Source organism: uncultured Salinisphaera sp., assembly GCF_964012375.1.
Classification (GTDB): domain Bacteria; phylum Pseudomonadota; class Gammaproteobacteria; order Nevskiales; family Salinisphaeraceae; genus Salinisphaera.
In genome coordinates this window covers 1-56,879 of record NZ_CAXGSH010000005.1, presented here as the reverse complement: position 1 = coordinate 56,879, position 56,879 = coordinate 1, and the positions used below count along the sequence as shown (strand labels likewise).

Below are 56,879 nucleotides of genomic sequence, written 5' to 3'. Positions count from 1 at the left end.
TGCAGCGTGGCCACCGAGGCGAGCACGCGATGCCCGCGGGCCTCGGCCAGCAGCGAACAGTAATAGCCAAGGCTTTGATAGCGCGTACTGCGACACAGGTTGATGACGTGCAGATCCGCCTCGGCGAACGCCGGATCGGCCAGATAGTCGTCGGCGAGCACCAGCCGTACCGAAGGCGCGGGCGCTTTCCAGTCCCGCAGAGATTCCACCACCACGATCGGTTCGGCCATAGACGCGTTTTACCTGCTAGTTGTTGAGCTGTTTTTCCAGGCGCACACCGTCTTCGTGCCCGCCGTTGCTGCCCGGATAATAATCGACAAGTCGTGCGATTTCGCGATATCCCGCATCGGCAAACAAGCCGCGCGAGGCGCCGTTGGAAAGCCGCGCCTCGGCCCGCATGAAGCCACATCCCCTTGCGACAGCCTGGGCCTGCGCGCGTTCCAGAAGCCGGCGTGCCATGCCCCGGCCACGAGCGGCCGGGCCGACCGCGATCGAATACAGCCGGGCCACGCGGCTGCCACGGCGATAGAGCACGATCACATCGGCCACGACGGCCTCGTCCACCACGGCGACCAGAAAATCGCCATGCGCACGGGCGATGAGATGGCGCAGGCTGCGCCGGCTCTGCCCGTCCAGCACGAAACAGGCCTGTTCGAGCGCGTAAACGCCGGCCAGATCGTCAAGATCGGCGGCGCGAATGATAGTCGATGGGGTCACCGGCATGGGCCGAGTATACGCGCGCAAACGCCCGGCGCGAGAGGCTATTTGGGCTGCAGCTGGGCCATGAGAAGCCGCGCCGTGGCCGTCGACGAGGCCGGATTCTGACCGGTGACCAGATTGCCCGCGACCACCACATGCGAAGCCCAGTCCTTGCCGCTCGAAAATTCAGCACCGCTGTCGCGGAGCATGTCTTCCACGCGAAACGGCACCACCTCGGCCAGGCCCACGGCCTGCTCTTCGCTATTGGTAAAGCCGGTGACTTTGAGGCCATGGACCAGCGGCCCGCCGTGCGCATTCCTTGTATGCCGAAGCACGCCCGGCGCATGGCAGACCAGCCCCAGCGGTGTGCCCGCGGCCTGATTACGCTCCAGCAGCGCGATCGAATCGCGGTCTTCGGCCAGATCCCAGAGCGGGCCGTGGCCGCCGGGGTAGAAGATCGCGTCGAAGCGCTCGCCGGTCACGTCTGCCAGTTTGTGCGTGGTCGCCAGAGCGTGCTGGGCATCGGCATCTTTCTTGAAGCGCTCGGTGGCCGTGGTCTGGGCCTGGTCGGTGTCGCTGGCCGGGTCCAGCGGCGGCGCGCCCCCGGCCGGCGAGGCCAGCACCACCTCCGCGCCGGCATCGCGAAAGACATAGTAAGGCGCGGCGAATTCCTCCAGCCAGAAGCCGGTGGTCTTGCCTGTATCGCCCAGCGCAGCGTGCGAGGTGAGCACCATCAGCACTTTCATGGCGCATCCTTTGTGGTGACGTCAAACACGCACGATGCGGCCACCGGCCACGACAATCAATCGTGCCGGCGCAAGCCGTGCGACGGATGACCCGATTCGGCGCCGCTTCTACCTTTCAGGCGGTGCATACCGGACACGAGGCCACGCGTGAGTATGTCCTGGACCGGCGTGTAGACGACCAGCGGCACCACTACCAGCGCGGTCACTACCCCGCCGATGATGGCATCGGTGAACCAGTGCGCACCGCTGACCAGCCGCGGCAACACGAAAAAGGTCGCGAACACCGCCGACACCAGGCCATAGCGACGCCCCGCGAAGAACCACAGCAGGAAGGTGAACGTCGCCACCACGGTGGCATGATCGCCGGGAAAGCTCTGGGTGGAATGGTCCTTCGGGTTCAGCGGCGTGTGCTCGGAGAGCATCGTGAAGGGTTCCAGTACCAGCGAAGGGCTTTCGCGGGAGACATCCTTGAACAAAAACTCGCGGGTGATTGCGACCAGCACCAGCAACAGCACGCACACCAGAATCGATCGGGCGATACGCACGTCTCGCGGCGCATTCTGGCCACGCATGACGTAGGCGATGAGCACCCCCAGCAGAATGAACGCCGCGATGTAATCGAATACCCGCAGGTTCGCGAACGCCCAGAACATCTGCTCGGTGTAGCTGGTCTGGACCATCGAGTTGAGCCCGAGGGCGATATGCCGGTCGAGCCCGTCCCATACCATTCGGGTCGGCGCCCAGAGGTAGGACAACACCAGCAGCGCGGCGATGCCGTAGCTGATCATCAGGCCGCGCAGATTCCAATAGGCTTCGTTCGTACTCGTCATTGCCGCTTTCCTCAAGGTGCCGCAACATTATCTAAACGAGATATTAACGATTTCTTAATACCGTGTATATAGCACCTAATTGATGCCGGTTCGCGGTAGTCGAATGCTCACGCTCAGCCCGCCTTCGTTACGGTTGGCCAACGTGATGTCGCCGCCATGGCCTTGCACTACCGAGCGCGCGATCGACAGCCCCAGGCCGGTACCGCCGGTATCGCGGCTGCGTGAACTTTCCAGGCGCACGAACGGGTCGAACACCCGTGCCATTTCGGCCTCGTCGATACCCGGACCGTCGTCCAGCACCTGGATCGTCACTGCCTGGCGATCGTCGAGCAGAACCAGCCGTGCCCGCTGGCCGTAGGTGAGCGCGTTGTCGATGACGTTACGCAGCGCACGCCGGATCGCGGCAGGGCGGCACACCAGCGCCAGGCGAGCATCGGGCTCGAACACGACCGTTGCGCCGGCCGCGCGATAGTCCTCGCACAAGGCATCCACCAGCGCCGATAAATCGACGGTGCGTGTGGCCTCCGTAGCGGCCTCTTCGCGCATGAAGGTCAGCGACGCCTCGCTCATGCGCGCCATATCCTCGAGGGTGGCCGCCATCGAGCGCGTGTTGTCGTCGTCGGGCAGGAATTCCAGGCGCAGCCTCAGCGCGGTGATCGGTGTGCGCAAGTCGTGGGCGATGGCGGCGACCATACGGGTACGATCGGCCACGTACCGGGCCAGGCGTTCACGCATGCGATTGAATGCCGCGACCGAGCGCCGGATATCCTCGGCGCCGTATTCAGGCAGCGGCGCCACCTCTTCGCCCCGGCCGAAGCGTTCCGCCGCCCCGGCCAGCTCGCGCAGGGGCGCAGTGATCCGGCGGCTGGTCAGCACCACGATGAGCACCATCAGAACCGCACTCACCGCCAGCGTCATCAACGAAGACCGTGCCCAGTGCCGGGTCGGGTCGAACACCATCTGGCGTGCGCGCAGCCAGGCGCCCTCGTCGATCTGTACGGCCATGCGCAGCGCATCGCCGGCACGCCGGTTCGGCCCGCGCGCCAGCCCGGGGCCGATCGCCACCCGCACCCGATCGGTTTCCATGCCCATATTGCGGGCCATGTCCAGGGCGAAACGGTTGGCGGCGTCACTGCGCCCGGCAAATGCGCGCCCCGGCGTGGGTGCCAGGCGATAACGCAGATCGCGGGTAGACAGCGCGGCGACCGCATCCGCGCGCTCGTCGTCGGCGACGAATTCCAGCGTGCGCATGGCGGCCGCCACGTTATCGGCCATGTTGCCCAGGATCACGCGCTCGAGAAACCGATCGCGCTCGTGCATGAAAATGAAGAAACTCACCAGCTGCGAGATCACCAGTGCCAGCAGCGTCAACGCGACGATCCGCCCGGCCAGGCTGCGCGGCCACATGCGCATTCAGGCCGCCTCGCAGGCGGCGGCAAAGCGATAGCCCCCGCCCCAGACAGTCAGGATCAGGCGCGGATTGGCCGGGTCGAGCTCGACCTTGCGGCGCAGCCGGCTGACCTGATTGTCGATACTGCGATCGAACACCTGGGCGTCCTTGCCCTGCGTCAGATCCAGCAGCTGATCGCGCGAGAGCACGTGATTGGGGTGGCGCACAAACGCCAGCAGCAGGCGGTATTCGCCGGTGGACAGGGCCACGGCCACGCCGTCTTCGTCGACCAGCTCCTGTTGCGCGGTATGGAAGGTCCAGCGATCGAAGCGCACGGCGCTGCGCTCGGGCTGGTTGCGCTGGGCCGGCAGCGCCGTGGCCCGCCGCAGCACCGCGCGAATGCGCGCGAGCAGCTCCCGCGGCGAGAACGGCTTGGTGACATAGTCGTCCGCGCCCATTTCCAGGCCGATGATGCGATCCGTTTCGTCGGCCACGGCAGTCAGCAGCACGATGGGAATGTCGTGGGTTTCGCCCAGCCAGCGACACAGGCTCAGGCCGTCCTCGCCGGGCATCATGATATCCAGCACGACCAGATCGAAGGCCGATTCGCGCACCAACCGCCGCGCCGCGGCCGCATCGGCCGCCGCGGATATGCGAAAGCCGTGATCGCGCAGATAGCGGGTCAGCGAATCGCGAATATCGCGATGATCGTCGACAACGAGAATATGCGGCTGCGGCTCGGCCATGACGGGCTCGTGAACGAATGGCCGGGCCAATATAACCCGCCATCCGGGCGTTTTTACGCGGCCGTTGTATCGAGCTCTGCCAGGGCCGGGGCCTCGACACACTTTGCGACAAATTCATCGCCTGCCGACAGATTTGCACGACATTTGTGCGCGTTAATGGCGTTCGAGACAGGGCCAGCACGGCCCGTATCGCCCCCCAAAGGAGACATCCATGAAACACCGTATTCTCATGACCGCCCTCACCGCCGGCCTGGTCGGCATCGCCAGCGCCCATGCCAAGCCCATGCACGATTCCGACAAGCTGTTCGACGCGCTCGATGCCGATGGCAACAGCAGTCTGAGCCAGCAGGAACTGTCGAACATGCGCCAAGCCATGGCCAAACTGCGCTTCGATACTGCCGATACCAACGGCGATGGCCAGATCGACAAGGACGAGTTCATGGCCCAGGCCCAGCAGCGCGCCGAGCGCATGTTCGAGCGCCTGGATGCCAACGGCGACGGCAGCCTGGACGCAAGCGAAGCCCGCCCGCCGCAGCACGGCAAGCACGGCGGCGACAAGTCGAAGCACGCCGAAAACGGCGCCGATAAGCCGAACAACCACGGCAAGCGCGACGATATGTTCAAGAAAATGGACAGCGACGGCGACGGCCTCGTGTCACGGGAAGAGTTCAAGCAGGCCATGCAGCGCCACCACGACCGTATGGCACAGGAACACGACAAGCGTTCGCCGTAACGTCCGAAACGACGGCCCGCTGCCCGCCCGGCGAGCCCGGGCCGTCTCGTCTGCCCGTCGGCGTTCGTGCCGGCGGGCTTTTCACAGCCGTTAGAATGAGTCGCCGATTCCCGTGACCCTGTCGCCGCCCATGCGTTTTGCCGCTCTTGCCTGCCTGTGCCTGGCGTTCGCCGGCTGTGCGACGACGCCGCTCGACGAACTGGCCGAACCCGCATTCGAGATGCCGGCCCGGTTTGGCGCCAGCGGCGAAGCAGCCACGGATAGCCGCTGGTGGACCGCCTTCCACGATCCGGGGCTGAATACGCTGGTCGAACGCGCGCTGGGCAACAACTTCAGCCTGGCCTCGACCTATGCCCGTGTCGAACAGGCCCGGGCCACGCTCGCCAGCGCCAATGCCGACCTGTTCCCGAGCGTGGATGCGAGCTTCGAACAAAGCGGCACGCGGCGGTCGAACAACGGCGCGAGCGTGAGCGGCAGCACTGCCGGCAGCAACGGCATCGTGCTTGACCAGAGCGGCTCGAACTGGAGCGAAACGCGCACCCTGCAATTTTCGGCGGCCTATGAACTCGATCTGTGGGGGCGGCTGCGCAATGCGCGCAGCGCGGCCCTGTTCGATGCCCGCGCGACCGCGGCCGACTACCAGGCGGCTGCCATTACGCTCACCGCCGATCTGGCCAGCAACTGGTATCAGCTGCAGGAACTGCGCGCACGTATCGCGCTGCTGGAAAGCCAGATTCAGACCAATCGCGACGTGCTCGACCTGACCACCTATGCCTTCAAGTACGGCCAGAGCCAGGCCGCCGACGTACTGCGCCAGCGCCAGGCGGTGGAGTCGGTACGCGGCCAGCTCGAGCAGGCCCAGGCTAGCGAAGCGGTACTCGAACACGCCCTGGCCACGCTGGTGGGCGTCGCGCCTAAAGACCTGGACATACCCGAAGGCGATCTCATCGAACTGCCCGCCCTGCCGGACACCGGCGTGCCCGCCGCCGCGCTCATGCGCCGGCCGGATGTGCGCCAGCAATTCTATTCGCTGGCCGCGGCCGATCGGCGGGTCGCGGTGGCCGTGGCCAATCGCTATCCACAGCTGTCGCTGTCGGCGAGCGTATCGGCGACCAACGATTCCGGCGATCTGTTTTCCAACTGGATTACCCAGCTGGCGGCCAATCTCACCCAGCCGATATTCGATGCCGGCTCGCGCGCGGCCGAGGTCGATCGCAGCCGGGCCGTGGTCGCCGAAGAAGTCGCCGACTACCAGCAGAGCATGCTCGAAGCGTTGCAGGAAACCGAGGATGCGCTGACCAACGAGTACCGCCAGAAGCGCTATCTGCAGCGCCTCGACGAACAGCTGCGCCTGTCGCGCGAGAGCGTGGCCAATCTGCGCCTGCGTTACCTGCGCGGCGCCACCGACTACCTCGACGTGCTCGATGCCCTGCTCACCCGCCAGAACCTGCAGGTGGACTATCTGGCCGCTCGCCGCCAGCTGATCGACTACCGTATCAACCTCTATCGCGCGCTCGCCGGCGATATCGACAGCCTGCCCGACGCCGGCATCGATAATCCCCGCATCCCGCTGGACGCCGCGCAAACCGAAGACCGCCCATGAACAGCGAACCACCCCGGCGCACGTTGCCGCGACTGCTATGGATTGCCCTGCCCGTTCTGGTGCTGGTGGCAGGCGTCGTCATCGCCTTCATCGTGCTCACCAGCACGCCGAGCGCGCCCAAGGCCACGCCGCGCGAGCGCCAGGCCCGGCTGGTTACGGTCACGCCGGCCGAAGCCGCGCCGACGACCCTGGATTTCTCGGCCAACGGCACCGTGCAGGCGGCCGATTCAACCACCCTGCGTCCGCGGGTGTCGGGCCAGATCGTCGCACTGACCGACAAGCTCGCGCCGGGCACACGCTTTAATAAATCCGAGGTGCTGGCTCGTATCGACGAGGCCGATTACCAGCTCGCGCTCAATAGCGCGCGCACCGATCTGGCCAATGCAAAGGCCGCGCTGCGCGTGGAACAGGGCCAGCAGGCCGTGGCCAAGCGCGAGCTGGCCCTGGTGGGCAGCGACGTCAGCGCCGACGAGCGCGACCTGGCCCTGCGCGGGCCCCAGCTCGAACAGGCCCAGGCCGACGTCGAAGCCGCCCGTACGGCGGTCGAACAGGCCCAGCTCGATCTGGACCGTACAAAGGTGCGGGCGCCCTTTGCCGGCATCGTCACCGAACGCAGCGCCTCGATCGGTGATGTGGTGACCACCAGCGACAGCATCGCCACCCTGGCCGCGACCGATACCTACTGGGTCGATGTATCGGTGCCGGTCGATCAGCTGCGCTTCATTCATGCCGCCGACGCCGAGCGTGCGGGTACCTCGGCGCAGATCTTTTATCCCGACGGCTGGGGCGCGGACGCCTTCCTGCCCGCCGAAGTGCTGCGTATCCAGCCGGCATTGGAAACCTCGGGGCGCATGGCGCGGGTGCTGCTGCAGGTGCCCGACCCGCTGGGCGACAACACGCCTGCCGACACGCGGCTGCTGATCGGCGCCTATGTGCGGGCCGCGCTGGAAGCGCGGCTGCCGGCCGACAGCGTGCTCATCGACTCGGCGTTCGTGCACGAGAACAACAACGTCTGGGTGATGAGCAACGACAACCGCCTGGATATCCGCAGCGTCGACATCCTCTATCGCGACGCCAATCAGACGGTTGTCTCGGCCGGGCTAGAACCGGGCGATGCCGTGATCACCAGCGAACTGACCGCGCCCATCCAGGGTATGCCCATCCGGGTCGACTCGAGTACGGCGACAACACCCGCCAACCCGGATGACGCAGGCGACCCGGGCGACGACGAAGCCGAAGCCGCGGCCATGACCGGCAAGCAGCGGCCGCAGGGACTGCGCCTGAGCGGCCCACCGGAGGAGATTACGTCCAGCCCGGCTAGCGCGCGACCCGACACACGGCAAGTGGCCGCGGCAACGACGGAGCCGAACTCGTGAGCGAGAGTCCGCGCCGCGGCCCGATGGCCTGGATGGTCGCCAATCGGGTCACGCCGAATCTGCTGATGCTCGTGCTGCTGGCCGGCGGCCTGCTGATGACCACGCTCATCAAGCAGGAGGTCTTCCCCGAATTCAGCCTCGACATGGTCACGGTATCGGTGTCGTATCCGGGCGCCACCCCCGAGCAGGTCGAACAGAATATCGTGCTCGCCATCGAAGAAAAGGTGCGCGACGTCTCCGGCATCGACGAAATGACCGCCACGGCGGCCGAAGGCGGTGCCACGGTTCAACTGGAACTGTCCGAATCGGCCGACGGCCAGGCCGTGTTCCAGGACGTGCAGCAGGCGATCAGCCAGGTCACCACCTTCCCCGACGATGCCGAAAAACCGGTGATCTCGCTGTCGGACCACCAGCGCGACGTGCTCGATGTTCAGCTCTACGGCGATGTCAGCGAAAACGCGCTGCGTTCCTATGCCGAAGAAGTACGCGACCGTTTGCTGCAATCGCCGGACATCACCCAGGTGGAGCTCGAAGGCGCGCGTGATTACGTGATTCGTGTCGCCATTTCCCAGGAGCGCCTGCGCAGTTTCGGGCTCACGCTGGGAGATGTCGCCGATACCGTGGCCGCCTCGGCGGTGGACGTGGCCGGTGGCAGTGCCGATACCGCCTCGGGCGAGGTTCTGCTGCGGCTCAAGGGCCGACGTGATTCCGCCAGCGAATTCGAACGCATCCCGCTGCTGACCACGCCCGAAGGCACGGTGGTACGGCTGGGCGATGTAGCCACCGTGAACAACGGCTTCGAAGACAGCAAGACCGAAGCCACCTACGACGGCGCCCGCTCGATCGGGATCGCGGTCTATCGCGTGGCCAAGCAGACGCCCATTTCGGTCTCGCAGGCCACGCGCAAGGTGATGGCCGAGCTGGAAACCGACCTGCCGCCCTCGCTGCACTACGCCATCAACGGCGACAGCTCCGAAATCTATCAGCAGCGCCTCGAACTGCTGCTCAAGAACGCATTCATGGGCCTGGTGCTGGTACTGGGCGTGCTCAGCCTGTTTCTGGAGATCCGTCTGGCGTTCTGGGTGACCATGGGCATTCCCACCGCCTTTCTCGGCGCGTTCTTGTTCCTGCCTTTGATGGGCGTGACCATCAACATGATCTCGATGTTCGCCTTCATCATCGCGCTCGGCATCGTGGTGGACGATGCCATCGTGGCCGGCGAGAACATCTACGAACATCGCGAACGCGGGGCCAGCGTCATGCAGGCCGCGATCGCCGGCGCGCGCGATGTGGCCATGCCGATCTCGTTCTCGATTCTCACCAACGTGGTGGCGTTTCTGCCGCTGCTGCTGGTGCCCGGCTTTCTCGGCAAGCTCTTCGGCGTGATTCCGCTGGTGGTGATCACGGTGTTCCTGGTGTCCTGGGTCGAGGCACTGTTCATCATGCCCGCGCATCTGGCCCACGAACGCGAGGGCCGGCGCAATCGCCTGTCGGCCGCCATCCATACCCGCCAGCAGGCGTTCTCGCGCGGCTTTTCGCGTTTCGTGAGCGACTACTACGCGCCGCTGGCCTCGCGGCTCGTTGTGCATCGCTACGTCACTTCCGCGCTGGGCGTGGCCGTGCTGCTGGTCGTGCTGGCCTGGGCGTTTTCCGGACGTATGGGCTTTGCACTCATGCCCAAGGTGGAATCCGATCGCGCCCAGGCCACGCTGACCCTGCCCTATGGCAGCCCCATGGATCGCGTGCAGGCCACCCGCGACCGCCTCGAAGCGGCGGCAGAACAGGTGATCGCCGACAACGGCGGCAGCGACCTGGCCACCGGCGTGTTCGCCACCATCAAGGAAAACGTGGTGGAAATGCGCGTTTACCTGCAACCAGCGGACATACGCCCGATCAGCACCTCGGCCTTCACTACCGCCTGGCGCGAACAGCTCGGCGATATCGCCGGCCTGCAGTCGGCCCAGTTCCAGTCCGATGCCGGAGGGCCCGGCGCCGGCAAGGCCATTACCGTGGAACTGTCGCATCGCGATACCGATACGCTGGATCGCGCGGCCGAAGCGCTGGCCACACGGCTGGGCGAATTCGCCGGTACCCACGATATCGACAGCGGCGTGGCCGAGGGCAAGAACCAGATCAGCTTCACCCTCAACGATGCCGGCCGCTCCCTGGGCCTGACCAACGCCAACGTGGGCGCCCAGGTACGCGCTGCCTTCTATGGCGCCGAGGCGCTACGCCAGCTTCAGGGGCGTAACGAAGTCAAGATCATGGTGACCCTGCCCGAGTCCGAGCGCGACAGCGCGGCCTCGATTCGCAATCTGTTGATCCGCACGCCCGACAATACCTACGTGCCGCTGGCCCAGATCGCCGATATCGACTACGACCGGGCCTTCACCCAGATCACTCGCCGCGACGGCCGGCGCAGTATCGAAGTCACCGCCAACGTCACCCCCTTCGATGCCACCAGCCGTATCACCCAGACCCTCAACGCCGAAACCCTGCCCCAGCTCGCCCAGGACTATCCGGGTCTGAGCTACGGCTATTCCGGCCGCCAGCAAGACACGGCCGACTCGGTGCATGCGCTGTTCGTGGGCTTCGTCTTCTCGATGGCCGGCATCTACATGCTGCTGGCGATCCCGTTCGCGAGCTATCTGCAGCCCATCATCGTGATGATCGCCATTCCGTTCGCGGTGGTGGGCGCCATTCTCGGCCACGAAATCATGGGCTATTCCCTATCGGTGGTCAGCCTCATGGGCGTGCTGGCGCTGGCCGGCGTGGTGGTCAACGATTCGCTGGTGCTCATCCACTATGCCAATACGCTACGCAACAGCGGAGAAAGTCCGGCCAACGCCGTGCGTCTGGCCGCGGTTCGCCGCTTTCGCCCGATCTTGTTGACCACGCTGACCACCTTCGGTGGTCTGGCACCGATGATCTTCGAAACGTCCCTGCAGGCACGCTTCATGATCCCGATGGCGATCTCGCTGGGCTTCGGCATTCTGTTCGCGACCGCCATCACCCTAGTACTGGTGCCCTGCTTTTACGTAATCGTCGAAGACCTGCGCGGCCTGCTGTCGCGGCGCGACCCCGAAGCAGGCGCCTGAGCCGGCATGAAAAGACCGTCTCAGGGTGTTGATGGCACGGGCAAACGGCCTGCGTGGCGTTCGGCAATAGCGCCGCGCATCCGCTTTTCCCACGCCGATACGATGCGCTTCTGCGCGCGGTGGCGATGAAGGTTATCCTGAGGCGCTGAGCCCGCCCGATACCGCCGCCGATGAAGCCCCGCAAGACGCCCCTGACTGCCCTCGCGATCGTGCTTTACGGCATGCTGACCGCCTGTGCGAGCGCGCCGCTGCCGGCGCCGGTTGACGACGCTTCCACGAGGGCGGTCGCGGTACCCGCCGGCGACGGACTGCTTCTCGAGCGCCTGCGGGCGAGCCTGCGCGAGCGCGGCTGGGCGCTGATGTCATACGATGCGTCCGCGCTCGATCGCAACCGCGCCTACACCAGCCTGGCCCGGCAGGCCCGATACCGGCTCACACTCTCCGAGGATCGCATCGGCAACTGTCGCGGCGGTATGCCCAGCTTTCTATACAACGCGACGATGATAGAAAACCGCGACGGGAACGTCGTGTTCGCGCTCACCGGCGCACACTGCCTGGACGAGGCGATTTCGCGCTTTGCCCAAGGCCTGGACCGCAACGGTCTGATCGCGCCGACGGTGGGCGCCGGCGGCTGAGCCGGGCGTTCAGTCCAGCGGCGGTTCGGCCTTGAGGCTGGCTGCCAGGCCGTCGCGAAAATCCGCGAAGGCGAGCACGTAGCCGGTATCGTCGAGCAGGCGCTGGTTGCTCAAGCGCCGGGATTCGCGCAGAAACGACAGCCGCATGGCCGAAAAGCGCTGCTCGGCCTCGGCCCAGGAAATACGCGGCGGCGAGGCCACACCCAGCATCTCGGCCAGAGTGTCGTAGTAGATGCCGAGCCCGGTCGGATGGCCATCGCTGGCGTTGTAAAGATTGTGGTCGAGCACGCGGGTGCCGGCCAGCCAGGCGATAGCGGCCAGATCGTCAATATGAATACGGTTGCTCCAGCCACCGTCTTCATCGTTGAGAATGGGCGTGGCCTCGCGTACCCGTGCCACCGGCAGGCGGTTCGGCCCGTAGATGCCGGGGGCCCGCAGCACACGCGCCTGCGGCGAGAAGTCGAGCATCTGACGCTCGGCGTCCACGCGCCGCTTGGCCCGTTCGCTTTCGGCGTTCACCGGCCGGGTTTCGTCCACCCAGGCATCGCCGCAATCGCCATAGACGCCGCTGGTGCTGATATAAACGGTATAGGCCGGCGAAGCGTGAAGGGCAGCCAGTACACGCGCCATGCGCGTATCGGTATCGCCCTCGCGCGGGGGCGGGGCGAAATAGAACAGCCGGTCGCAGGCCGGCAATTCGAGGGCGTCGGTGTCGAGATCGAGGGTCAGCGCATGTGCGCCCACGGCGCGCACCTTCGCGGCGCTGGCCGGGCTACGCACCACGCCGGTCACGATATCGCCTGCAGCGACCGCGCGTGCGGCGACACGAACACCCGTGTCGCCGCAGCCGATGATCAGACTATGCGAAGCCAAACCTAGCGGTTCGCGTCGCGCAGTTCGAGGCCGCGACGATAGGCCGAACGCGCTTCCTCTTTTTCGTTGATTTCCTCGAACAACCTGCCGAGCTCAAGCAGCGCATCGGGGCGCGACTGATTCTTCTGGCTGGCCTCGAAATAGCTGCGCGCCCGGCCCCATAGGCGATTGCGCAGGCACAGACGGCCCGCCACGAGCAACAGTTCGGGCTCTTCACCGTACTGCTTGAGCCAGTTCTCCACCGTGGCCAGCTGTGCAGTGCGGTCAGCGCATTCCAGATCGCCGAACAGCAGCGCCAGCGACGCGCTCCACTCGTGCTTGAGCGTGTCGCGAATCACGTCCGCGGCCTGCTCGTCCGCGCCGGCCAGCTTGAGGAGCTTGGCATAGCGCTCGACCATGCCCGGCTTGGAACGCAGCCGTTTGGGCACGCGCTTCCAGGCGGTGGTCAGAGCGATCGCGTCTTTTTGCTGATGGTGGGTGAGATCGTCATTCCAGGCATCCACCGCCAAACGATCGATATTCTCGGTGGGCATCTCGCCGTACTTGTAGAGCGACGGCACCAACGCGCGCAGCTGCTTGTAGTCGCCCACGCTCGCCGACTGCGCCGCGTAGAGCTGAAGCACCTGCGGGTGCGTGGGCTCCATCTGGTAGAGCCGGGCCAGACTGGCCATGGCCTCGGCACTCTGGCCCTGCTGGATCTGCAGCTGGGCCTGGGTCAGCAGCACGGCAAGTTCACTCGCGCCCTTCTTGGACGAGGCCAGCTCCAGAAAACGATCGCGGTCCGAGACATGCCCCTGAAACTGGGCCGCGCGGGCGGCGAGCAGATAATTCAGACCCGGCGCTTCGTGGCGGTCGGCAAGACGACTCAGCTCGGTCTCGGCGCGCGACCAGCGCCCTTCCAGCAACAGCTGCAGACCGTCGTAGAGCGAATGGCGTGCCTTGCGCTCACGGCGTCGGGCGACACGCTCGCGCAGCGAACGCGGCAGCAGCACGCCGGCGACGATGAGCTTCCACAGCCCGATCACGAGCGCGATCGCCACGACCAGCGCGGCCACCGCGAACAGCAGCGAGGTTTCTACTTCCCAGCCGCCGAACGACAGCAGCAGATAGCCCTGCTGGTCGCGAAAGACCAGCGCGATCACGATGCCGAGGATGACGAATAGGCAGAAAGCCAGCAGCGTACGCCGCATCATGCACCGTCCTGGCCGGTCTGCTCACCGGCGCTAGCATCGTTGTCCTGATTGCTCGAGCTGTCGTTGCTGCCCGAAGAGCCGCCGCCACGACGCGACTTGAGCTGTTCGAGCAGAACCAGACTGCGCGAGATATCCGGCGTATCCCAGTCGAGCTTGACGTTGCTCATCTGGTTGAGTCGGTCGCGCATCTGGCTGACCGGTGCGGCATCGCTATCGTAATAATCCGCAAGCCACTCACGCGCGGTTTCCAGGCTCTCGCGATAGTTCTCGGTATCGCGCTCGAGCAGGGCCAGCCGTGCGCTGCGCAGTTCCAGCTGCAGGTTCTGGTTCAAGAAGAACGCCTGATCCGGGGGCAGCAACGCGCGCTGGGTACCGTCCGAGCGGCGGATGGTCATCATTCCGGAGAGCGCGTCGCCCACCGAATTCTTGAAGTGATCCCAGCCTTGGCTGAACTGCGACTGGAACTCGTCGAAGCTCATGCTCGATTCGTCGTCCGCGGCCTTGGCCTGACTCTGCTGATTGTCGTATTCGCTGGGCACGCTCGAATCCAGCGGCAGCTGGGGCACCTGTTCGATAAGGGCCGCAAGCTGCAGCGACAGACCTTCGATATCCGGCGATGGCAGCGCTTGTAGGGCCGCCACTTCGTTGGCGATCTCGCCGCGAATATCGAAAAGGCGCGGGTCGTTCTTGCGCGCGATCGCATCGCTGGCCATTTCCAGCGCACGCGCCGCGCCTTGCGGATCGTCGTAGAGCTGTACGCGCTGGTTGGCGACACGCAGCAGCGATTCGATCTGGTCGAGCTGCAGCCGGCTGGCGCTTTCGTTGCGCGCATCGGCCAGTTCGGCGAGCTGGGTCTGAGTGGCTTCCAGCGACGCCTGCATATCCGACAGGTTCTGGCCCTGCCGGTCGATACGCGAGCCCAGATCGCCCAGATCGGCATCCAGCGACTGCAGTCGCGAATCGAATCGCGAAAGGCGCGGCATGACGATGTCCTGCACGCTCGACTGCACGCTCTTTTCGACCGTGTCCAGGCGCGAATCGGCCGAGGCAAGCCGCTGTTCGCCGCGGTAGAGCAGCCAGCCGGAAATCACCAGCGCGATGAGCGCGATTACCACCGCCACGATGGCAATGATCGGCGGCTTGCCACCGCCGTTGCCGCTGTGCGCGCCACGGGCCGGGCGGTTCGGGGTGCTCGCACCGCTTCCAGTCGGCTTGGCGGCGGCCGTACTCGCTGCGGTCGTCGCCCCGGGATTTGTCGCCGAGGCGCCGGTCTTGCCAGCGCCGGCGGTATTGCCTTTCGCCGCGTTCGACGAACTCGCGTCCGTCTTGGCGCTCCCGCCGGATGTGTTCGCGCCCGATGCGGCTTGTTTCTTGCCGCTCTGGCCAGCCGTCGTTTTATCGGCCGGCTTGCTGGCCGCCGATTTGGACGCGCCGCTGCTGGCACTGGCCGATGTGGAAGCGCTGGCCGCGCTCTTGTTCTGGTCAGCGCCCTTGTTCGAAGGGGCTTCGTTACGCTTTTCTTCACTCATGTGGTGGCGGATTCCCCCGGTAGCCGATAGCCCGTAGCGATGGCTGCTATTGTCGGTCGCCCGTCGATTGCCGCGCAAGCGCGGCCACGATGGCCTCGCCGCTGATGCGTTCGACGATCAACGGCGCATGCTGCCAGTTCAGGCGTTGATCGGCCTGTTTTACCACACGCACGCTTGGCGCCACCAACCGACAGCGTTCCAAAGCGGCCCGCACGTCGACGTAGGCGCGCTTGTTCACGAGATCGCACAGATGCGCCAGCGCCTCGCCGCTGGTCACGATAACCGCATCCGCACGGCGGGCGATCCGCTCCAGGCGCTCGACGCTCGGTGTCAGCCAGCAACGCCGATAGAGCGCGATCTTGTGCACTCGGGCACCGCGTTGGCTAAGCGTGTCGACGAGCAGATCGCGCCCGCCTTCGCCGGAGAGGATGGCAATATCCAGCCCCTCGACACGGGTAAGCGTGTCCATGGCCAGCAGGCCTTCGCTGGTGAAGGCCCCCGCCGGCCGTTCGACCGGGCGCCCGGCCGCGGCTTCCAGCGCCTGGGCGCTGGCATTGCCGACGCCGTACAGGCGACCGGCGGGCGCGAAGCCGGGCATGAGCTGCCAGGCGGCATCGACCGCGTTGGTGCTGGTGGCCAGGACCCGATCGGCGGTCACTGCCTGCATCAGTGCGCGATAGGCCGCTTGGCGATCGGCCGTCGGCTCGATGGCCATCAGCGGCTCGACGATGACCGTCGCCCCCGCCTGTTCCAGCAACCGCGCCCAGGCCGCGCTCTGGTGCACGGCCCGCGTGAGCCAGATCGTCTGGCCGGCCAGCGGCGTACTCATCAACCCAGGTCAGCAAGAATCTTGTCGGCGCCCGCGGCCAGCAGTCGGTCCGCCAGCCGGTGGCCAAGCTCGGCGGCTTCACCGGTCGGGCCGCTGATTTCGTCGCGCACCATCACGCTGCCGTCGGGCTTGCCCACGCAGGCACGCAGGCGCAGTGTCTGGCCATCATGGACCGCATGGGCAGCGATAGGCAGATGACAGCTGCCTTCCAGGCGGGCGTTGACCGCGCGCTCGGCGTCGATCCGGATATGGGTGTATTCGTCGTCCAGGGCCGCGATATGGGCCGCGGTTTCGTCGTCGTCGGCACGAATCTCGATCCCCAGAACGCCCTGACCGATCGCCGGCAGGCTTTGCTCGATCGTCAGTTCGCTGGCAATACGCGAGGCCAGCTCCAGGCGTTCGAGGCCGGCACAGGCCAGCACGATGGCATCGAAGTCGCCGCGATCGAGCTTGGCCAGACGGGTCTGAACGTTGCCCCGCAGGCTCAGAATTTCCAGGTCCGGGCGCAGGTGCTTGATCATCGCCGCACGGCGCAGGCTCGACGTGCCCACGCGCGCGCCGTCGGGCAGCGATTCCAGCGTGTCGTAGTGGTTGGAGACAAACGCATCCAGCGGGCTGCCCGGCGCGAGCACCGTCGGCAGGGCGAAGCCCGGCGGCAGTTCGGCCGGCACGTCTTTCATGGAGTGCACCGCCATATCTGCTTCGCCGGCCGCGATCGCCGCTTCGAGTTCCTTGAGAAACAGCCCCTTGCCGCCGATTTCGGCCAGCGGCCGGTCGAGTACGCGATCGCCCTCGGTGCGAATGGGCAGCAGCACCACGTCGACTTCGGGCAGCGCGGTCTGCAGGCGCACCTGGACGTGTTCGGCCTGCCACATCGCGAGCTGGGACTGACGGGTGGCAATACGCAGGGTCTTGGACATGAACAAAAGCCTTATTGGAGACGACACGTCGCGCGGTCGTGAAAATCGTGGATTCTACCGCTCGATCAAGGCCCGTACCTCGGCCAGCCGGCGACGGCTGACTGGAACCGGGTCGCGCACATGGCGCAGGGTCAGGGTGGCCCCGTCTTCGCCGTCCAGGCGCAGGCCGGTGATATGGCGTTTGGCCACCAGCGCCTTGCGATGTACGCGAACGAAGGCCGCGCCCAGCGCCTGTTCCAGGGCGAGCAGGGATTGCTCGATGAGCAGTTCGCCCTGCATATGATAGACGGTGGTGTATTTCTGGTCGGCCCAGAAATAGAGGATATCGCTCGCCGCCACCCGTTCGATGCCGTCGCGGGTACGCGCACTGACATAGGTGGGGCCGTCGCCGGTGACTACGCCGTCCAGGGCGGCCAGCTGGGCACGGCTGGGCTGGCGTGCGCGCGCCAGGGCTGCCGCGAGGTCGTCGCGACGCACCGGTTTAAGCAGATAGCCGGCCGCGTGATTATTGTGTGCCGAAAGCGCGTGCTCGCTGTGCGCGGTCACGAAGATGACCGCTGGCGGTACGTCCGCCTCGGCAAGCTCACGTGCAACCTGGAGCCCGTCCATGCCCGGCATATGCACATCGAGCAGAACGGTATCGGCAGCCGTTTCGTTGACACAGTGGACCGCGCTGCTGCCGTCCCCGGCCTCACCGACGACGTCGTAGCCGGGAAAGGCATCGATCATCCGGCGCAGGCGTTCGCGGGCCAGCGGTTCGTCGTCGACGATCACGATTCGCATATCGTTCCTGTCATCGCTGTTCGCTAATGTTCAGCCATCTGCGGCACGACCATCACCACCGTGAAGCGGTCCCGCTGCTCGTCTACCCGCAGTACGGCCGCATCACCGTATCGCAACGCCAGCCGATTGCGAATATTGGCGATCGCCTGGCGGTTGCCCGGCACGGTGGCGGTATCCGTACAGATCGGGTTCGACACCTCGACCACAAGCGTGTTGCCCTTGCGCTGCGCGGTGATTGCTACCGTACCGCCGGCGGGCAGTCGCGCCACGCCGTGACCGATCGCATTTTCCACCAGCGGCTGGAGCGACAGCGCCGGCAGCCGGCAACCACGGGCCGCCGGCGCGATGTCGATTTCCATATGCAGACGCTCGCCCAGGCGCAGCGACTCGATCCCCACATAGGCGTTCACCAGAGTCATCTCCTCGGCCAGACTGACATCGGCCGGCCCCTGTTCCGACAGCCGGGCGCGCAACAGCAACGCCAGATCTTCAAGCGCGGTTTCGGCATCGCCCGGGCGCACCGCGATCAGCGCCGCCACGCTGTTGAGGCTGTTGAACAGAAAATGCGGCTCGATACGGGCCTGCAGGGCCTCGAGCCGGGCGCGCACCTCGGCCTGGGCCTGGGTCTGCCAGGCCGATCGCAGCCAGAAATAACGCAGTGCGAGCGCCGACACGACCGCGCAGATACCCACGCTCCGGGCCAGAAAGCCGTCGTGGGAGGCGTCTTCGAGCAACAGGGCAAAGCCCGAATAGCGCCCTGCCACATAGGTGATCTCGGTGATCGACAGCGTAACGAGCAATAAAACCAGATAGGCCAGCAGGGCCATGCCGCGAGCCGACATGCCGCTGGCATAGCGCTTGATCAGGCACAGGGCGGCCGCGCTGCATACGCCGATCCACTGCATATACACCGACAGCAGCAGAAAACGTCGCGGCAGTTCGTCGCTGAGCGAGCCGCCCAGCGCAAGCACGATCGCGACCGCCTCGCAGACCACCAGCACGCGAAGCACGCGGGCGCCGGTACAGAAATCGGGCAGAAATTCGACGTTTTCGCGCGCGCTCGTCATTGAAAAGGCTCGAATCGACAAACCACAGCATTGCGCAGCTGGCCTGCGACAACAAGCCGGCAAAAGGCGCGACACCCCCGAGCCGGCATACGGCATTGCTATACTCGCGCGCCGAACGCGATGCGAGGCGTCGCGACCATCGATGCAGCAACGAGCCAAGCGCATGAGCAATACCCGCAGCGACAACGCCGGCCATCAGACCTGGGGCGGGCGTTTTTCGGAAAGCCCGGATGCCCGGGTGGCCGCGTTTACCGAGTCCGTTTCCTTCGATGCCCGCCTGGCCGGCCACGATATTCGCGGCTCGATCGCCCATGCGCGCATGCTCTCGAAAGTCGGTGTGCTCACCGACAGCGAGTTCGAAGAGATCGAAGCCGGCCTGCGCGCCATCGAGGCCCGGATCGCCGCCGGCGATTTCGCCTGGGACCCGGCCCTTGAAGACGTGCATATGAACATCGAAGCGCGGCTGACCGAGGATATCGGCGCGCTCGGCAAGAAACTGCACACCGGGCGCAGCCGCAACGACCAGATCGCCACCGACATCCGGCTATGGCTGCGCGATGCCATCGATGCGCTCGTCGCCGAGCTCGAACGCCTGCGCGCAGCACTCGTCGGCGTGGCCGAGCGCGAGGCCGATACCATCATGCCCGGCTTCACGCATATGCAGGTCGCCCAGCCGGTAACGTTCGGCCACCACATGCTGGCCTGGGAAGCGATGCTGGCGCGCGACACCGAGCGCCTGCGCGATATCCGCAAACGCGTCAACCGCCTGCCGCTGGGCGCCGCCGCTCTGGCCGGCACCACCTTTCCGATCGATCGCGAAATGGTCGCGGCCGAGCTGGGTTTCGACAGCGTGATCGACAATTCGCTGGACGCCGTCTCCGATCGCGATTTCGCGATCGAGTTCGTCTCGGCGGCGGCGCTTACGATGACGCATCTGTCGCGCCATTCCGAAGAGCTGATCCTGTGGATGAGCCCGGCGTTCGGCTTCGTCGATCTGCCGGATCGCTACTGCACCGGCAGCTCGATCATGCCGCAGAAGAAAAACCCGGACGTGGCCGAACTGGTGCGCGGCAAGACCGCACGCGTGAACGGCCACCTGGTGAGCCTGCTCACGCTCATGAAGGGTCAACCGCTGGCCTATAACCGCGACAACCAGGAAGACAAGGAACCAATCTTCGACGTGGTCGATACGGTCATGAACAGCGTGGCCCTGTATGCCGACATGATGCCGCATGTCACCGTCCACGCCGATGTATGCCGCGAAGCCGCGCGCAAGGGCTTTTCGACTGCAACCGATCTGGCGGACTATCTCGTACGACAGGGTGTGGCCTTTCGCGACGCGCATGAAATCGTGGGCAAGAGCGTGCAGCACGCCATTGGCGCCGACTGCGACCTGGCCGATCTCGACCTGGCCACGCTGCGCGGGTTTTCCCAGGCGATCGGCGAGGACGTCTACGAAGTGCTCACGCTGGAAGGCTCGGTGGCCGCACGCGACCATATCGGCGGCACCGCGCCGGCCCAGGTTCGCGCGGCGGCTGCACGGGCAGGCGCCGCCCTGCCGAAACGGAACCCGTAGCCGCTGACTACGGTCTTAATTTCAACGCCATATACAACAGGATAATCATGTCACGTCGTCTTTATTTCCTGGTCCCGGATATCGATACGGCCCATACGGTGGTCGACCAGCTCAAGCAGAACGAGGTCGCCGAAGACGACATGTCGGTGGTGGCCCGTGACAGCGTGCAGACGAGCGACCTGCCCCAGGCCGACGTCACCGAAACCTCCGATCTGGTCGGCTCGGCCGAGCGCGGTGCGGCCGCGGGCGGGGTGACCGGCGTGGTGGCAGGACTCGCCGCCGTGGCCTTCCCGCCGGCAGGGCTGGCGATCGGTGGCGGTTTGGTCGCGGCCACGGGGCTGGCCGGCGCCGGCTTTGGCGCCTGGGCGTCGAGCATGATCGGCATTCGCCACGACAATTCGCAGATCGAAACCTATGAAAAGGCGCTGGAAAACGGCCAGGTGCTGTTCATGGTCGACGTGGCCGCCGAGCGCGTGAACGAAATCGAACGCGTTATTCAGCAGGCCGCGCCGAGCGCGAAAATCGAAGGCACCGACGCCCAGGGCGACAACGCCGACTGATACCGGCGTCGCCCCGCTCGAACCCGACAAGGCCGGCAATCATCGCCGGCCTTTTTCTTGGCCGCTAATTTCGCGGCCGCTGACTGCGGACTTTTGTCGTCGTTAGCGACGACAACCATCCGCCCATGAACACCAATAAACGCGAGCGGAAAACGTTCGCGAAAATCGCCTAGCTACAAGGCCGCGGACTGCTTGCAGCGCCTGCCCTGCAGCAGGTCCACGCCGCTATCCTGTTTGCGTTTATTCGCGTTCCTTGGCGGCCCCTATCTCGTCTTGGCGCGCTCAGTGGTCGAACAGATCGCGGCGGGCGCGGTAGAGCGCGGAGATGTCTTCGTCGCCGTAGCCCTGTTCGATGAGTTTTTCGTACTCGGCACGGGTCTGCGCCGACAGCGGCAGTTCGCCGCCGTTGAGCTCGGCCATATGCAGGCAGATGCCGAGATCCTTGTGGTGATGCTTCATCTTGAAGCCGGGGTCGAAGATATCCTTCACCATCGTCTTGCCGCGATGATTGACGAACCAGTTGCCGGCCGCACCGGAGCCGACCACGTCCACGACCTTTTCCAGCGGCAGATCGAGCGCGGCCGCAAAGCGCATGCCTTCGCAAACCGCCTGATTGATGCCCGCGCACAGAATCTGGTTGACCGCCTTGGTCGCCTGGCCCGTGCCCACGTCGCCCATATGGGTGACGCTCTTGCCCATGGCGTCGAGCACCGGCCGCGCCCGCTCGAACACGGCCTCGTCGCCGCCGGCCATGATCGACAGCGTGCCGTTCTTGGCGCCTTCGGTGCCGCCGGAAACCGGCGCGTCCACGAAGCCCGCCCCTTTTTCGGCCACGCGCCGTGCCGCTTCGCGGGCGGTATCGCTGGCAATGGTCGAACAGTCGATCACGATATGTTGATCGTTCAGGCCGGGCAGCAGCGCGTCGACCATGGCCAGCACGTCATCGTCGGCGCTGACACAGATGACGATCGCCTCGGCCTCGGCCGCGATGTCGCCCGCCTCGGCAACCGCTTTCACGCCGTATTCGCGCGCAAACGCCTCGGCCTTTTCGTGCGTGCGGTTGTAAACCGAGCTCAGCAGGCCGGCCGCCTGCAGGTTGGCGGCCATGCCGTGGCCCATGCCGCCCAGGCCGATGAATGCAGTTTTCATAGCGAACGTATGTCGAGAAACCAAGCCTCGATGATAAGGTTTGAGTCCTCTGTGGCCAATCCCGTACTGCAATGACGTTTTCGCGGCGCACGAAAGGCGCTATAGGCGCGCTGTGTGTGCTTGCCGTGCTGCTGGCGGCTGCGCTCGTGTGGCTGCCGTCCATCGTGGTGCGCCAGCTGACGCTGCATTACCTCGACCAGGCCGGCATGACCGCCACGATCGGCGATGTCGACGTCAATCTGTTCACCGGCAGCGTGGTCTACGAAAACGCCCAGGCCAGCGCGGCAGAGGGTGAACAGATTGCTGTCGGCCGGCTCGCGCTCACGCTGGAATACGCGCCGCTGCTGTCCAAACGGCTGGTACTCACCCGCCTGGCCATCGCCGACAGCGCCATCGACATTCGTCGCGACGCCGACAATACGCTGCGCGTGGGCGGCTACCCGCTCGTGGCCAGCGCGAACTCGGGTCAATCGCTGAGCTGGGGCATTGCGGTCAAACAACTGGCGCTGGCCGGTATCCGGCTGCACTACGTCCAGCCTGCCCAGGGCGAACAGCCGGCCATCGATCGAGAACTCGTGCTCAACGATTCCAGTGCTCGCGACGTGGTGAGCTGGGAGCAGACCAACGACGTACCGATGCAGGCCGACATGAGCATCGGCGAGGGACGCATCCGCCTGTCCGGAAAGGTCACGCCGTTTGGTGACCGTATTGCCGGGCATTTCGAACTGGCCACCCAGCGCTTCGAGCTGGCACTGATCGACCCGCTCGCCACGGGCGGCGTGCTGCGCGAAATGAGAGGCCTCGTCGACAGCGATCAGCGCATCGATTTCGAGTACGACGCCGACAACGCCCTGGACATCACCATCGCCGGGCAGTCAACGGGCCACGGCGCCACGCTTGCCCTGGACAACGGCACGCGCATGCGCGCCAGCCAGCTCGCCTGGCAGGGCAATATCCAGCTTGCGCTGCTGCGCGCCGCAGGACAGCCGGCCACCATCGCAAGCGATGGAGAGATCGACGCAAAGGGATTCAGCGTCGAAAACGGCGACCGCTTGAAGCTCACCCAGGATACGGCTCATTGGCAGGGCAAGACACAGCTGACGCTCGCAGCCGAGGCCACGCAACTCGATCTGGACGGTCAATACCGGTCCGCCGCGCCACAGCTGAAATCGGGCAGCACCACGGTCGCGGCTGCGCAGCTGGATTGGACCGGGCAATTCGCCGGCGAGTTCGGCGCCAGCGCCAGCAAGCTCGGCATCGACGGCCCGATCGAAGCCGCAAGCCCACGGGTGTCGAGCTCGACGCTTCAGGCGAGAACGCCGCGGCTGAACTGGCAGGGCCATATCGAAACGGCCCTTGGCGATTCCATGCAGGTCACGACCGACGGCCGCCTGGCCACGCAGGCGGTATCGATTGACGACGACGATCTTCAAGCCAAGACCCAGGCGCTGGACTGGCGAGGCACGCTGCGCGTGGCCGGGGCCAACGATATCGACAGCGACGGGCGACTGCGCAGCGATCGTATTGCCCTGTCCTCGCCGGGCGCCCTGGACATGGTGCTCACCGCCGTCGATTGGCAGGGCAATATCGACGTCGATACGGCCGCGACCACGCGGATACGCAGCAACGGCGCGCTCGACGCCTCGGCATGGACATTCGACGTGCCGGACACGGCGCTGTTCGAAACCGACGACCTGAACTGGCGCGGACAGACCGATTTCGATATCGGCCGGCTGTTCGCACGCAGCGCCAAGGGTCGTGTGATCGCCAAACACGCACGCCTGGACCTGCCCGGCCAGCCCATCGCACTGCGTGCCGATCGGATCGTCTACAACGGTGCCTACAGCGAGCGCCCGGCCGGCGGGCAGCTCAAGCTGAATATGGACGGCGACATGGTCGCCCAGAATTTCGCCATCCAGAACACCAGGCTCGGCGCCGCCTGGCTGTCATCGCGCGACACCGAACTGTTTCGCCTGGTGGTGGACGGGGTCGATGACATCGCCTTCAACAGCCTCAACGCCAAGGGCGTGCGCGTACTCGACGATACCGATTCGCGCGTGGCCGTACTGCAGGCCATCTCGGCGAGCGCGCGCGATTTCCGCCTGACCGACCTGGCCCATTATCACCTGGGCGAACTCGATATCGACGAAGCCAATATCCATATCCGTCGCGATGACAACGGCATGGGCGTGATGGCGCTTTATTTCGGCGGCGACGATGAAACCGCCAACGCCGCGCAGGCCGGCAGCGGTTCGTCCGGCGTGGCGTCGACCTACAAGATCGATCATCTCTCGCTGACCGGCCCGCAGATCGTGTTCAACGATATCTCCGTTACGCCGAACGTATCGCTCCGGGGCTCGTCGCTGGTGTTGAACGTCGACGGGCTGGATACCGGCCATCCTGAACGCGACGCGCGTTTCGACCTGGCCCTGGACGTGGGCGAGTACGGCCATCTCGACAGCCGCGGCAGCATCGCGCCGCTGGCCGACGGCGGCCTGAACATGGATGTGGATGCCTGGCTGCGTTCGCTCGCGCTTGCGCCGTTGTCGGGTTATCTCAATGCCGCGATGAACCGACGGATCGCAAAGGGGGTGGCCGACGGCACGCTCAACCTCGCCGCCCAGGGCGGCCAGCTCAACGGCAACCTCGATACCACGCTGTCGAACTTTCGCCTGGTCGACACGCCCAACCAGGAAACCGAAATCATCCTCGGCATATCCATGGACAGTGCGCTGGCGCTGATGCGCGGCCAGAGCGACACCATCCAGTTCCAGACCGCGATCCTGGGCGATGTCACCAACCCCTACTTCTCGATTCGCAATTTGGTACGCGAAGCCGTGCTGGCCGGGCTGCGCACCGCGGTGATGAGCGATTACTCCCCGGTCGGCCTGCTCAACAAGGCCAAGAACGCCGTACTCAGCCTGGGCCGGTCGCTGGCCTCTGAGCCGGTGTTCTTTGTAGCCGACAAGGAATATATCCGCCCCGATGACCGCCCCTATCTGGGCCGCATCGCACAGCAGATGAGCCGCAAACCCGGCCTGCGCCTGACCATCCAGGGCCATGCAACGGCCCAGGACGCCGAAGCGATGGCGCCCGACGGCGAAGCCAGGATAACCGTCGACAACGAGGCCGAGCTCAGACGCCTTGCAAAGCGCCGGGCGAAGTCGGTGCGCGATTATCTCGCCGCCCGCGATGCGCCGCCGGCACATATCGAGCTGGCCGCGCCGGTGATCGATCGCGACGGCGACGCACGTCCGCGTGCGACCCTGTCGATCACCGGCAAGTAAGGCGGGGCTAGGGGCTGTTAACGCTAACGCCGATCGTCGCGTTGCCTTCCAGAAATTCGCCATGCAAGGCGCGAGGAGAGAGGTTTGGTGAGCCAAATGAACGACGAGCAACGCGGCATGGTGGATTTCTGGACGCAACCCGTCGGGCCGCGGGCCTCTGCGTCATTATCCACGGTGCGCGATCCAACACTGCAGATCGCGCATTGTCTTGCGCAAAAATGGGCCGCGGCGCGGCGAATTCGTTAGCGTTAATAGCCCCTACGATTCGACCAGGTAGGTATAGCCGGCCAGCCCGGCTTCCAGCAGCGCTTCGGTTTCGCGCTTGAGCCGGCCGCCGAGCCCGGAGGCGGCGAGTTTTCGCCGATAGGCAGCGCGCAGGTCGTCGGGTTCGAAATGCACGTAGCGCAGCAGTTCGTCGGTGCGATCGCCCTGCTCCGCGTCGGCCAGGCGCCAACCGCGCTCGCTGGCATCGACTTCGACATTGACCACGTCGGTATCGCCGAACAGATTGTGCATGTCGCCGAGGTTTTCCTGATAGGCGCCGACCATGAAGATACCCAGCCGGTAGGCCTCGCCGTCGCGCAGCCCGTGTAACGGCAGCGTGCTGTCGACGCCGTTTTCGTCCACGTAGCGATCCAGCCGGCCGTCGGAGTCGCAGGTCAGATCGCAAAGCCGCGCCCGTTCGTCCGGGCGTTCGTTCAGACGCGCCAGCGGCATGACCGGAAAGATCTGGTCCAGCGCCCACACGTCGGGCACCGACTGGAACACCGAGAAGTTGACGAAATACTTGGCCGCCAGCTTTTCCTGGGCCGCGGTGATCGCGGCGCGTTCGTCGTCGTTGTCGCCGGCATGGGCAGCAACCGCGCGATAGATCGACACCGCTTCGGCCTCGGCGGCCGCACGTTCCTTGAGGCCGATATCGCCGGCCAAGAACCGCGCCTGGACATCCGCCAGGCCGCGTTCGGCGCGATCGAGCGTGGCGCCCGGCGACAGCTCGGTGGTCAAGTCCGCGGCAGCCGGCGTGCTGGCCAACTCGCTGTCGATGACCTGGGTGAGCAGCACGGCATGATGGGCGGTCAAAGCCCGGCCGGATTCGCTGATCACGTCCGGCATGGGCAGGTCGAATGCACGACATACCTTCGCCAGCGCGCCGATCACGGCATCGGCATAGTCGGGCACGCCATAGTTCATGGAACAGAACGAACGCGCGCCCCGGCCTTCGTAGTCGACCGCCAGGCCGCCGCCCACGTCTACGCAGGCAAGCGGCGCGCCCAGCGCGCGCAGCCCCCGATACAGATGCGCGGTTTCGTCCATGGCCCGCGACAGCGCACCGTGATCGGCCACCTGCGAACCCACATGCACGTGCAGCATGCGTACACAGTCGGCGTAGCCGAGCTGTTGCAGCCGCTCGACGGCTTCGACCACCTGGGTGGCAGTCAGGCCGAACTTGGATTTCTCGCCGCCGGTGTTCTGCCAGTGACCGGCGGCGACGCTCGCCAGACGCACGCGCAGGCCGATGTTGGGCCGCAGGCCCAGCTCTTCGGCGATTTCGGCTATGGGCACCAGCTCGGAAGGCTTTTCCACCACGATATAGACACAATGGCCAAGCTGCTGGCCGATCATGGCCAGGCGCAGGAAGGCGCTGTCCTTGTAACCGTTGCATACGATCACGCTGCCCGGCGCGGCCAGGGCGAGCACAGCCATCAGCTCCGGCTTGCTGCCTGCCTCCAGGCCGGCGCGTTCGCCGCCCGCAGCGACCAGCCCCTCGACCACCGCGCGCTGCTGATTGACCTTGACCGGATAGACCACGGTATAGCGGCCCGCATAGTCGTGGCGTTCGCGCGCGCCTTCAAAGGCATCGCAAAGCCGGGTGATGCGATCGCCCAAAATATCGGTGAATCGCGCCAGCACCGGCAGGCGCAGGCCGGCGCGCTGGATCTCGTCGGTGAGCGCATCCAGATCGATGGCCGGCCCGTTTCGGCGCGGCGTGACGGTGACCGCACCGCGCTCGTTGATATCGAAATAGCCCTCGCCCCAGGTGGCAACGCGATACAGGGCACGGGCATCGTCGATCTGCCAGTCGTGGGCAGGCCGCGGGTTGGTATTGGATCGGGACATGAACATTCGTGTTGCGTGGCTGGCTTATACTGCGAGCCAATCTGGTTCGACGGATGCGCAAACGCGCACAGCAAGGAAAACGCATGGTACTCGACGACAACTGGTATACCGAAGCAAGCCACGACCTGGGGCTGGGCTTTTCACTGCGGATCAAGTCGAAACTGCATGAAGAACAGTCGGAATATCAGACCATCGCCGTCTATGAAACGGAAACCTTCGGCCGCCTGCTCACCATCGACGGCCTGGTGATGCTCACCGACCGCGACAACTTCGTCTACCACGAGATGATGACCCACCCGGCGCTGTTCGCCCATGGCGCGGCCAAGAACGTGGTGATCATCGGCGGCGGCGACTGCGGCACGCTGCGCGAAGTGCTCAAGCACGACAGCGTGGACCACGCCACCCAGATCGAGATCGACGAGCGCGTCACCCGTATCGCCGAAGAGTATTTCCCGGCCCTGTGCGATTCCAACGACGACCCCCGTGCCACGCTTGCCTTCGAGGACGGCGTGGCCTGGATGAAAAACGCGCCGGATGCCAGCGTCGACCTGATCATCATCGACAGCACCGACCCGATCGGCCCGGCCGAGGGGCTGTTCAACGAAGCCTTCTACAAGCAATGCCATCGCGTACTCGGCAACGGCGGCCTGCTGGTACAGCAGAGCGAATCGCCGCTGGTGCACAGCGAACTCATCGGCGAGATGCACGGCGGCCTGCGGGCGGCCGGCTTTGCCGATACCCATCTGCTGAGTTTTCCGCAGCCGAGCTACCCCACCGGCTGGTGGTCGGCCACGCTGGCGGTGCGTGATACGCGCAGCCTGTATGCGCCGCAGGGCGGGCTCGATTTTCAGACGTTCTACTACACGCCCGCCATGCACAATGCCGCGTTCGCACAACCCGCCTTCATGGCCCGTATCCTGGCCGACTGACCACCGCCGTGGCGCCGGTGATCACACCGGCGCCACGCGCCGGACACATCAGTCGGAGGCGCTGTTGAGCGCCTTTTCGAACGCGTCCGAAGCATAGAACGCCGCCAGGCGACGGCGTACCAGATCCTCGAGCAGGCCGCTTTCGGCCAGCCCCTCGATCACCAGTGGCGCCAGCGTTTCGGCTTCCTGTCGCAGCAGATCGCGATCGACGCCGACATCGCCAAGCACATCGGTGAGCTTGCGCTTGCCGTTGCGTTCGAAATACGACACCACGGCCGCGTCGACCAGCTCGCCGACATACTGGGTCTCGCGCAGTTCCTGCCAGATGCGCAGGCCGTAATCGACCAGCTTCTGGAGTTCGTCGCTGTCGACCACTTCTTCGATCGACAGCTTCTTGTCGTGGATCTCGGCCCAGATTTCGGAGGCGATCGCACGAATCCGTTCTTCGTCCAGGGATTCGATCAGCATTTCCTGGCTGCGTGCCAGCGTCTTCGCGGTATTGTTCTCGATATAGGCCCGTACCCGTTTTTCGACCTGGGCTTCGAGCCCCGGCATGCGCTTGCTCAGGGCGCTGCTGGAGCCCTTGAGCAGCGACGAAACGCCCGGGATCGAATTGATCGCGCCGGTATCCGAAAAGATGTAGTCCTTGATGCCCTGATAGAGCACATCCGAAGCCAGCGCGGTATAGACCGGACTGTCTAGAAGCCGCGTGATCAGGCGCGCACGCAGCGCTTCCAGTTCGACGAACAGCGACACCCCGTCGTCGAACAGGGACTCGTCGATGACGTCCTGCACCCGCGTGTTCTTGTTGACGTCGTGGCAGATCAGATCGTTGGCAATGCCGCCGATCACGCCGGCCAGATCGTCGGGCAGCGACATATCCAGGGCCAGCCGCTCGGCCGCGCCGCGCACGGTATCCACCGATACCAGCGTTTCCAGCGTCGTCTGGTCGGCCCATTTCCAGACCGCGTCGACCTCGTCCTGCAGGCGCTGGGTAGCGCCCTTGCCGCGCCATTGCTCGAGTTCGAACGCCACATGGGCTTCGAAGATCGCCTCGCCGGCCGAATTCATCTTTTGCGACTGTGTCATGCGTCAATGAAACGATTGAGTGGTGCCGCGAGCTTACGCGCTAAAGCCGTTCCGGGCGAGCGATTGACCTTGGGCAGCTCTGGGCAACCTCTCGCGGGTCGCGTTCGAGTGCTCGCGCACGGTACGGCAAGGCGTCCAGGCTTTGCGGTCGGGTCAGCCGCCTGGCAACGCGGACGCGGCGTCTGTGCGGCCGCCCCCCTTGCGGGCCGTCGGCCCGAGCGCGACAGGTTTTGCAGGTGTTTCTTAGGTATAAGCCCGTATTGAGCGGGCTCGGCCGGGCGCTTAACTTGGCCAGACTGTTTTCAAGGTCATCCGCAAGGACCACGCAATGAACGAAGATCAATTCGAAGGCAAATGGGATCGCATGAAAGGCAAGGTGCGTGAGCACTGGGGCCGCCTCACCGACGACGATGTCGAAGAGGTTCAGGGCAAGCGCCAGAACATGCTTGCCAAGATCCAGGAGAAATACGGCGATACCAAGGAAGCCGCCGAAGAAAAGCTCGCCGAGTTCGAACGCAAGTTCTAGTTCACTACCGGCGCCCGCACGGGCGCCGGGTCCTTTACTCAATCCGGAGGCAACGATGCGACACGACGATTACATAACGCGTACGAGCCGCCCCGAACCGCGCTTTCTGCGTCGGGATCCGGTTGTGCATGCCGATACCGAAAACCGGTGGCAGGGTCCGCTGGACGAGGTGGCGCTGTCGAACTTTGAACGCGATGGGTTTCTCTGGTTCAAAGGCTTTTTCTCCCAGGAGCGCATGACGCCGTTTTTCGACGAGCTCGAACAGATGAGCAACGACGACCAGCTGCTCAAGCAGGACGGCGTGATTCGCGATCCCAAGTCCGGCGCCATTCGCTCGGTTTTCGACATGCATCGCATTTCCGAGCGTTTCGCCGAGCTCACGCGCGATCCGCGCATTCTGGGCATGGTGCGCCAGCTGCTGGGCGGCGATGTGTATATCCACCAGTCACGTATCAACGACAAATACGGCTTTCAGGGCGCCGGGTTCGACTGGCATTCCGATTTCGAAACCTGGCACGCCGAAGACGGTATGCCGCGCATGCGCGCAATCAGCGCATCGATCATGCTCACCGACAATAACGAGTTCAACGGCCCGCTGATGCTCATTCCGGGCTCGCATCACCAGTTCGTGCCGTGCGTGGGCCAAACCCCGGACGACAACTGGAAGAGCTCGCTCAAGGCACAGGAAGCCGGCGTGCCCAGCCAGCAAAACCTGCAGGCGCTGGTTAACCGGGGCGGCATCCAGGCGCCCAAGGGGCCGGCCGGCTCGTTGCTGCTGTTCGAATGCAACGTGCTGCATGCCTCGAACTCGAATATGTCGCCCTGGCCACGCTCGAACCTGTTCTTCGTTTACAACAGCGTGGAAAACGCGCTCGAGCAGCCGTTCGCGGCCGACAAGCCACGACCATCGTTCCTGGCGAACCGCGACCAACCCCGAGCGCTGGATATGCACGATCCCTATCGGGATGTTCGATTCGCCAAGTCGGCCTGACCTATGCAAGTGTACGAACAGCGCGGTGAGTGAATCACCGCGCTTTTTCGTTGAGGTAACCCAGCCAAGGAGATCAACATGGCTAAACAATGGATCGTCGTCAGCGACGCGGCACGTGCCCGAGTCTTCGCCCGCGACGGTGCCGGCAGCGGCCTGACGCTGCTCGATACCCTGACCCACAGCGAAAGCGAGGCCCACGAGGGCGACCTGCGCACCGGCGGCAAGGGCGACGTGCACGACAGCGGCGGCTCGAGCGTACATCAGCCCGACCCTCAGACCACGACCTCCGAAAAGCATGCCGACATCTTTGCCAAGGAGGTGGTCGAGCACCTCAAGAGCGGGCTCAACGACAGTAAGTACGAACAACTGATCGTGGTCGCCGATCCATCGTTTTTAGGCCGCCTGCGCGACAAGATGGATGGCCCGCTGGAAAAAGCGGTAGCCGAAACCATCGACAAGAACTGGGCCCAGCACGATGCCGATCAGATCGAAAAACAGCTGGCACGAAAGCTGTAGCGGGCGATCAACAATATTTAATTGCTGAATACATTTTTCCGGCATACTGGCGTACACGCGTGGCGCCGGTATGTATCAGCGTATTAAAAAGCGCAGGGCGACTCTGGCAACGTCGTTCGAGTCACGCGGATGCTTCAAAAATCAAGGAGAAAACCATGCTGGGTTGGGCAATTACTTTTTTCATCGTCGCAATCGTGGCGGCGCTGTTCGGCTTTGGCGGCATCGCCTCGGGTGCGGCCGGCATCGCCAAGATCCTTTTCTTCATCTTCCTGGTGCTGTTCGTGATCGCACTGGTATCCAACGCGGTGCGCGGACGCGGGCCGAAGATATAGCGCCTGTCGCCACCAGGCGAACCCAAGGTTGGGGCGCCGTCAGGTTCTGACGGCGCCGAATCAGGCGGTGTTCAGCTTTCGGGAATCTCCACGAGATGCCCGGCCGAAAGCCAGATGCGCACCAGATGCGGCAGGGATTCGGCATTGAGCTTTTGCATTATGTGTACGCGATGCGTTTCCACCGTGCGCGCGCTGATGCCCAGCTGGCCCGCAACCTGCTTATTGGCCAGACCATCGACGATCATGGCCATCACCTGTTTTTCTCGCGGCGTGAGCAGTTCGATGAGGGCCGCATGCTGGCGGGCTTCGCGCAGCGCAAGATCGTCGGCGTCGGTGGCTTTGGCAAGCTGCTGAACGCGCTTGAGCATTGCCTCCGGCGAAAACGGCTTCTCCACGAAATCCACTGCGCCGAGACGCATCGCCGCAACCGCATGCTCGATATCGCCGTAGGCGCTCATCATGATCACGCTCACGGCCGCGTTCTTTGCCACCAGCTCTTTTTGCAGAGCGAGACCGTCCATATCCTTGAGGCGCAGATCGATGAGCGCGCAGCCGCGATCGGGCGCGCGCACGTTAAGAAAGGCTTCGGCGCTGGAATAGCACTCGACCTGGTAACCGGCATCGCCCAGAAGACCTTTCAGCGATTCACGGATCGCTGGATCATCGTCCACGATATGTATGACAAACGGCACCTTGCCCCCATTTTCGGTAAACGTTGCGACTTCTGTCGGCGACGATCTTTTTAATGTATTGAGCCTATTTTGACAAGATAAAGCAGCCGATAAGCATTCAGACCAGCTATTCCCCCGCTTTAACGGAATGACGCCATGAACGAAGATGAGTCGGAAACTCTTGACCCCGGGCAGCCACAAACGCTGGCGGCTGCACAGGCTCGCATTGCCGAGCTCGAGCGACAGCTTCAAGACCAGCAGAACCGGCACTCGGAGATCGAAGCCAACGAGCGCTGCTTTCGCGAACTCGCCGAGCACATCCGGGAAGTCATCTGGATGACCGACGAAACCGGCGAGCAGCTGGTCTATGTCTGCCCGGCCTACGAAAAGATCTGGGGCCAGAACTGCCAAGACCTCTACGACGACCCGAGCAAACGTCTGGCGCGTGTACACGAAGAAGATAAAGCGCGCGTCCTCGAGGCATTCGAACGCCAGGCCCATACCGGCGACTACGACGAGATCTATCGCATCGAACGGCCCGACGGCGAACTGCGCTGGATCCGAGATCGGGCGTTTCCGGTGGAAAACAAAGACGGCCAGGTTTATCGACTCGCCGGGCTGGCACTCGATATCACCGACCGCATCGAGTTCAACGACCGTATTTCCAACCTTCAGTACGACATCAACAGCCAGGATCGCATGAGCGTGTTCGCCACGCTGGGCACCGGCCTGGCCCACGACCTGAGCCAGCCACTGACCGCGGCACGCAACTTCATCGCCCGGGCACGCATGGGCTTTACCTCGAACGCAGACGACACGCGCCAGACGCTCGAACGCGCCGACGCCGAAATCTCGCGTGCAGTGGCCATCATCCATCACCTTCGCGACTTCGCCCGCCAGGGCCGGCCGACGCGCGTCTATCAGACCCTGGGGCCGATCATCGACGACGTGCACCAGATCCTCGATCCGGCGCTGCGGGCGAACGACATTCGCTACGAAGGGCCATGCTCCGATTCGCTGCGCGATCTGGAGCTGCCGGTGGATGCCGTGTTCGTCCAGCAGATATTACGCAACCTGCTCAGCAACTCGATCGATGCGTTCGACGAGGCATCGGAAAAGACCAAGACTCTGAGCATCGACGTTGTGAGCAACAACGACGAGTATGTCGATATCCAGATCAGCGACAACGGGCCGGGCGTTGACGATTCGATCGAAGTATTCGAACCCTTCAAGACCACCAAATCCGAAGGCGTCGGCCTGGGCCTGGCGGTCAGCCGCACGCTGGCGCGAAGCCACGGCGGCGATCTCGTGCTTGCCTCGCGCGGGGGTGGCGCGGCCAACGGCGACGACAACGGGCCGCATACCGTATTTACGTTGCGCCTGCCGCGGCACGGTTAATCCCGCACCCGAACAGCTGACTGCGTCAGCTGTTTTCAACGCCATCGAGAAAGAAACGCCGCCGCGTCTGCGGCGTTTCTTGCGACGGCTTCACGAGCGTGGGCCGCGGCGCGGCGATTGGCATGCGTGTGAAAAGGTCCTAGCGCGGCGGGTGCATGATGCGCATGATCACCGCCACGCCAAGGCCCCAGCAACCGTTGAGCGCCAGACCCACGCCCACGCGCGCCATGCTCAGGCCGTCGAAAATCTCGGTCATGGTCTGGCCCTTGAGCCACTGGACGATAAACAGATACACCAGCGTCGGACCGATCGCGCCGAGAATGATCGCACCGACGTAGTAGCCGGCCGCCAGCGCACGCCGGATCAGCAGCCACAGCAGCATGCCCCAAAGGCCGCCCCAGAACGCCAGCGATATGACCGAAGGCACATCGAACGGCGGTACGGCAGTCATGTTCCAGGGTGTGCCCCCGGGAACGACCCCGGCCGTGATGAACACCCACAGCAGGCCCTGATGGAAGGTCAGCGTGGATACGAAACCGGCGATAAAGGCCTTGATGAAAGCGAACATGGTTCTCCCTTGGGTATGCTGTAATCGCGTGCTTGCTGCCTACCGGCTGCGTACGGTATCTGCGGTCTGGTTGAACAGGCGCTGGCGCGCTGCCTCGGTCTTGGGCTGGCCCCCGCGCCATTGCTTGCCCAGATCGACGCCGCGCTGCACCGCTTCGCGTGTCTTGATGCGCTGGCGCCAGGCCGCAACCCGCGGAAACTCGTCGAGATGTTGCCCCATGGCCTTGGCAATGAGCACCCAGGGCCAGTTGACGATATCGGCGATGGTATAGGTTTCGCCGACCAGGTAATCGCGTTCGGCCAGGCGGCGTTCGAGTACGCCCAGACAGCGGTGATATTCGCCGGTATAGCGCTTATAAGAGTACGGATGATCGCCGGGCGCATAGTTGACGAAATGACTCATCTGCCCACCCATGGGCCCGAGATTGCCCACCTGCCAGAACAGCCATTCGTCGACTTCCTTGCGCAGCCGAACATCGTCCGGCATGAGCTGACCGCTCTTGTCGGCCAGATAACGCGCGATCGCGCCCGATTCGAAAATCGGCAGCGGCTCGCTGCCGTAGCCCGGCGCGGGTGAATGATCCACGATGGCCGGCATGCGGTTGTTCGGCGAGATGGCCAGAAACGCCGGCTCGAACTGATCGCCGGCGTTGATATCGACCGGAATCAGGTTGTAGTCCAGCCCCAGCTCTTCGAGCAGAATGGATATTTTCCAGCCGTTGGGCGTGGGCCAGTAATAGAAATCGATCATGACGGCTCTCCGGTGGCGTCGATCGCGCCTGAACGGGCAAGCGCGGCGATATCGGCGTCACAAAAACCGTTCTCGGCCAGCACTGCCCGCGTATCCGCGCCCAGTGCCGGCGCGCCGCGATAGTCTTCGACCGGCATCCGCGAAAAGCGCGCCGCGGGCCGGGTCTGACGCAGCCGTCCGGCTTCAGCATGTTCGGTTTCGATAAGGATGGCGTTGGCCGCGATCTGGTCGTGGCTGAGCAGATCGGTCCGCGTCAGCACGGGCGCACAGGGTACGCCGTACTCGCTTAGACGGGCCAGCCAGTGCTCGGCCGTGTTCCCGGCCAGTTTTTCCTGGGTAAGCTGCAGGCGCGCATCGATGTTGTCCTGGCGCTTGGCGGGGGTGGCAAAACGCGGGTCGTCGTTCCACTCGGGCGCGTCGAGAGCGGCGATGAGCGCCTGCCATTCCTTGTCCGTCTGTACGGCCACGCTGATATAGCCGGTGGTCGTTTCGTAGATGAGGTCGATGAAACTGGCAGCCCGGGCCTGATCGAACTCGTCGCCCACGAACGTCTGGCTGTTCATGTCCGAATGCCAGAGAAAGTCGATGACCGCATCCAGCATGGATACGCGTACGTGCTGGCCGGGCGCGCCGTTGGCGCGGGCCAGCAGCGCGGCGGTGATCGCCTGCGCGGCGATATAGCCGGTGAGCTTGTCGGGTACGATGGTGCGAACCAGACGCGGGCGGGCCTCGTCGGCGCCACCCTGAATACTGGCCAGGCTCGACAACGCCTGCACGAGCGGATCGTAGACCGGATAGCCGGCATAAGGCCCGGCGTCGCCAAAACCGCTGATCGAGCAGTAGACGATATCGGGGGCTACCGCACGAATATCGGCTTCGCCGATGCCCATGCGCTCGGCCACCCCGGGGCGAAAATTCTGTACGAAGACATCGGCATTCGCGCACAGGCGCAGCAGCGCATCGCGTCCGGCCGACGCCTTGAGGTTCAGGGCGACCGAACGCTTGTTGCGGTTGTTGTTGAGATAGCTCGCCGAAAAACCGTTGCGCCGATTCGACGCCAGGCGCGTGTAGTCGCCCACGTCGGGGCGTTCGATCTTGAGCACTTCAGCGCCCTGATCGGCCAGCTGCATGGTCGCCAGGGGGCCGGACACCATGGCCGTGGTGTCGATGACGCGATAACCGGACAGGGGCTGTTTCATGCCCGCTAGTCTAATACCCCGACCACGGTGCGCCAACGCGCAACGCTTTCAACACGCGCCGTGCTTGGCGACAATAGCGCGCTATCGATTTCTTCTACCGGCCAGGAACTCCTCCATGCGTACGATCGGCACCCCCGGCTCAGATACCGCCACACGCGTCATGCTTCTAGGCAGCGGCGAACTCGGCAAGGAGGTCGCCATCGAACTCCAACGCCTGGGCTGCGAAGTGATCGCGGTCGATCGCTATGAGCGCGCGCCGGCCATGCAGGTCGCCCACCGCTGTCACGTAATCGACATGGGCGACGGCGAGGCATTGCGCCGCCTGATCGAATCGGAGCGGCCAGCGCTCGTGGTACCCGAGATCGAAGCGATCGCCACCGCGACGCTGGTCGAACTCGAGGCCGAGGGCTATCACGTAGTGCCCACTGCCAGGGCTGCCCAGCTGACCATGGATCGCGAAGGCATTCGCCGCTTGGCCGCTGAAGAACTGGGCCTGCCGACATCGCCATACCGCTTTGCCGAAACCGAAGCCGACTATCGCGCGGCGATCGAGGCCATCGGCCTGCCCTGCGTGGTCAAGCCGGTGATGTCGTCCTCGGGCAAGGGCCAGAGCACGGTGCACAGCGACAGCGATATCGACAAGGCATGGGCATATTCCCAGTCCGGAGGGCGCAGCAAGCGCGGCAACTCGCGCGTGATCGTGGAAGGCTTCATCGAATTCGACTACGAAATCACGTTGCTTACCGTGCGCCACGTCGACGGAACGAGCTTCTGTGCGCCGATCGGCCATCGCCAGGTCGGCGGCGATTACCACGAGTCCTGGCAGCCGCAGCCAATGGCCGATGCAGCGCTCGCCGAAGCACAGCGCCAGGCCGGCGCCATCACCGAGGCGCTGGGCGGCTATGGCCTGTTCGGCGTGGAGTTCTTCGTCGCCGGCGAACAGGTCTGGTTCTCGGAAGTTTCACCGCGCCCACACGACACCGGACTGGTGACGCTGATCGGCCAGAATCTGTCGGAATTCGCATTGCACGCCCGCGCGATCCTAGGCCTGCCGGTCACGCATATCGAACAGCGCGGACCCAGCGCTTCCGCCGTGATCATCGGCGAAGGACAGAGTCGACAGATGCAATATCGCGGCCTGGAGAATGCCCTGGCCGCGCCGGACACCGAACTGCGCCTGTTCGGCAAACCCGAAATCGACGGCAGCCGCCGCCTGGGCGTGGCACTGGCGCGCGCAGATGATGTCGATGCGGCCCGGAACAAAGCACGGCACAGCGCGGCCAGTATCGATATCGATTATTGACGCGGCGACCGCCGAATTCGGAAAAAAATAATTTCCGCTTCGACGCGATTCATATGCGGGAAAGCTACGCGTGCTTTATACTTTGGTCCAAGCTCTGTCGGGGGCGCGGTTTTCGCGTACACAACTCAGAGCTTTACTTACCGAACTCAAGGAGTCGAATATGCAAAAGAAACTGACCACCCTGCTGCTGGCCATGATGCTGGGTCTCGGCACGCTGAGCCTGGCTGCCTGCGACAACGACGGCCCGGCCGAAAACGCCGGTGAAAGCATCGACAATGCGACCGACGATGCGCAGGACAGCATGGAAGACGCGGGCGATAACATTCAGGACTCCATGGATGACGCCGGCGACTCGATGGAAGACGCTGTCGAAGACAACAACTAATACGGTTGTCGCTGCAATCACGGATTGCAGAGTAAGAGCCCGTCGCGACATGCGGCGGGCTTTTTTTATGGGCGCGATCGATCCCGGTTCGTGGCTATCGACCGGATGCACCGTTCGGCAACGGCGTCACAATCTCGTGCCACGACGCGCGTTATCGTTATCGTCGGCGCCTCAGGGGTGCCCAGCCCGATGAATCACACCTGTATTTTTCAGCCGGATACGCCCATGTCTTATGAACACGAACGCCGCGACGCGCGCGTTGCCCTGGTGACCGGTGGCGCACGCGGTATTGGCCGCGCGATCACGCGACGGTTGCTGGCCGACGGTTTTCATGTCGGCGCACTCGACCACGACGCCGATGCGCTCGCCGAGCTCGAGCAAGAACTCAATGCCACGACCTCGTCAGATGCGAACCGTCTGGAAACCCTCGTCGCCGATGTCGCCAACGAATCGTCGGTTGCCGACGCCGTGGCCCGCCTCACCGACAAATGGGGGCGACTCGACCTACTCGTGAACAACGCCGGAATCGCCGATCCCTTCAACGGCCCCATCGAATCGCTCTCGCTTGAAGACTGGAATCGCGTGATCGGCGTCAACCTCACCGGCTACTTTCTTTGCAGCAAACACTGCACGCCGTGGCTGCGTGATGCGCGGGGCGCGATCGTCAACATGGCGTCGAGCCGTGCGTATCAATCCGAAGCCGAGACCGAGGCCTATGCCGCGAGCAAGGGCGGCATCGTCGCACTCACCCATGCGTTGTCGGTCAGCCTGGGCCCGGCCATTCGCGTCAATGCCGTCGCCCCCGGATGGATCGATGTTCGTGATGAACAAGGCGAAAGCGACAGCCCGCCGGCCCTACGCGATATCGATCATGAACAGCATCCGGTCGGGCGCGTCGGCCGTGGCCACGACATCGCCGCGCTGGTCGCTTTCCTCGCCGGCCCGGAGTCGGGATTCATCACCGGCCAGACGCTCGTGGCCGATGGCGGCATGACCCGTAAGATGATTTATGCGCACTAGATACCATCTTGCTGAACAGCTGCGAGCGGCCACCTTGCGGTCGCGCAATCGATTGTGCGCAATGCTTGTGTTCGACGATCATCGCCCGTAACGTTCAGGACGTACCTACAACAAAAGGAGTTCCGTATGCCCGTTCGCAAAGCTAACGCGCAGTGGCAAGGTGATCTGAAATCCGGCAAGGGCAACATGTCGCTCGAAAGCGGCGCCTATGAAGGCCAGTTCTCTTTCAAGACCCGGTTCGAAGAAGGCACGGGCACGAACCCCGAAGAACTGATCGGCGCCGCGCACGCGGGCTGTTTTTCGATGCAGTTCTCGGCAATGCTTGCCGAAGAAGGCCATACGCCGGATTCGATCCAGACCGAGGCGAAGGTGCATTTCTCGGTGAGCGGCACGCCTACCATCGAACGCATCGAACTGATCACCCGGGGCAAGGTGCCCGGCATGGACGCCAGCGAGTTCAAGGACGTGGCAGCCAAGGCCAAGGAAGCCTGCCCGGTATCGCGTCTGTACAAGGGCGCCGAAATCAGCCTGGATGCCGAGCTGGACACTTAAACGCCTGACCTCAGCACGTGCATGAAAGCCGGGCCCTGCCCGGCTTTTTTTGTGGCCAAGGCCTATCGCGTAGCGCGCAGATGCAGCGGCATCGACCGGCGTTGCAGCGCCGGTGTTGGCGTTAATCGTCGCTCAATCGGCAAATTTATCGCGCTAGCCATTGTTTTTTGCGAGATCGTCGCAACGTCTCGTTGTTCATACGCGAAAAACAGCAGAGCAAGCCAACATGGAAGTCAAGCAGGACAGTGTCGTAAGCATCCATTACGTGCTGCGTGATACGGACGGCGAAATCATCGATCAGTCGAGCGAAGGCCAGCCGCTGGCCTATCTTCATGGCCATGGCAACATCGTGCCGGGCCTGGAAAAGGCGATCGAGGGTCATGGCCAGGGTGAAGAGGTCAAGGCGACCGTCGAACCCGAGGAAGGCTACGGCCCCTACCGCGAAGAGCTGGTACAGAAAGTCAGCCGCGACGCATTCCAGGGCGTTGACGAACTGGCGCCGGGCATGAGCTTTCGTGCCGAATCCGATGCCGGCCCCATGATCGTCACGGTCAAGGAAGTCGAAGGCGAAGAAGTCACGGTCGATGGCAACCATGTCCTGGCCGGGCAGACGCTGAACTTCACCGTCAACATCGAAGATGTCCGTGAAGCCAGCAGCGAAGAGATCGAGCACGGTCACGTGCACGATGGCTCGACCCACGGCTGATAGCCGTCCGGCTTGAACCTGCGTGCGCAGCCTCTACGGGGGCTGCGCCCGGGTTCGTCGTGGATCGACCCGGCATTTTGGGCTATCAAACCACCGGGTCGATGATCTACGCATGCAACCGCAAGCGTACTACGGGTATAGACCGCCAGGGCTTGAAGCGCATGGCAACTGGCCGTTCGCCCCTTGGCGATGCCCGTTCAAACATTGAAAGGTGATCTGTTATGGACGCCCCCGTACTTCTGATAACCGGCGCTTCAAGCGGCATTGGCGCCGCCACGGCACGGCACGCTGTCGCCAACGGCTACCGAGTGGCGCTAGCGGCCCGTTCGGCTGACAAGCTCGAAACGCTGGTCGCCGAACTGGGCAGCGAATCGTCGCTCGCCCTGACCTGCGACGTGACCGACAAGGCCTCGCAGCAGGCCATGGTCGATCAGACGCTGAGCCATTTCGGGCGCATCGATGCAGTGTTTGCCAATGCCGGTATCGGCGGCAGGCCGGGTGGCTTCTGCGGCGCGGACAGCGACGTATGGAAGGATATGATCCTGACCAACGTCTACGGCGTCGGGCTGACCATTCAAGTGTGCGCAGAGGCCCTCAAAGGAAGCAGAGGCCATCTGCTAATCACCGGATCGGCCGCCGGCCGCACCACGATTCCGGGCTCCATGTACAGCGCCACCAAGTGGGCTGTCTCCGCCATTGGCTACGGCGTACGCGAGGAGCTGCGAGGTACCGGTATCCGCGTGACGCTGATCGAGCCGGGCATGGTCGATACGCCGTTCTTCGACGAACAGCCCGACCATGCGCTGACCGATCAGGATATCGCCGAAGCGGTCCTGTTCTCGCTTACGCGCCCGGCCAGCGTCGACGTCAACGAGATCCTCGTACGTCCAACGCCACAAATCGACGATTGATCTGCGCGTAGTAAGCACGGACACAAAAAAACCGGCGCCGCACGGCTGCCGGTTTTTTTGCGTCATTGACCCGGCATCAAAATAGATGATTTCTCGCGTGATAGCGCGGGTGCGAGTGCAGGCACACCACGTCCAACAACCGTAGCGCCTTGTAAATAAACGACGGCCACGTGCCGGCGTTTATTCTTCGATGGCGTTGAAAACAGCCGACGCGGTCAGCTGTTCTAGTGCCGAACTCATAGCGCCCCGGTCTATTCGACCAGCAGAAAACCGGCGATCCAGCCGGTGCGGCCGTCGTCGAACCGAATCCGACGCCAGTCTTCTTCACGGCCGGTCACCATCACGCGCTCGTTGCGCTTGGCCTGGAACTTGACCCGGTTGCCGGTAGACGGACCCGAACGCACGTTGACGACATCGCCACCGATATAGCGAATCGGCCCGGTTTCCGACACACCTTGGGGCAGATCCGCCTGGGCGTCGTCGCTCTGCGGCGGTGCTTCGCTTACCTGGCCCATGTCGGCCGCGGGCGCCTCCTCATCATCACTAGCCAGGGGCTCGGTACTGCCGGCCAGCAGGAAGTCCGCCACCCAGCCAATCGCATAATCGTCGGCGAAAACCACCTGCCGCCAATCGCCGTCGCTATCCAGCACGGCCACAGGCGTGCTGCGATCGGCCTGACGAATCACGCGCCCGCGCGTGCTCGGCTGGCTACGAATGTTGACGTTGTTACCGTCGATACGCGACTGCGGCAGGCTGTCGATGATCTGCGGGAGATTGTTGCGCGCCGATTCATTGCCTGCTTCGGCTGCCTTGGCCGCCCAGCGCGTCGCCTCGGCGAGATCCTGGGGCACGCCGTTGCCGCGCACGTAGAGCACCGCCAGATTATTCTGCGCAGCCGGCTCACCGTGCTCGGCCGCGCGTTTGAACCACTCGGCCGCCTTGGCGTCGCTCTGCGGTACGCCGTGGCCTTCCTGATACATGATGCCGAGGTTGTGTTCGGCCTTGGAATAATTCTGGGCCGCAGCCTTCTCATACCAGTCCCGCGCCTGGGCATAATCCTGCTCGACGCCGTAGCCCTCGTCGTAAAGCACGCCCATGTTGTACTGGGCCGTGGCATTGCCGTTCTCCGCCAGCGGCCGTGCGCTTTTGAGAACCTCGGCTGCTTGCGCTTCGCTCGGGCCCTGTTGGGCTAGCGCGCCCGTGGCACAGACCAGAGCGCTGATCGCTATAACGGCAAGCCGTGAAATCGCTTTGTGCTTCATGCTCAATCCTTGCATCGCGGCCAGACAGTCGACCGCTTACCCCTCATTCAGAAACGCTTTTTACCAGACCCGAATGCGCGATCAAATAGCGCGCGACCGGCCGGCCTTCCCCCGGTACTAAGTTTGCACCGACGAATCCGGTGCATGTAAGCCGTAGCGTACACGAGCCCAGCCATACATCGCCGCCCCGCCCAGCATCCACGCGCCGAATATCGCCCATTCTACCGGCGCCAGCGCCGAGGGGCTGGTCGGCATATAAAGCATGATCAGCGCGATCGAAAGCACAAACGCGACTATTCCGACGAGTTTGCCCGCCGGCACGACGAACGGCCTGTCCATATGCGGTTCACGATAGCGCAGAACCAGAAACGATGCGGCTACAAAAAGATAGGCAAGCACGATGCCCAGACCGCCGGCATTGACCAGCCAGACCATCGCACTGCGTCCGAGCAACGGCGCCAGCGATGTCACGATACCGATCAGCAGGATGGCGTTGGTGGGCGTGTTGTAGCGCGGATGCAGCTTAGCGAACGCGCGCGGCAGCATATCGGCCTTGGCGAGCGCATAAATGGCGCGCGAGCCGCCGATATAAAACGCATTCCAGCTGGTGATGATGCCGGCAATACCGGCCAGCACCATCAGCTTGCCAGCCCAGGCGCTGGAAAACGCAGCTGCCATGGCGTCCGGCACGGCCAGCGCGTCGAGGTCGATACCCTGCGGCGAAAGCACGTAGGCAGTGAAGAAAATGATCGCCGCATACCAAAACACGGCAAGCAGAACCGAAAACACCAGCAGGCGGCCGATATCCCGGTGCGGCATGTCGATTTCCTCTGCCGCCTGCGGAATCACGTCGAAACCGACGAACATGAATGGCACCATCACGAGCACGCTCATGATGCCGCCGGCCACGCTCGATTCACCCGTGAAGAAAGGCGTTAGATTGCCGCTCTCGCCGCTGAAAAGCGCACCGGTGAGAAACAACAGCCCGACTGCCACGATCAGCAGCGTAACCAGTTTTTGCAACAGGGCTGCCGTACGAATACCAATGTAGTTGACCCACATCATCAGCAGCGAACCGACCACGCCGACCAGCGCCCAGGTAGCCTCGACCTCCCAGCCGGCCACGGTCCACAGATAGCCCACGCTGTAGCCCGGCACGATGTTCTCGACCACGGTCGGCAGCGCGACCGCTTCGAAGGACACGACCGTCATATAGCCCAGCACAATCGCCCATGTGCATATGAACGACGGCATATGCCCGAGGCCGCGATAGCTGTAGACGTGTTCGCCGCCAGCCTGCGGCATGGCAGCGGCAAGCTCGGCATAGGTCAGACCGACCAGCACGATCGCCACGCCACCGAGCAGAAATGCCGTAACGGCACCGAGACTGCCCGCCGACACGATCCAGTTGCCGGTCATGACGATCCAGCCCCAGCCGATCATCGCCCCGAATGCCAGGGCCAATACGTCCTTGCTCGCCAATACCCGCACGAAGCGAGGTGAATCGCCGCTTGTAGTCATCATTCCCCCTGGCCCGAGGGCCGTCCGATCGCACCCTGACTCCCTGGATGCAGGTTAGCACCCGCGCGGATAACAGACATGATCTTGTTACGGTCTGTTAACACGAATGCCAATCGCCACGTTGCTGTCCACAATCGTGCCAGACACGCCGCGCAACGCCGCATGGCAGGATTTTGGGCGCAACGTGCACGGGCGCGCTCTATTTTTTCGCGATCTGGCGTTTCAGCGCGCCCGCGTCGATTCGCTACACAACGCACGGCGCGACGCTTTCATTAGCGTTAACAGGCCCTGGCCCGGCCCAAAACAGATCCTGCAACAGCTGACCGGTCGAGTTGATAACGCGCGTTTGCCAAAGCAAGTGCGCCTCGGCCGACGGCCGTGACCCTTTGAAAACAAAAGACCAACGGGTGCCGGCGTTTATTTCCCGACGACGTTAAAACGGCTGACGCATTCAGTTGTCGTGGTGCCGGAGTAAGGGTTGCTTGGGAGGTGGGCTCGGGGGCGTCTGGGCATGAGCGCGTGGCCGCGCACGACCGCACCCGCAATCATTCCCAACGACAAAATAGGCCGGAAAAAGCAGCCCCCTGATGCGCGAGGCCGCGCCAGTATTAGCCGCGCGCCCAACCCGGGGGATTTCGTGCACCGCCTGCGAAAAAGCGCGTTAGCCGTTGCGATAAAAGCGAAAAAGCGAGAATGCCGCGTTGAAAAGCAGATCCACCACGATACAACAATCGCGCTCGGGCTCGTTTTTCGCGCGATGTTACTGTATAACCCCGTGGGGAAAAGCGGTTTTGCACAACGCCTCGGTGGGGACCGGGACAGAGTGATGCAACTGCGACGAAACTTTTCGTCTTTATGACAGGTCGAAGACGACTGTCGGGCGATGATTTCATCGTGCAAAGCGCGAGAGACCGAGGGTATTGAATGCGTTGGTCGAAATTTTTGCGTGCCGGTACGCACGGCGCGCTGGGTATGAGTTTGTTCGTATGCATGGGGGGCAGCGTCCATGCGAACCCCTTCTCGCAGGGCGCTCAGGCGAGTCTGCATGCCGCTGCGTTCGAAAGTGGCAGCGGGTTCGATGCCGACGAGTCCAGCGCCGCAGTGACCAGCAAGCTCGGGCCGGACGAACGGCAGGCGCTGCTGGCGAAGAGCGCCCCGGAGATCACGCCCTGGCTGGAAGTCACGGTCAAATCGGGCGATTCGCTCTCGCGCGTGTTCGAGCGCGTTGGGCTGCCGGCCCGCGAGCTGATGGCGCTTCTCGCACTCGGCGACACCGTGGCCCCACTCAAGCGACTGCGTCCCGGCGATACGCTGGAACTGCGCAAGACCACCGATGGCCGTCTCGCCGAACTTCGCTTCGAACTCGACGCGATCAAGACGCTTTCGATAACCCGCTCCGGCGTCGAGAGCGAAGCTGGCGCGGGCGCGCTAAACGCCCAGATCGTGCGCCTACAAACCCAGACTCGCCAACTCACCGCGCGTGGCACGGTCGAGGGCTCGCTTTCGCGTTCGCTGGCGAAGGCCGGCGTACCTGCGGCGGTGTCCGCCCAGCTCGCCCACATCTACCGCTACCGCGCCAACCTCTCGCGGCAAATGCATGCGGGCGATCGCTTCAGCATCGTTTACGAAGCCGAATACGCAAACGGCGAGCGCGTGGCAACGGGCCCGGTCGTCGCGGCCAGCATCACGACGGATGGTCGCAACCTGAAAGCGTTTCGTGCCGTCAACGAAGACGGCGAAACGCGCTATTACGACGCCGAGGGCCGGGCGTACGAGCCGTCGCTGTCGCGCCACCCCGTCAACTACAGTCGGATAAGCTCGCCCTATAATCCGGATCGCCTGCATCCGATTCTGCATATCCGTCGCCCGCACTGGGGCGTTGATATGGCCGCCCCGCGCGGTACGCCGATCCATGCCGCCGGCGATGGCGTAGTGAAATTCGTCGGCCGCCGGCACGGCTATGGACGTATCGTGCAGCTGAGCCATTTCGACGGTTATTCCACCCGCTACGGCCATATGTACCAGTTCGCCGACGGCCTAAAGCGCGGCGATCACGTCAAGAAAGGCCAGGTCATCGGCTATGTCGGCGCCACCGGCGAAGCCACCGGCCCACACCTGCATTATGAAGTTCGCCTGAACGGCCGTCCGCATAATCCGTTGACCATGAAGCTGCCGGACGGTCACCCGCTGCCGAAATCCCGCCTCGCGGCCTATACCAGCCGTATTCAGCCGCTGATCGCAGCGCTCGACGACGTGCCGAACATGAGCCAGACGCTGGTGGCGTCAAGCGCGGGCGCTCGTCACGGCTGTACGCAGGCCAGCACGGTGAATGCGACGTTCGCCCTGACCCCGCACAACCTGCAGCGCAGCCATTCGCTGGCAGATCTATTCTGCGTGGTCTCGAGCGACAGCAACGCCTAGACAAGACAGCAACCGGCCACTGCCCGGGTCACGACACACACTACTTGCCAGGTCCCTGCCCGCGGCCGGCAGGGTGCATGGCGCCTGCCGTCCCGACCCCGATCCAATACGGCCTGCGAGGTCGCAAACGGGGCCCTGCCCGGGCCGGTCCCGATGCCGATGTAACCAGGCGGGGCGCGGCCCACCGAGCGCCGGTCGCCCGGTGTACGCATCGCCGCCACGCCCGCCTACGAGCCGCCCATGGCTCACATTCGGCTTGTAATACGACCGGCCGTAATCGATGCGCGCTGTGCCCCCACGGCACGGCCGGGGCCGCCGCGCGAGCTGCGCGGGGCACCGCCGTACGCGCCGATGCTGCCTACCCGGCCGCTCGAATCGAGCGGCCCGCAGATCGCGTGCAAAGGCGCATCGAGCGACAGAAAGAAAAAAGCCGCGCCGATCACGATGATCGGCGCGGCTCTTGTGCCGGAATTATCGAACTCGGCTAACGGTCGGGCTGCGAACGCTTGCCCTCGTCGTCCGCGTCTTCCAGGTCCTCGTCTTCCCAGACATCGTTGAGGATATCGCGGGCTTCGAAAGCGTCTGCGCCCACCGGCATGGATTCGTGCTTTTCATACAGGTCGAGCAGCATGCGACGACGATCGTCGCGCAGCTCGCGGGCAAGCACGAATACCATCATGTAGAGAATGAACACGAACGGCAGCGCCGCCAGCAGCGAGCCGGTCTGAAGACCCTTGAGGCCGTTCTCGCCGCCAGCCGAAATCAGCGTCAGACAGATCGCCGAGATCAGCAGCCCCCAGGAAAGGCGCTTGTAGAGCGGCGGCTCGAGCGAGCCCTCGTCGGTCATCTGCGCCACGATATAGGAGGCCGAATCCGCCGAGGTGACCAGAAACACGAAGATCAGGCACATCGCCAGAATGGACAGCGCCGTACTGAACGGCATCATGTCGAAGAAGCTGAACAGCGCCGAGGTGATGTCCTTATCCGCCGCGGCCGTCAAGCTTCCGGCCGCGTCGCCGAACAGCTCCATATGCAAGCCGGCGCCGCCGAACACGCCGATGAAACCACAGGCCAGCAGCGGCGGCACGATCAGCACGCCCATGACGTACTCACGAATAGTGCGACCTTTCGAAATACGGGCAACGAAGGTGCCCACGAACGGCGACCAGGCAATCACCCAGGCCCAATAAAAGACCGTCCAGCTCGAAATCCAGGCCTCGCCAGTATCCTCGAACGGATCCATGCGCAGGCTCATGGTGACGAAGTTGGAGATGTAGTCGCCCACGCCCACGACGATGGTGTTGAGAATGAACAGCGTGGGGCCGGTGAACAGAACCCAGCCCATCAGCCCCAGACACAGGGCCAGATTGATGTTCGACAGCCACTGGATGCCCTTGTCCAAACCGGAATAGCTGGACAGCGTGTAGCAGGCACACATGACCCCCAGAATGATGAACTTCCAGAGCGTGGTGTCGGGTACGCCGAACATCTGGTTGAGGCCGCCATTGATCTGCAGCACGCCCAGTCCGAGCGACGTGGCCACGCCCATGACGGTGGCCACCACCGCCAGAATGTTGAGGCCATCGCTGGTGGGCTGGCGTGCCGGCTTGGGCAGCTTGTTGGTCAGCGGCGCAAGCACGGTCGAAACCAGACCGGATTCGTTCTTGCGAAACTGAAAATAAGCGATGATCAGGCCGACGATCGAAAAACCGGCCCACTGGCTCACGCCCCAGTGAAAGAAGCTGTACTGAATCGCATAGCGTGCCGACTGCGGGCTCGACCCCGGCATGTCGTTATACGGCGGATTCAGATAATGCAGTATCGGCTCGGCCAGGCCGTAGAACACAAGGCCCACGCCGAACCCGGCAGCGAGCAGCATGCTCACCCAGGAAAAGAAACTGTATTCGGGCTGGCTGTAAGGCTCACCGAGACGGATTTTGCCGTACCGGCTCAGGGCAAGCCCCACCAGAAAGATGACAAAACCGAACACCGACAGCAGATAAAGCCAGCCGAAGACGTGCGAGATCGCGTCGAGAGCGCTGCTGGCAAAGTTGCCGAAAGCCTTGGGAAAACTTGCGCCGACGATTACTAGCGCGAGGATTATAAGCGCCGAACCGGTATATACACGCTGGCTGCGCGATAGCAATTTACTCAAGTGACCCCCAGAAGATCGGTGTAATGACGCCACGTCGAACACCTGCAGCGCTGCGTTCCGGCCGTGGTCTTGATCATATTGTGCACTAGTTGTCTTCCATTACTAGCACTTCGGCCGAAGCCTCGCAAACGCCCCGAATCGCTTTCGGAAGGCGTTTTGGCGCCAGGCGCGCAAGCCGGCGCGACGCGGTCGGCGCGATCATCCCAGCCTGGCCCATGTCTTGCATGAGAGCCGGCTTGTTTCATTTTATAGAGATAGCGAATGAATTATGGAATCGCAGGCGCGGTGGCGCTGTGCTGCAGCGTGATAAGCGTGCAGGCCGCAGCCGATGATTTCGACGTACTGCAGCCGCTGGCCGACAAGCCGCAGAAAATGACCGCCGGCACCTATGCCGGCAATTACTATGTGCCGTCCACGACGCAGACCGTCAACTGGGGCTATTTGCCCAACCAAAGTGCAAAGCCGGTGCTGACCGTGCCCTCGGGTAGTGCAGTGACGTTCGATACCATTTCCCATGAAGGCATTCTCGAGGATCAGGGCCGCGATCCGGTCGCCTATTTTGCGACCAAAGGCGTAGCCGAGGACCAGGTGCTCGACGATGCGATCGCGATCACGGCGTCCGATTTCGAGCATGATTTCTACAACGACGGCCCGCATATCGTCACCGGCCCGGTGGCCGTCGAAGGCGCCGAGCCGGGCGACGTGCTCAAGGTCGAGGTCATCAAGCTCGAGCCGCGCGTGCCCTACGGCGTGATCTCGAACCGACATGGCAAGGGCGCCCTGCCCGGCGAATATCCGAAAACCGAACCTGAGCCCAACCCCAGCAGCGAGCACCCGGAACGCTATGCCAACGTGTCCACGTTCGCTCCGATCGTCAAGGACGGCGATCGCTGGTACGGCACCCTTGACGCGGGTAACGAGCGCACCATTCGCTTCCCGCTGCACCCGTTCATGGGCATCATGGGCGTCGCCCCGGCCACCAGCGAACCGGTCAACTCGGTGCCGCCGTCACGTATCGGCGGCAATGCCGACATCAACGACCTGGGCGTGGGCAGCACCGTCTACTACCCGATCGAAGTCGACGGTGGCCTGTTCTATACCGGCGACAGCCACTTCACGCAGGGTGACGGCGAAGTGGCGCTGACCGCGCTGGAAGGCTCGATGCGGGCTACGCTGAAGCTTACGGTGCTCAAAAGCGGCAAGGCCGAGCTTCCGGGCAAACAGGTGGACAAGCTGCTCGGTGAAACCAACGATTACTGGATTACCGTGGGCCTGGATGAGGATCTCGATCTGGCCATGAAGGATGCCGTACGCGAGTCGATTCGTTTTCTGCACCAGCATTACGATATCGACGAGGCGCTGGCCCTGGCCTATCTGAGTGCGGCAACCGACTTCGAAGTCTCGCAGGTCGTGGACAAGACCAAGGGCATTCACGCGCTCATCCGCAAGGCCGATTTCAAGGAATTCGACGGCGACAACGACTAACCGCTCCGTCAGGCCGACGGCTGTCCGAGACGGGTTTTATCGATACGCCGGCCCAGGCAAACCGCCTGGGCCGGCTTTTTCTTGCCGTTCAGGCCCAGTTCGACAAATGCCTTACCATGCAGGGCTATTATTCGAACCAACGTAACTATGGATCTCATTCGTATCCTGCTGTCCATCCTGCTGCCGCCGCTTGGCGTGTTTCTTCAGGTCGGTATTGGTCTGCATTTCTGGCTCAACGTCATACTCACGCTGTGCGGCTACGTGCCCGGCATCATCCATGCGGTCTATATCATCCTCAAACGTTAGTCCGAAGGCTGTAAAAAACCGTATTGATGCCCACTGTTGGGCATAGGGGCATGGTGGCCGGGTTCCCGGCCGCCACTGCGCCCCGCGATGCAGCAAAGCAACCCGTTGCCCCGCTGTGAACAGGGTGAGCGTGTATCGCGATGCATGTATCCACCCAGAGCTTTCCTGCCGGCATGAGCGCTGATGCTATGAAAACCGATCTCTCCGTTCTCGATCTCGTGCCCGTACCCAGCGGCATAGCCGCCTCGACGGCGGTGCGGGCGAGTATCGATCTGGCGCGTCTGGCCGAGCGTTGTGGCTATACCCGTTACTGGATCTCGGAACACCACAGCATGCCGAGTATCGCCAGTTCAGCGCCCGAAGTACTGCTGTCGCGGGCGGCGGCGCTCACCGAGCGAATTCGGGTCGGCTCGGGCGGCATCATGCTGCCCAACCATGTACCGCTGCGAGTGGCAGAAACGTTTCAGACGCTGGAAGCGCTCTATCCGGGCCGTATCGACCTGGGGCTGGGGCGTGCTCCCGGTTCCGATGCCCGTGCCAGTCGCGCGCTGCGTGCCGCGTCGGGAGAGCAGTTCGCCGACCTGCTCAACGAAATGCTCGCGCTTTCGCGCGGCACGCTGCGGCGTGGCCACCCCTACGAGGGCGTGACGGTCAGCCCCAGTGACGTGTCCCTGCCACCCATCTGGATCCTGGGCTCCAGCGGTGCAAGCGCACACGTCGCCGGCTCTGCCGGCATGGGTTACAGCTTTGCGAGTCATTTCAGCCCGGTGCCTGCCGAACCGGCGCTGCGACGTTACCGGGGCGCGTTCACTCCGTCGCCCGCCTTTCCCGAGCCCCATGCCATACTCGGCGTTTCCGTCATCTGCGCGCCGACGGATGAAGAAGCGGAGCATCTTGCGGCGACCGTCGATCTGATGTGGCTGCGATTGCGCAAGGGCGAGTTTCTGCCGCTGCCCTCGCCTGAAGAAGCGCTGGCCTACGACTACTCAGAGATGGAACGCAACGCCATTCTGGAGAACCGCCACCGGCACGTAATCGGCAGTCCTGACACCGTGCGCGAGCAACTCGACGCGCTCTGCGCCGATGGTGAACCGGACGAAATCATGGTGGTATCGAATATTCATGATCCGGCCAAGCGCCTGCGCAGCTACGAGCTCGTGGCACAAGCCATGGCGCGGTAAACGCGCCGCGCCGCGAAGACAAACCTCGAACAACCGTGCCGTCCGGGATTATTTCCCCAACTTTCCACTAAGTTAGCGATTCGAGTTCAAACGCGTCACAATACGTCATGTACGGTTAAATGGACCCCAATCCTATGGGCGCTTCCCACGAACAAGACGACGACGATCTGGATTTTCGCTTTCTGGACGAGCAGCTTTGTTTTTCGCTGTATACGGCGACTCATCGGATCATCCGCGCGTACCGACCTCTACTGGAACCGTTGGGTCTGACCTACGTCCAGTACCTCGTCATGCTCGTACTGTGGGAAAAAGCGCCGCGCTCGGTCGGCGAGCTGGGCAGTGAACTGCATCTGGACAGCGGTACTCTGACCCCGTTGCTCAAGCGCATGGAAAAAGCCGCACTTGTCGTGCGCGAACGCGACAGCGAGGACGAGCGCCGAGTGCTGATTTCCCTGACCGACCAGGGCCTGGCACTCAAGCACAAGTCCAGAGAAATACACGAAGCCATGCTCTGCCAGGTCGAACTGACGCGGCCCGAAGCCATGCAGCTGCGCAAGCGCATCATGGTGCTGGCCGATACGCTGCGCCAGGCATAGCTGCTGCCCCAAAGCCAAGACTTTGGCGGCGGCATCGCGTCTGCCTTAGGGGATTCTACGCATAGCCCGGCGGCGGCCACTCACACAGACTGACGCGCCCCTCACCGACAAGGCCGCTCACCTGACATGTGGCAGTGGATCAACGACAACGCTCAGGCACTGTCATTCTTTGCCAGCCTCGGCACGCTCGCCGTATGGCTATTCTATGCCCATCTGCTCTATGCCGGCTTTCGCCGCCAGCGCAAGGCCCGGATTCTGATCAATCAGGGCTGGGGCCAGCAGATCGACTCGGTTTGCCTGATCAGCAACATGAGTCAGGAGCCAATCTATATCCATAGTCTGGTGATGACCATTCGCACCCGCGACGACGAATACAGCGAATCGATCACCGATTTCGATACCGCCGAGCCGAGCGACAGCGAAGATCGTCCCCAGAACGTGACCCGGCAGGGGCCGTTGAACTCCGGCGAGCAAATGAACCTGGGCACGTTTCGCTCTATCATCCGCCAGACGGCCAAGCGCCACGACAACCTCGAGCCCGACGACGATCGCCCGATCCGAACGCTCGACATCGCCAACTTCAAGATTACCGTGATCGCGAGTTACGGGCCGGAAGGCGGCATCATCGGCGCGCAACGCAAGTTCATGGTTTCTGGTGAAGACAACGAACTGATGCGCCCTGCTGCCACCACCACCAAACGCATGGCCAAACGCCATGCTCGGGCCAAACTGCAGAACTGGCTCGAGCAGCAGTTATAACTAGCCATGCCGGCCGTTGTACGGCCGGCATGTAACGGCCACTAGCAACGACCTTGCTTCGCCAGCCCCGGTGGGCAATGGCGCGAGCCGCGACCCTCGTAGCGCGAGTCGTAACGACGGTCGTAATCGCGGCGATCGCCGTCCGTGGTCACGGCGGCACCACCGGCAGCCCCCGCGGCGCCGCCAAGGATCGCCCCGGTACGGCCGCCCACTTCGTTACCAATGGCCGCACCGGCGGCCCCGCCGAGGCCGCCGCCAATGGCAGCATCCAGCGTCTCGTCGTCCAGCGCAAACGCCGACGTGCTCATACCGAGGGCCACCAGACCCGCAAGGGCCAGGCGATGAATATTGTGTTTGCGCATTGCTTCACTCCAGGCGCTGTTGGTCAACGTAGAGCAAGTAAAGCCGATTCACGCTGAATTCCCCGTGAATCAGTCCGCCGAATGATCGACGGCCCGAGGTGCCGCGATTCGCCCCAGCAGAAACCGGACGCAATAAAAAAGCCTGCCTGGCGTTTGCGGCCAGGCAGGCTTGTTCATCGCAGGTCGGCGGGCGCCGGATCAGCCGAAGGCCTGAATCCCGGTCTGGGCCCGCCCGAGAATCAACGCATGCACGTCGTGCGTACCTTCATAGGTATTCACCGCTTCCAGATTCATCACGTGGCGGATCACGTGGTACTCATCGGAAATACCGTTGCCGCCGTGCATGTCGCGCGCCTGGCGGGCGATGTCCAGTGCCTTGCCGCAGTTGTTGCGCTTCATCAGCGACACCATTTCGGGCGCCCAGTTGCCTTCGTCCATCAAACGGCCCAGACGCAGGCAGCCCTGCAGACCGAGGGTGATCTCGGTCTGCATGTCGGCAAGCTTTTTCTGAATCAGCTGGGTAGCGGCCAGCGGACGCTTGAACTGCTTGCGATCGAGCGTATAGCTGCGCGCGGCATGCCAGCAGAATTCGGCCGCGCCCATCGCGCCCCAGGAAATGCCGTAGCGGGCCTTGTTCAGGCACGAGAACGGGCCCTTCAGGCCTTCGACGTCGAGCCGATTTTCTTCCGGCACGAAACAGTCGGAGAGCATGATCTGACCCGTGGCCGACGCGCGCAGCGAGAACTTGCCTTCGAGCTTGGGTGTTTCCATGCCGCCAAAATCGCGCTCGACCACGAAACCGTTGATCTTGCCGTCGAGGTTGGCCCAGACGACCGCCACGTCGGCGATCGGCGAGTTGGTGATCCAGTTCTTGGCACCGTTCAAGACATAGCCGCCGTCGACCTTCTTGGCCTTGGTGCTCATGGAGCCGGGGTCGGAGCCGTGATCGGGTTCGGTCAGCCCGAAGCAGCCGACCCATTCACCGCTGGCGAGCTTGGGCAGATATTTCTCGCGCAGCGTTTCGCTGCCAAAGGTATAGATCGGAAACATCACCAGCGAGGACTGCACGCTCATCGCCGAGCGATAGCCGGAGTCCACCGATTCCACTTCGCGCGCCAGCAGGCCGTAGCAGACGTGGTTCAGGCCGGCGCCGCCGTACTGTTCGGGGATGGTGGCCCCCAGCATGCCGAGCTCGCCGAGCTCGTTCATGATCTCGCGGTGGAATATTTCGTGACGGTTGGCCTCGAGCACGCGCGGCATGAGGCTGTTCTGACAATAATCATGGCCCGCATCGCGGATCATGCGCTCGTCTTCGGTGAGCTGTGCGTCGAGCAGCAGCGGATCGGACCAGGCGAAATCTTTCATGACGAGGCTCCATTCGTTCGTTCGATAAGCATGGCAACACCCTGCCCGATGCCGATACACAGGCTGATCAGGGCATAGCGGCCGTTGATACGTTCCAGCTGGCGCAGGCCGGTGAGCGCCAGACGGGCACCCGAGGCGCCCAGCGGATGACCCACCGCGATCGCGCCGCCGTTGGGGTTGAGGCGTTCGTCGTCGCCGGCCAGCCCCAGCTGATGACAACAGCCCAGCACCTGGGCCGCGAACGCTTCGTTAATTTCGATGACGTCCATATCCTTGAGCGTAAGCCCAGCGCGATCGAGCACCTTCTGGCAGGCGCCGACCGGCCCCAGGCCCATGACCCGGGGCGGCACACCCACCACACCACCGGCGATGATACGCCCCCGTGGCTGGATCCCGGCGGCTTCGCCGGCTTTTTTCGACCCAATGATCAACGCGCCGGCGCCATCATTCACGCCCGATGCATTACCGGCCGTGATAATGCCGTCGGCCACGATCGGCGGCAGCTTGGCGAGCTTGTCGACGGTGCTGGTCGGGCGCGGATGCTCATCGGCGTCGACCGACAGCGGCGGTTGCTTGCGCCCCTGGGCCACCTCCAGCGGCATGATTTCTTGGTCGAAGAAGCCCGCTGCTCGGGCGGCCTCGTAACGGGCCTGGGACTGGGCCGCATAGGCATCGGCCGCCTCGCGGCTGATGCCGAAATCGTCGGCGACGTTCTGGGCCGTTTCCGGCATCGCGTCGGCGCCGTATTCGTCCAGAATCTTCGGGTTGGGAAAACGTGCGCCGATGGTCGAATCGAATACCGAGACATTGCGCGAATAGGCCTTGTCGGCCTTGGCCATCACGAAAGGCGCCCGGCTCATGGATTCGACGCCGCCGGCGATGACCAGCGCGCCTTCGTCGACCGTGACCGCGCGGGCTGCGTCCACGGTGGCGGCCAGGCCGCTGCCGCACAGACGGTTGACCGTCTGCCCTGCAACCGACACCGGCAACCCGGCCAGCAGGCCGGCATGGCGGGCCACGTTGCGCGCGTCTTCACCGGCCTGGTTGGTACAGCCGGCGATGACGTCTTCGTAGTCGTTGCTATCAAACGGGTTGCGCTCGATCAGCGTACGAATGACCGCGGCGAGCATATCGTCCGGGCGAACCGGGGCGAGCACGCCGCCGTGACGGCCAAACGCGGTGCGCAGGCCATCGTAGATATAAGCGTCGAGCATGCAATCTCCATCAGCAATCGCGACCGATATCCTATCGACCGTGGCGCGCATTCGGCGTTCGGCCTGCGATATCGTCTTTTTATTGTCGTGTTCTTGTTCGTTGGCGGCCTGAGTCGAAACCAGCGCGACTCGTGGCTGAGACGAATACGCGCCTGCGCACGGTGCAGGCGAGGCCAGCTCTACAAGAAGCCGAAACAGCGTTTCAAAAATCGTGAGAAAGAATAGGCTGTGCCCCGCCCCAACGCAACCACAGTACGCACGGCATGCATGATCGGGATGCCCGTACGGTGACGCCCCGGCCGCGCGCGATCCATGAATTGACCGCAACCCAAGCAAGGTCTACTTTGCTCGAACAACGAAATTGTATTTTACGAACTCGCTTTCACGCAGGAGGAGACTCATGGCCCAAGCCGCAACCGATCACCCGGCCCGAATGACCGAAGAAGAATGGCAGGTCCGCAAGGATCTGGCCGCCGCCTATCGTCTGGTATCGCTCTACGGCTGGGACGATCTGGTGTTCACGCATCTGTCCGCGCGCGTGCCGGGGCCGGAACACCACTTCCTGATCAACCCCTACGGCTGGCTGTTCGACGAAATCACCGCCTCCTCGCTGGTCAAGGTCGACGAGGATGGCCAGATCGTCGACCCGGGCGCGACCAACCGCGT

At 63.7% G+C, this 56,879-nt stretch carries 55 protein-coding genes (1 of these 55 running past the window's edge); 29 read left to right on the top strand and 26 right to left on the bottom strand.

Annotation, left to right across the window (positions count from 1 at the left end):
• The 6 genes from ABNU97_RS02020 to ABNU97_RS01995 all read right to left on the bottom strand — a co-directional run.
• A protein-coding gene (locus ABNU97_RS02020; protein WP_348765080.1) for a RimK family protein crosses the window boundary here: on the bottom strand, positions 1–230 show its 5' end (the start). Its footprint begins 1,261 nt before the window's first position; only the first 230 of its 1,491 coding nucleotides appear in the window; it begins with the start codon at positions 228–230; its stop codon lies beyond the left edge, outside the window.
• 16 nt (positions 231–246) lie between these two features.
• Complete coding sequence (locus ABNU97_RS02015) at positions 247–723, bottom strand: N-acetyltransferase (protein WP_348765079.1); 477 nt, start codon at positions 721–723, stop codon at positions 247–249.
• A gap of 38 nt (positions 724–761) precedes the next feature.
• On the bottom strand, positions 762–1,445 hold the full coding sequence (locus ABNU97_RS02010) for a type 1 glutamine amidotransferase domain-containing protein (protein WP_348765078.1): 684 nt from the start codon (positions 1,443–1,445) through the stop codon (positions 762–764).
• Between the two features lie 56 nt (positions 1,446–1,501).
• On the bottom strand, positions 1,502–2,275 hold the full coding sequence (locus ABNU97_RS02005) for a phosphatase PAP2 family protein (protein WP_348765077.1): 774 nt from the start codon (positions 2,273–2,275) through the stop codon (positions 1,502–1,504).
• 75 nt (positions 2,276–2,350) lie between these two features.
• Positions 2,351–3,688 (bottom strand): ATP-binding protein, encoded by a 1,338-nt coding sequence (locus ABNU97_RS02000; RefSeq protein ID WP_348765076.1) that lies wholly within the window; start codon positions 3,686–3,688, stop codon positions 2,351–2,353.
• On the bottom strand, positions 3,689–4,411 hold the full coding sequence (locus ABNU97_RS01995) for a response regulator (protein WP_348765075.1): 723 nt from the start codon (positions 4,409–4,411) through the stop codon (positions 3,689–3,691).
• 211 nt (positions 4,412–4,622) lie between these two features.
• Between ABNU97_RS01995 and ABNU97_RS01990 the strand changes: the two genes are divergently transcribed.
• The 5 genes from ABNU97_RS01990 (at position 4,623) to ABNU97_RS01970 (ending at position 11,856) form a co-directional block, all read left to right on the top strand.
• Complete coding sequence (locus ABNU97_RS01990; protein ID WP_348765074.1) at positions 4,623–5,144, top strand: EF-hand domain-containing protein; 522 nt, start codon at positions 4,623–4,625, stop codon at positions 5,142–5,144.
• A gap of 112 nt (positions 5,145–5,256) precedes the next feature.
• Positions 5,257–6,747, top strand: a complete 1,491-nt coding sequence (locus ABNU97_RS01985) for an efflux transporter outer membrane subunit (RefSeq protein ID WP_348765073.1) — start codon at positions 5,257–5,259, stop codon at positions 6,745–6,747.
• Complete coding sequence (locus tag ABNU97_RS01980) at positions 6,744–8,123, top strand: efflux RND transporter periplasmic adaptor subunit (protein WP_348765072.1); 1,380 nt, start codon at positions 6,744–6,746, stop codon at positions 8,121–8,123. Before ABNU97_RS01985 ends, ABNU97_RS01980 begins: the two co-directional genes overlap by 4 nt.
• Positions 8,120–11,221 carry an efflux RND transporter permease subunit gene (locus tag ABNU97_RS01975; RefSeq protein WP_348765071.1) on the top strand — a complete coding sequence of 1,034 codons (3,102 nt, stop codon included), beginning with the start codon at positions 8,120–8,122 and terminating at the stop codon, positions 11,219–11,221. The genes ABNU97_RS01980 and ABNU97_RS01975 overlap by 4 nt, the downstream gene beginning before the upstream one ends.
• 170 nt (positions 11,222–11,391) lie before the next feature.
• Entirely contained in the window at positions 11,392–11,856 is a 465-nt protein-coding gene (locus ABNU97_RS01970; RefSeq protein WP_348765070.1) for a hypothetical protein, read from the top strand.
• A 9-nt stretch (positions 11,857–11,865) separates the two neighbouring features.
• Here the strand turns inward: ABNU97_RS01970 and ABNU97_RS01965 are convergent, their stop codons facing one another.
• The 7 genes from ABNU97_RS01965 to ABNU97_RS01935 are packed head-to-tail and all read right to left on the bottom strand — an operon-like array spanning position 11,866 to position 19,050.
• Positions 11,866–12,729, bottom strand: a complete 864-nt coding sequence (locus tag ABNU97_RS01965; protein WP_348765069.1) for an SDR family oxidoreductase — start codon at positions 12,727–12,729, stop codon at positions 11,866–11,868.
• Positions 12,730–12,731: 2 nt separating this feature from the next.
• Positions 12,732–13,922, bottom strand: coding sequence for a heme biosynthesis HemY N-terminal domain-containing protein (locus ABNU97_RS01960; RefSeq protein ID WP_348765068.1), 1,191 nt, complete (start codon positions 13,920–13,922; stop codon positions 12,732–12,734).
• A complete protein-coding gene (locus tag ABNU97_RS01955; protein WP_348765067.1) occupies positions 13,919–15,451 on the bottom strand; it encodes a uroporphyrinogen-III C-methyltransferase in 1,533 nt (510 codons plus the stop codon). The genes ABNU97_RS01960 and ABNU97_RS01955 overlap by 4 nt, the downstream gene beginning before the upstream one ends.
• A gap of 46 nt (positions 15,452–15,497) precedes the next feature.
• The gene (locus ABNU97_RS01950; RefSeq protein WP_348765066.1) at positions 15,498–16,280 is read right to left on the bottom strand and encodes a uroporphyrinogen-III synthase; all 783 of its coding nucleotides are present in this window, start codon (positions 16,278–16,280) and stop codon (positions 15,498–15,500) included.
• Positions 16,280–17,200 carry a hydroxymethylbilane synthase gene (hemC, locus tag ABNU97_RS01945; RefSeq protein ID WP_348765065.1) on the bottom strand — a complete coding sequence of 307 codons (921 nt, stop codon included), beginning with the start codon at positions 17,198–17,200 and terminating at the stop codon, positions 16,280–16,282. The genes ABNU97_RS01950 and hemC overlap by 1 nt, the downstream gene beginning before the upstream one ends.
• A 54-nt stretch (positions 17,201–17,254) precedes the next feature.
• Positions 17,255–17,983, bottom strand: a complete 729-nt coding sequence (locus ABNU97_RS01940) for a LytTR family DNA-binding domain-containing protein (RefSeq protein WP_348765064.1) — start codon at positions 17,981–17,983, stop codon at positions 17,255–17,257.
• 23 nt (positions 17,984–18,006) lie between these two features.
• On the bottom strand, positions 18,007–19,050 hold the full coding sequence (locus ABNU97_RS01935) for a histidine kinase (protein WP_348765063.1): 1,044 nt from the start codon (positions 19,048–19,050) through the stop codon (positions 18,007–18,009).
• 163 nt (positions 19,051–19,213) lie between these two features.
• Here ABNU97_RS01935 and argH point away from each other — a divergent pair, with 163 nt between their 5' ends.
• Complete coding sequence (gene argH / locus ABNU97_RS01930) at positions 19,214–20,626, top strand: argininosuccinate lyase (protein ID WP_348765062.1); 1,413 nt, start codon at positions 19,214–19,216, stop codon at positions 20,624–20,626.
• 47 nt (positions 20,627–20,673) lie between these two features.
• Complete coding sequence (locus ABNU97_RS01925; protein ID WP_348765061.1) at positions 20,674–21,186, top strand: general stress protein; 513 nt, start codon at positions 20,674–20,676, stop codon at positions 21,184–21,186.
• Positions 21,187–21,468: 282 nt separating this feature from the next.
• On the opposite strand, the gene ABNU97_RS01920 is transcribed toward ABNU97_RS01925, so the two are convergent.
• Entirely contained in the window at positions 21,469–22,335 is an 867-nt protein-coding gene (locus ABNU97_RS01920; protein ID WP_348765060.1) for an NAD(P)-dependent oxidoreductase, read from the bottom strand.
• A gap of 71 nt (positions 22,336–22,406) precedes the next feature.
• Between ABNU97_RS01920 and ABNU97_RS01915 the strand changes: the two genes are divergently transcribed.
• The gene (locus ABNU97_RS01915; protein WP_348765059.1) at positions 22,407–25,622 is read left to right on the top strand and encodes a DUF748 domain-containing protein; all 3,216 of its coding nucleotides are present in this window, start codon (positions 22,407–22,409) and stop codon (positions 25,620–25,622) included.
• Positions 25,623–25,718: 96 nt separating this feature from the next.
• On the top strand, positions 25,719–25,868 hold the full coding sequence (locus ABNU97_RS01910) for a hypothetical protein (RefSeq protein ID WP_348765058.1): 150 nt from the start codon (positions 25,719–25,721) through the stop codon (positions 25,866–25,868).
• A 12-nt stretch (positions 25,869–25,880) separates the two neighbouring features.
• Here ABNU97_RS01910 and speA read toward each other — a convergent pair whose 3' ends face one another.
• Complete coding sequence (gene speA / locus ABNU97_RS01905; RefSeq protein ID WP_348765057.1) at positions 25,881–27,746, bottom strand: biosynthetic arginine decarboxylase; 1,866 nt, start codon at positions 27,744–27,746, stop codon at positions 25,881–25,883.
• Positions 27,747–27,823: 77 nt separating this feature from the next.
• On the opposite strand from speA, the gene speE reads away from it, so the two are divergent.
• On the top strand, positions 27,824–28,669 hold the full coding sequence (gene speE / locus ABNU97_RS01900; protein ID WP_348765056.1) for a polyamine aminopropyltransferase: 846 nt from the start codon (positions 27,824–27,826) through the stop codon (positions 28,667–28,669).
• A gap of 48 nt (positions 28,670–28,717) precedes the next feature.
• On the opposite strand, the gene ABNU97_RS01895 is transcribed toward speE, so the two are convergent.
• Positions 28,718–29,758: a hypothetical protein gene (locus ABNU97_RS01895; RefSeq protein ID WP_348765055.1), complete on the bottom strand. Its 1,041-nt coding sequence runs from the start codon at positions 29,756–29,758 to the stop codon at positions 28,718–28,720.
• Positions 29,759–30,086: 328 nt separating this feature from the next.
• Here ABNU97_RS01895 and ABNU97_RS01890 point away from each other — a divergent pair, with 328 nt between their 5' ends.
• The 4 genes from ABNU97_RS01890 to ABNU97_RS01875 all read left to right on the top strand — a co-directional run bounded on the left by ABNU97_RS01890 (position 30,087) and on the right by ABNU97_RS01875 (position 32,123).
• Positions 30,087–30,284 carry a CsbD family protein gene (locus ABNU97_RS01890; protein ID WP_348765054.1) on the top strand — a complete coding sequence of 66 codons (198 nt, stop codon included), beginning with the start codon at positions 30,087–30,089 and terminating at the stop codon, positions 30,282–30,284.
• A 55-nt stretch (positions 30,285–30,339) separates the two neighbouring features.
• A complete protein-coding gene (gene thpD / locus ABNU97_RS01885; protein WP_348765053.1) occupies positions 30,340–31,275 on the top strand; it encodes an ectoine hydroxylase in 936 nt (311 codons plus the stop codon).
• 78 nt (positions 31,276–31,353) lie between these two features.
• On the top strand, positions 31,354–31,791 hold the full coding sequence (locus ABNU97_RS01880; protein ID WP_348765052.1) for a host attachment protein: 438 nt from the start codon (positions 31,354–31,356) through the stop codon (positions 31,789–31,791).
• A 155-nt stretch (positions 31,792–31,946) separates the two neighbouring features.
• Positions 31,947–32,123 (top strand): DUF1328 domain-containing protein, encoded by a 177-nt coding sequence (locus tag ABNU97_RS01875; RefSeq protein WP_209059367.1) that lies wholly within the window; start codon positions 31,947–31,949, stop codon positions 32,121–32,123.
• Positions 32,124–32,194: 71 nt separating this feature from the next.
• Here ABNU97_RS01875 and ABNU97_RS01870 read toward each other — a convergent pair whose 3' ends face one another.
• On the bottom strand, positions 32,195–33,112 hold the full coding sequence (locus tag ABNU97_RS01870; protein ID WP_348765051.1) for a response regulator: 918 nt from the start codon (positions 33,110–33,112) through the stop codon (positions 32,195–32,197).
• 18 nt (positions 33,113–33,130) lie between these two features.
• Between ABNU97_RS01870 and ABNU97_RS01865 the strand changes: the two genes are divergently transcribed.
• Positions 33,131–34,192, top strand: coding sequence for an ATP-binding protein (locus tag ABNU97_RS01865; RefSeq protein WP_348765050.1), 1,062 nt, complete (start codon positions 33,131–33,133; stop codon positions 34,190–34,192).
• Positions 34,193–34,331: 139 nt separating this feature from the next.
• On the opposite strand, the gene ABNU97_RS01860 is transcribed toward ABNU97_RS01865, so the two are convergent.
• The 3 genes from ABNU97_RS01860 to ABNU97_RS01850 are packed head-to-tail and all read right to left on the bottom strand — an operon-like array spanning position 34,332 to position 36,709.
• Entirely contained in the window at positions 34,332–34,760 is a 429-nt protein-coding gene (locus ABNU97_RS01860; protein WP_348765049.1) for a hypothetical protein, read from the bottom strand.
• A gap of 39 nt (positions 34,761–34,799) precedes the next feature.
• Entirely contained in the window at positions 34,800–35,510 is a 711-nt protein-coding gene (locus ABNU97_RS01855; protein WP_348765048.1) for a glutathione S-transferase C-terminal domain-containing protein, read from the bottom strand.
• Positions 35,507–36,709 carry a CoA transferase gene (locus ABNU97_RS01850; protein WP_348765047.1) on the bottom strand — a complete coding sequence of 401 codons (1,203 nt, stop codon included), beginning with the start codon at positions 36,707–36,709 and terminating at the stop codon, positions 35,507–35,509. Before ABNU97_RS01850 ends, ABNU97_RS01855 begins: the two co-directional genes overlap by 4 nt.
• Positions 36,710–36,824: 115 nt before the next feature.
• Here ABNU97_RS01850 and purT point away from each other — a divergent pair, with 115 nt between their 5' ends.
• The 6 genes from purT to ABNU97_RS01820 all read left to right on the top strand — a co-directional run bounded on the left by purT (position 36,825) and on the right by ABNU97_RS01820 (position 41,586).
• The gene (gene purT, locus ABNU97_RS01845; protein ID WP_348765046.1) at positions 36,825–38,012 is read left to right on the top strand and encodes a formate-dependent phosphoribosylglycinamide formyltransferase; all 1,188 of its coding nucleotides are present in this window, start codon (positions 36,825–36,827) and stop codon (positions 38,010–38,012) included.
• A 160-nt stretch (positions 38,013–38,172) separates the two neighbouring features.
• Positions 38,173–38,397, top strand: a complete 225-nt coding sequence (locus ABNU97_RS01840) for a hypothetical protein (RefSeq protein WP_348765045.1) — start codon at positions 38,173–38,175, stop codon at positions 38,395–38,397.
• A gap of 225 nt (positions 38,398–38,622) precedes the next feature.
• The gene (locus tag ABNU97_RS01835) at positions 38,623–39,417 is read left to right on the top strand and encodes an SDR family oxidoreductase (RefSeq protein WP_348765044.1); all 795 of its coding nucleotides are present in this window, start codon (positions 38,623–38,625) and stop codon (positions 39,415–39,417) included.
• Between the two features lie 126 nt (positions 39,418–39,543).
• Positions 39,544–39,969, top strand: a complete 426-nt coding sequence (locus ABNU97_RS01830) for an OsmC family protein (RefSeq protein WP_348765043.1) — start codon at positions 39,544–39,546, stop codon at positions 39,967–39,969.
• A 226-nt stretch (positions 39,970–40,195) separates the two neighbouring features.
• Positions 40,196–40,675 (top strand): peptidylprolyl isomerase, encoded by a 480-nt coding sequence (gene slyD, locus ABNU97_RS01825; RefSeq protein ID WP_348765042.1) that lies wholly within the window; start codon positions 40,196–40,198, stop codon positions 40,673–40,675.
• 221 nt (positions 40,676–40,896) lie between these two features.
• Positions 40,897–41,586: an SDR family oxidoreductase gene (locus ABNU97_RS01820; protein WP_348765041.1), complete on the top strand. Its 690-nt coding sequence runs from the start codon at positions 40,897–40,899 to the stop codon at positions 41,584–41,586.
• Positions 41,587–41,837: 251 nt separating this feature from the next.
• Here ABNU97_RS01820 and ABNU97_RS01815 read toward each other — a convergent pair whose 3' ends face one another.
• Both ABNU97_RS01815 and ABNU97_RS01810 read right to left on the bottom strand, forming a co-directional pair.
• Entirely contained in the window at positions 41,838–42,848 is a 1,011-nt protein-coding gene (locus tag ABNU97_RS01815) for an SH3 domain-containing protein (protein WP_348765040.1), read from the bottom strand.
• Between the two features lie 117 nt (positions 42,849–42,965).
• On the bottom strand, positions 42,966–44,369 hold the full coding sequence (locus tag ABNU97_RS01810; protein ID WP_348765039.1) for an APC family permease: 1,404 nt from the start codon (positions 44,367–44,369) through the stop codon (positions 42,966–42,968).
• Between the two features lie 511 nt (positions 44,370–44,880).
• Here ABNU97_RS01810 and ABNU97_RS01805 point away from each other — a divergent pair.
• Entirely contained in the window at positions 44,881–45,228 is a 348-nt protein-coding gene (locus ABNU97_RS01805; RefSeq protein WP_348765038.1) for a hypothetical protein, read from the top strand.
• A 65-nt stretch (positions 45,229–45,293) separates the two neighbouring features.
• Positions 45,294–46,790 (top strand): peptidoglycan DD-metalloendopeptidase family protein, encoded by a 1,497-nt coding sequence (locus tag ABNU97_RS01800; RefSeq protein ID WP_348765037.1) that lies wholly within the window; start codon positions 45,294–45,296, stop codon positions 46,788–46,790.
• 484 nt (positions 46,791–47,274) lie between these two features.
• Here the strand turns inward: ABNU97_RS01800 and ABNU97_RS01795 are convergent, their stop codons facing one another.
• Positions 47,275–48,945, bottom strand: coding sequence for a BCCT family transporter (locus ABNU97_RS01795; RefSeq protein ID WP_348765036.1), 1,671 nt, complete (start codon positions 48,943–48,945; stop codon positions 47,275–47,277).
• A 261-nt stretch (positions 48,946–49,206) separates the two neighbouring features.
• Between ABNU97_RS01795 and ABNU97_RS01790 the strand changes: the two genes are divergently transcribed.
• From ABNU97_RS01790 to ABNU97_RS01770, 5 genes are all read left to right on the top strand, one after another.
• Positions 49,207–50,430, top strand: coding sequence for an acetamidase/formamidase family protein (locus ABNU97_RS01790; protein ID WP_348765035.1), 1,224 nt, complete (start codon positions 49,207–49,209; stop codon positions 50,428–50,430).
• A gap of 147 nt (positions 50,431–50,577) precedes the next feature.
• A complete protein-coding gene (locus tag ABNU97_RS01785) occupies positions 50,578–50,736 on the top strand; it encodes a YqaE/Pmp3 family membrane protein (RefSeq protein WP_348765034.1) in 159 nt (52 codons plus the stop codon).
• A 188-nt stretch (positions 50,737–50,924) separates the two neighbouring features.
• Positions 50,925–51,917: an LLM class flavin-dependent oxidoreductase gene (locus ABNU97_RS01780; protein ID WP_348765033.1), complete on the top strand. Its 993-nt coding sequence runs from the start codon at positions 50,925–50,927 to the stop codon at positions 51,915–51,917.
• 134 nt (positions 51,918–52,051) lie between these two features.
• The gene (locus ABNU97_RS01775) at positions 52,052–52,513 is read left to right on the top strand and encodes a MarR family transcriptional regulator (protein WP_348765032.1); all 462 of its coding nucleotides are present in this window, start codon (positions 52,052–52,054) and stop codon (positions 52,511–52,513) included.
• Positions 52,514–52,639: 126 nt separating this feature from the next.
• Entirely contained in the window at positions 52,640–53,272 is a 633-nt protein-coding gene (locus ABNU97_RS01770) for a hypothetical protein (protein ID WP_348765031.1), read from the top strand.
• A gap of 41 nt (positions 53,273–53,313) precedes the next feature.
• Here the strand turns inward: ABNU97_RS01770 and ABNU97_RS01765 are convergent, their stop codons facing one another.
• From ABNU97_RS01765 to ABNU97_RS01755, 3 genes are all read right to left on the bottom strand, one after another.
• Complete coding sequence (locus tag ABNU97_RS01765; RefSeq protein ID WP_348765030.1) at positions 53,314–53,634, bottom strand: hypothetical protein; 321 nt, start codon at positions 53,632–53,634, stop codon at positions 53,314–53,316.
• A gap of 198 nt (positions 53,635–53,832) precedes the next feature.
• Positions 53,833–54,999 carry an acyl-CoA dehydrogenase gene (locus ABNU97_RS01760; protein ID WP_348765029.1) on the bottom strand — a complete coding sequence of 389 codons (1,167 nt, stop codon included), beginning with the start codon at positions 54,997–54,999 and terminating at the stop codon, positions 53,833–53,835.
• The gene (locus ABNU97_RS01755) at positions 54,996–56,213 is read right to left on the bottom strand and encodes a 3-oxoadipyl-CoA thiolase (RefSeq protein WP_348765028.1); all 1,218 of its coding nucleotides are present in this window, start codon (positions 56,211–56,213) and stop codon (positions 54,996–54,998) included. Before ABNU97_RS01755 ends, ABNU97_RS01760 begins: the two co-directional genes overlap by 4 nt.
• A gap of 400 nt (positions 56,214–56,613) precedes the next feature.
• Between ABNU97_RS01755 and ABNU97_RS01750 the strand changes: the two genes are divergently transcribed.
• A partial coding sequence (locus ABNU97_RS01750; protein WP_348765027.1) for a class II aldolase/adducin family protein occupies positions 56,614–56,879 on the top strand: 266 nt, incomplete at its 3' end.

Bases quoted from the DNA above. Each gene is read 5' to 3' on its own strand.
- ABNU97_RS01775 (WP_348765032.1), top strand. From the start codon at position 52,052: ATGGGCGCTTCCCACGAACAAGACGACGACGATCTGGATTTTCGCTTT.
- ABNU97_RS02005 (WP_348765077.1), bottom strand. From the start codon at position 2,275: ATGACGAGTACGAACGAAGCCTATTGGAATCTGCGCGGCCTGATGATC.
- ABNU97_RS01805 (WP_348765038.1), top strand. From the start codon at position 44,881: ATGAGCGCGTGGCCGCGCACGACCGCACCCGCAATCATTCCCAACGAC.
- ABNU97_RS01830 (WP_348765043.1), top strand. From the start codon at position 39,544: ATGCCCGTTCGCAAAGCTAACGCGCAGTGGCAAGGTGATCTGAAATCC.
- ABNU97_RS01780 (WP_348765033.1), top strand. From the start codon at position 50,925: ATGAAAACCGATCTCTCCGTTCTCGATCTCGTGCCCGTACCCAGCGGC.
- ABNU97_RS01765 (WP_348765030.1), bottom strand. From the start codon at position 53,634: ATGCGCAAACACAATATTCATCGCCTGGCCCTTGCGGGTCTGGTGGCC.
- argH (WP_348765062.1), top strand. From the start codon at position 19,214: ATGAGCAATACCCGCAGCGACAACGCCGGCCATCAGACCTGGGGCGGG.
- ABNU97_RS01810 (WP_348765039.1), bottom strand. From the start codon at position 44,369: ATGACTACAAGCGGCGATTCACCTCGCTTCGTGCGGGTATTGGCGAGC.
- hemC (WP_348765065.1), bottom strand. From the start codon at position 17,200: ATGTCCAAGACCCTGCGTATTGCCACCCGTCAGTCCCAGCTCGCGATG.
- ABNU97_RS01865 (WP_348765050.1), top strand. From the start codon at position 33,131: ATGACCGACGAAACCGGCGAGCAGCTGGTCTATGTCTGCCCGGCCTAC.
- ABNU97_RS01840 (WP_348765045.1), top strand. From the start codon at position 38,173: ATGCAAAAGAAACTGACCACCCTGCTGCTGGCCATGATGCTGGGTCTC.
- slyD (WP_348765042.1), top strand. From the start codon at position 40,196: ATGGAAGTCAAGCAGGACAGTGTCGTAAGCATCCATTACGTGCTGCGT.
- ABNU97_RS01785 (WP_348765034.1), top strand. From the start codon at position 50,578: ATGGATCTCATTCGTATCCTGCTGTCCATCCTGCTGCCGCCGCTTGGC.
- ABNU97_RS01970 (WP_348765070.1), top strand. From the start codon at position 11,392: ATGAAGCCCCGCAAGACGCCCCTGACTGCCCTCGCGATCGTGCTTTAC.
- ABNU97_RS01990 (WP_348765074.1), top strand. From the start codon at position 4,623: ATGAAACACCGTATTCTCATGACCGCCCTCACCGCCGGCCTGGTCGGC.
- speE (WP_348765056.1), top strand. From the start codon at position 27,824: ATGGTACTCGACGACAACTGGTATACCGAAGCAAGCCACGACCTGGGG.
- ABNU97_RS01835 (WP_348765044.1), top strand. From the start codon at position 38,623: ATGTCTTATGAACACGAACGCCGCGACGCGCGCGTTGCCCTGGTGACC.
- ABNU97_RS01760 (WP_348765029.1), bottom strand. From the start codon at position 54,999: ATGAAAGATTTCGCCTGGTCCGATCCGCTGCTGCTCGACGCACAGCTC.
- ABNU97_RS01940 (WP_348765064.1), bottom strand. From the start codon at position 17,983: ATGCGAATCGTGATCGTCGACGACGAACCGCTGGCCCGCGAACGCCTG.
- thpD (WP_348765053.1), top strand. From the start codon at position 30,340: ATGCGACACGACGATTACATAACGCGTACGAGCCGCCCCGAACCGCGC.
- ABNU97_RS01890 (WP_348765054.1), top strand. From the start codon at position 30,087: ATGAACGAAGATCAATTCGAAGGCAAATGGGATCGCATGAAAGGCAAG.
- ABNU97_RS01995 (WP_348765075.1), bottom strand. From the start codon at position 4,411: ATGGCCGAGCCGCAGCCGCATATTCTCGTTGTCGACGATCATCGCGAT.
- ABNU97_RS01920 (WP_348765060.1), bottom strand. From the start codon at position 22,335: ATGAAAACTGCATTCATCGGCCTGGGCGGCATGGGCCACGGCATGGCC.
- ABNU97_RS01980 (WP_348765072.1), top strand. From the start codon at position 6,744: ATGAACAGCGAACCACCCCGGCGCACGTTGCCGCGACTGCTATGGATT.
- ABNU97_RS01800 (WP_348765037.1), top strand. From the start codon at position 45,294: ATGCGTTGGTCGAAATTTTTGCGTGCCGGTACGCACGGCGCGCTGGGT.
- ABNU97_RS01960 (WP_348765068.1), bottom strand. From the start codon at position 13,922: ATGATGCGGCGTACGCTGCTGGCTTTCTGCCTATTCGTCATCCTCGGC.
- ABNU97_RS02000 (WP_348765076.1), bottom strand. From the start codon at position 3,688: ATGCGCATGTGGCCGCGCAGCCTGGCCGGGCGGATCGTCGCGTTGACG.
- ABNU97_RS01880 (WP_348765052.1), top strand. From the start codon at position 31,354: ATGGCTAAACAATGGATCGTCGTCAGCGACGCGGCACGTGCCCGAGTC.
- ABNU97_RS01915 (WP_348765059.1), top strand. From the start codon at position 22,407: ATGACGTTTTCGCGGCGCACGAAAGGCGCTATAGGCGCGCTGTGTGTG.
- ABNU97_RS01860 (WP_348765049.1), bottom strand. From the start codon at position 34,760: ATGTTCGCTTTCATCAAGGCCTTTATCGCCGGTTTCGTATCCACGCTG.
- ABNU97_RS01855 (WP_348765048.1), bottom strand. From the start codon at position 35,510: ATGATCGATTTCTATTACTGGCCCACGCCCAACGGCTGGAAAATATCC.
- ABNU97_RS02010 (WP_348765078.1), bottom strand. From the start codon at position 1,445: ATGAAAGTGCTGATGGTGCTCACCTCGCACGCTGCGCTGGGCGATACA.
- ABNU97_RS01850 (WP_348765047.1), bottom strand. From the start codon at position 36,709: ATGAAACAGCCCCTGTCCGGTTATCGCGTCATCGACACCACGGCCATG.
- ABNU97_RS01895 (WP_348765055.1), bottom strand. From the start codon at position 29,758: ATGACACAGTCGCAAAAGATGAATTCGGCCGGCGAGGCGATCTTCGAA.
- ABNU97_RS01935 (WP_348765063.1), bottom strand. From the start codon at position 19,050: ATGACGAGCGCGCGCGAAAACGTCGAATTTCTGCCCGATTTCTGTACC.
- speA (WP_348765057.1), bottom strand. From the start codon at position 27,746: ATGTTCATGTCCCGATCCAATACCAACCCGCGGCCTGCCCACGACTGG.
- ABNU97_RS01950 (WP_348765066.1), bottom strand. From the start codon at position 16,280: ATGAGTACGCCGCTGGCCGGCCAGACGATCTGGCTCACGCGGGCCGTG.
- ABNU97_RS02015 (WP_348765079.1), bottom strand. From the start codon at position 723: ATGCCGGTGACCCCATCGACTATCATTCGCGCCGCCGATCTTGACGAT.
- purT (WP_348765046.1), top strand. From the start codon at position 36,825: ATGCGTACGATCGGCACCCCCGGCTCAGATACCGCCACACGCGTCATG.
- ABNU97_RS01770 (WP_348765031.1), top strand. From the start codon at position 52,640: ATGTGGCAGTGGATCAACGACAACGCTCAGGCACTGTCATTCTTTGCC.
- ABNU97_RS01755 (WP_348765028.1), bottom strand. From the start codon at position 56,213: ATGCTCGACGCTTATATCTACGATGGCCTGCGCACCGCGTTTGGCCGT.
- ABNU97_RS01875 (WP_209059367.1), top strand. From the start codon at position 31,947: ATGCTGGGTTGGGCAATTACTTTTTTCATCGTCGCAATCGTGGCGGCG.
- ABNU97_RS01955 (WP_348765067.1), bottom strand. From the start codon at position 15,451: ATGAGTGAAGAAAAGCGTAACGAAGCCCCTTCGAACAAGGGCGCTGAC.
- ABNU97_RS01925 (WP_348765061.1), top strand. From the start codon at position 20,674: ATGTCACGTCGTCTTTATTTCCTGGTCCCGGATATCGATACGGCCCAT.
- ABNU97_RS01815 (WP_348765040.1), bottom strand. From the start codon at position 42,848: ATGAAGCACAAAGCGATTTCACGGCTTGCCGTTATAGCGATCAGCGCT.
- ABNU97_RS01790 (WP_348765035.1), top strand. From the start codon at position 49,207: ATGAATTATGGAATCGCAGGCGCGGTGGCGCTGTGCTGCAGCGTGATA.
- ABNU97_RS01820 (WP_348765041.1), top strand. From the start codon at position 40,897: ATGGACGCCCCCGTACTTCTGATAACCGGCGCTTCAAGCGGCATTGGC.
- ABNU97_RS01910 (WP_348765058.1), top strand. From the start codon at position 25,719: ATGAACGACGAGCAACGCGGCATGGTGGATTTCTGGACGCAACCCGTC.